General features: G+C 49.9%; 63 protein-coding genes, 2 tRNA genes, 3 rRNA genes and 2 pseudogenes (1 of these 70 cut by a window edge). 18 read left to right on the forward strand and 52 right to left on the reverse strand.

Features of this window, described 5'->3' with window-relative positions; genetic code table 11:
* Window positions 1–159 precede the first annotated feature (159 nt).
* From MON40_RS12835 to MON40_RS13015, 37 genes are all read right to left on the reverse strand, one after another.
* A complete protein-coding gene (locus tag MON40_RS12835; protein WP_039862681.1) occupies window positions 160–699 on the reverse strand; it encodes a DUF924 family protein in 540 nt (179 codons plus the stop codon).
* Window positions 700–788: 89 nt separating this feature from the next.
* Window positions 789–1,685, reverse strand: a complete 897-nt coding sequence (locus tag MON40_RS12840) for an IS3 family transposase (RefSeq protein ID WP_242925940.1) — start codon at window positions 1,683–1,685, stop codon at window positions 789–791.
* Window positions 1,589–1,939: a helix-turn-helix domain-containing protein gene (locus MON40_RS12845; protein ID WP_036491819.1), complete on the reverse strand. Its 351-nt coding sequence runs from the start codon at window positions 1,937–1,939 to the stop codon at window positions 1,589–1,591. Before MON40_RS12845 ends, MON40_RS12840 begins: the two co-directional genes overlap by 97 nt.
* Window positions 1,940–2,056: 117 nt before the next feature.
* Window positions 2,057–2,719: an SH3 domain-containing protein gene (locus MON40_RS12850; protein WP_003775866.1), complete on the reverse strand. Its 663-nt coding sequence runs from the start codon at window positions 2,717–2,719 to the stop codon at window positions 2,057–2,059.
* A 132-nt stretch (window positions 2,720–2,851) separates the two neighbouring features.
* Window positions 2,852–3,340, reverse strand: a complete 489-nt coding sequence (locus MON40_RS12855; RefSeq protein ID WP_003775865.1) for a TlpA family protein disulfide reductase — start codon at window positions 3,338–3,340, stop codon at window positions 2,852–2,854.
* Window positions 3,337–3,723, reverse strand: a complete 387-nt coding sequence (locus tag MON40_RS12860) for an acyl-CoA thioesterase (protein WP_003762224.1) — start codon at window positions 3,721–3,723, stop codon at window positions 3,337–3,339. The genes MON40_RS12855 and MON40_RS12860 overlap by 4 nt, the downstream gene beginning before the upstream one ends.
* Entirely contained in the window at window positions 3,723–4,085 is a 363-nt protein-coding gene (locus MON40_RS12865; protein ID WP_003765647.1) for a hypothetical protein, read from the reverse strand. Before MON40_RS12865 ends, MON40_RS12860 begins: the two co-directional genes overlap by 1 nt.
* A 183-nt stretch (window positions 4,086–4,268) precedes the next feature.
* A complete protein-coding gene (gene lpxB / locus MON40_RS12870) occupies window positions 4,269–5,426 on the reverse strand; it encodes a lipid-A-disaccharide synthase (RefSeq protein WP_003775859.1) in 1,158 nt (385 codons plus the stop codon).
* 447 nt (window positions 5,427–5,873) lie between these two features.
* Window positions 5,874–6,248 (reverse strand): 50S ribosomal protein L17, encoded by a 375-nt coding sequence (gene rplQ, locus MON40_RS12875; protein WP_009313013.1) that lies wholly within the window; start codon window positions 6,246–6,248, stop codon window positions 5,874–5,876.
* A gap of 24 nt (window positions 6,249–6,272) precedes the next feature.
* Window positions 6,273–7,259, reverse strand: coding sequence for a DNA-directed RNA polymerase subunit alpha (locus tag MON40_RS12880; protein ID WP_003775857.1), 987 nt, complete (start codon window positions 7,257–7,259; stop codon window positions 6,273–6,275).
* Window positions 7,260–7,284: 25 nt separating this feature from the next.
* Window positions 7,285–7,905 (reverse strand): 30S ribosomal protein S4, encoded by a 621-nt coding sequence (gene rpsD / locus MON40_RS12885; protein WP_003742907.1) that lies wholly within the window; start codon window positions 7,903–7,905, stop codon window positions 7,285–7,287.
* Window positions 7,906–7,920: 15 nt separating this feature from the next.
* A complete protein-coding gene (gene rpsK / locus MON40_RS12890; protein WP_002216249.1) occupies window positions 7,921–8,316 on the reverse strand; it encodes a 30S ribosomal protein S11 in 396 nt (131 codons plus the stop codon).
* 19 nt (window positions 8,317–8,335) lie between these two features.
* Window positions 8,336–8,698, reverse strand: coding sequence for a 30S ribosomal protein S13 (rpsM, locus tag MON40_RS12895; RefSeq protein ID WP_003749295.1), 363 nt, complete (start codon window positions 8,696–8,698; stop codon window positions 8,336–8,338).
* Between the two features lie 65 nt (window positions 8,699–8,763).
* Window positions 8,764–8,877, reverse strand: coding sequence for a 50S ribosomal protein L36 (gene rpmJ, locus MON40_RS12900; protein ID WP_003697674.1), 114 nt, complete (start codon window positions 8,875–8,877; stop codon window positions 8,764–8,766).
* 19 nt (window positions 8,878–8,896) lie between these two features.
* The gene (infA, locus tag MON40_RS12905) at window positions 8,897–9,115 is read right to left on the reverse strand and encodes a translation initiation factor IF-1 (protein ID WP_002215452.1); all 219 of its coding nucleotides are present in this window, start codon (window positions 9,113–9,115) and stop codon (window positions 8,897–8,899) included.
* Window positions 9,116–9,119: 4 nt separating this feature from the next.
* Window positions 9,120–10,433 (reverse strand): preprotein translocase subunit SecY, encoded by a 1,314-nt coding sequence (gene secY, locus MON40_RS12910; RefSeq protein WP_049230002.1) that lies wholly within the window; start codon window positions 10,431–10,433, stop codon window positions 9,120–9,122.
* Window positions 10,434–10,446: 13 nt separating this feature from the next.
* A complete protein-coding gene (rplO, locus tag MON40_RS12915; RefSeq protein WP_003775851.1) occupies window positions 10,447–10,881 on the reverse strand; it encodes a 50S ribosomal protein L15 in 435 nt (144 codons plus the stop codon).
* Window position 10,882: 1 nt separating this feature from the next.
* Complete coding sequence (gene rpmD / locus MON40_RS12920; RefSeq protein WP_003759717.1) at window positions 10,883–11,068, reverse strand: 50S ribosomal protein L30; 186 nt, start codon at window positions 11,066–11,068, stop codon at window positions 10,883–10,885.
* Window positions 11,061–11,579 carry a 30S ribosomal protein S5 gene (gene rpsE / locus MON40_RS12925; RefSeq protein ID WP_003684704.1) on the reverse strand — a complete coding sequence of 173 codons (519 nt, stop codon included), beginning with the start codon at window positions 11,577–11,579 and terminating at the stop codon, window positions 11,061–11,063. Before rpsE ends, rpmD begins: the two co-directional genes overlap by 8 nt.
* 17 nt (window positions 11,580–11,596) lie before the next feature.
* The gene (rplR, locus tag MON40_RS12930) at window positions 11,597–11,950 is read right to left on the reverse strand and encodes a 50S ribosomal protein L18 (protein WP_003775849.1); all 354 of its coding nucleotides are present in this window, start codon (window positions 11,948–11,950) and stop codon (window positions 11,597–11,599) included.
* A gap of 13 nt (window positions 11,951–11,963) precedes the next feature.
* The gene (rplF, locus tag MON40_RS12935) at window positions 11,964–12,497 is read right to left on the reverse strand and encodes a 50S ribosomal protein L6 (protein WP_003775847.1); all 534 of its coding nucleotides are present in this window, start codon (window positions 12,495–12,497) and stop codon (window positions 11,964–11,966) included.
* A gap of 13 nt (window positions 12,498–12,510) precedes the next feature.
* Window positions 12,511–12,903: a 30S ribosomal protein S8 gene (gene rpsH, locus MON40_RS12940; RefSeq protein WP_003759723.1), complete on the reverse strand. Its 393-nt coding sequence runs from the start codon at window positions 12,901–12,903 to the stop codon at window positions 12,511–12,513.
* A 14-nt stretch (window positions 12,904–12,917) separates the two neighbouring features.
* Entirely contained in the window at window positions 12,918–13,223 is a 306-nt protein-coding gene (rpsN, locus tag MON40_RS12945) for a 30S ribosomal protein S14 (RefSeq protein WP_003684736.1), read from the reverse strand.
* A gap of 2 nt (window positions 13,224–13,225) precedes the next feature.
* The gene (gene rplE, locus MON40_RS12950; protein WP_003759725.1) at window positions 13,226–13,765 is read right to left on the reverse strand and encodes a 50S ribosomal protein L5; all 540 of its coding nucleotides are present in this window, start codon (window positions 13,763–13,765) and stop codon (window positions 13,226–13,228) included.
* A 9-nt stretch (window positions 13,766–13,774) separates the two neighbouring features.
* Entirely contained in the window at window positions 13,775–14,098 is a 324-nt protein-coding gene (rplX, locus tag MON40_RS12955; RefSeq protein WP_003759726.1) for a 50S ribosomal protein L24, read from the reverse strand.
* An 11-nt stretch (window positions 14,099–14,109) separates the two neighbouring features.
* Entirely contained in the window at window positions 14,110–14,478 is a 369-nt protein-coding gene (gene rplN / locus MON40_RS12960) for a 50S ribosomal protein L14 (protein WP_002215434.1), read from the reverse strand.
* Between the two features lie 225 nt (window positions 14,479–14,703).
* Complete coding sequence (gene rpsQ / locus MON40_RS12965) at window positions 14,704–14,967, reverse strand: 30S ribosomal protein S17 (protein ID WP_003707145.1); 264 nt, start codon at window positions 14,965–14,967, stop codon at window positions 14,704–14,706.
* Window positions 14,967–15,158 (reverse strand): 50S ribosomal protein L29, encoded by a 192-nt coding sequence (gene rpmC / locus MON40_RS12970; RefSeq protein ID WP_003675882.1) that lies wholly within the window; start codon window positions 15,156–15,158, stop codon window positions 14,967–14,969. The genes rpsQ and rpmC overlap by 1 nt, the downstream gene beginning before the upstream one ends.
* On the reverse strand, window positions 15,158–15,574 hold the full coding sequence (gene rplP / locus MON40_RS12975) for a 50S ribosomal protein L16 (protein ID WP_003675880.1): 417 nt from the start codon (window positions 15,572–15,574) through the stop codon (window positions 15,158–15,160). Before rplP ends, rpmC begins: the two co-directional genes overlap by 1 nt.
* Window positions 15,558–16,253 (reverse strand): 30S ribosomal protein S3, encoded by a 696-nt coding sequence (gene rpsC, locus MON40_RS12980; RefSeq protein ID WP_003675878.1) that lies wholly within the window; start codon window positions 16,251–16,253, stop codon window positions 15,558–15,560. Before rpsC ends, rplP begins: the two co-directional genes overlap by 17 nt.
* A 9-nt stretch (window positions 16,254–16,262) precedes the next feature.
* A complete protein-coding gene (gene rplV, locus MON40_RS12985) occupies window positions 16,263–16,592 on the reverse strand; it encodes a 50S ribosomal protein L22 (protein ID WP_003775844.1) in 330 nt (109 codons plus the stop codon).
* An 8-nt stretch (window positions 16,593–16,600) separates the two neighbouring features.
* Window positions 16,601–16,879 carry a 30S ribosomal protein S19 gene (gene rpsS, locus MON40_RS12990; protein WP_002215422.1) on the reverse strand — a complete coding sequence of 93 codons (279 nt, stop codon included), beginning with the start codon at window positions 16,877–16,879 and terminating at the stop codon, window positions 16,601–16,603.
* Between the two features lie 5 nt (window positions 16,880–16,884).
* On the reverse strand, window positions 16,885–17,718 hold the full coding sequence (gene rplB, locus MON40_RS12995) for a 50S ribosomal protein L2 (protein WP_003742892.1): 834 nt from the start codon (window positions 17,716–17,718) through the stop codon (window positions 16,885–16,887).
* Between the two features lie 5 nt (window positions 17,719–17,723).
* Window positions 17,724–18,038 (reverse strand): 50S ribosomal protein L23, encoded by a 315-nt coding sequence (rplW, locus tag MON40_RS13000; RefSeq protein WP_002231529.1) that lies wholly within the window; start codon window positions 18,036–18,038, stop codon window positions 17,724–17,726.
* Window positions 18,035–18,655 (reverse strand): 50S ribosomal protein L4, encoded by a 621-nt coding sequence (gene rplD / locus MON40_RS13005; protein WP_002218573.1) that lies wholly within the window; start codon window positions 18,653–18,655, stop codon window positions 18,035–18,037. Before rplD ends, rplW begins: the two co-directional genes overlap by 4 nt.
* The gene (gene rplC, locus MON40_RS13010) at window positions 18,655–19,299 is read right to left on the reverse strand and encodes a 50S ribosomal protein L3 (protein ID WP_002215400.1); all 645 of its coding nucleotides are present in this window, start codon (window positions 19,297–19,299) and stop codon (window positions 18,655–18,657) included. The genes rplD and rplC overlap by 1 nt, the downstream gene beginning before the upstream one ends.
* Before the next feature lie 336 nt (window positions 19,300–19,635).
* Window positions 19,636–20,139, reverse strand: coding sequence for a hypothetical protein (locus tag MON40_RS13015; protein WP_003765304.1), 504 nt, complete (start codon window positions 20,137–20,139; stop codon window positions 19,636–19,638).
* 378 nt (window positions 20,140–20,517) lie between these two features.
* Between MON40_RS13015 and pyk the strand changes: the two genes are divergently transcribed.
* From pyk to efeB, 7 genes are all read left to right on the forward strand, one after another.
* A complete protein-coding gene (gene pyk, locus MON40_RS13020) occupies window positions 20,518–21,990 on the forward strand; it encodes a pyruvate kinase (protein WP_003765311.1) in 1,473 nt (490 codons plus the stop codon).
* A gap of 430 nt (window positions 21,991–22,420) precedes the next feature.
* Window positions 22,421–23,833, forward strand: coding sequence for an OmpP1/FadL family transporter (locus tag MON40_RS13025; protein WP_039862677.1), 1,413 nt, complete (start codon window positions 22,421–22,423; stop codon window positions 23,831–23,833).
* A gap of 463 nt (window positions 23,834–24,296) precedes the next feature.
* Window positions 24,297–24,449 (forward strand): ABC transporter permease, encoded by a 153-nt coding sequence (locus MON40_RS13030; protein ID WP_242925941.1) that lies wholly within the window; start codon window positions 24,297–24,299, stop codon window positions 24,447–24,449.
* 426 nt (window positions 24,450–24,875) lie between these two features.
* Window positions 24,876–25,322, forward strand: coding sequence for a hypothetical protein (locus tag MON40_RS13035; RefSeq protein ID WP_155814837.1), 447 nt, complete (start codon window positions 24,876–24,878; stop codon window positions 25,320–25,322).
* A 14-nt stretch (window positions 25,323–25,336) separates the two neighbouring features.
* Window positions 25,337–26,173 carry an iron uptake transporter permease EfeU gene (efeU, locus tag MON40_RS13040; RefSeq protein WP_003775827.1) on the forward strand — a complete coding sequence of 279 codons (837 nt, stop codon included), beginning with the start codon at window positions 25,337–25,339 and terminating at the stop codon, window positions 26,171–26,173.
* A 74-nt stretch (window positions 26,174–26,247) separates the two neighbouring features.
* Entirely contained in the window at window positions 26,248–27,411 is a 1,164-nt protein-coding gene (gene efeO / locus MON40_RS13045; RefSeq protein WP_039862671.1) for an iron uptake system protein EfeO, read from the forward strand.
* A gap of 263 nt (window positions 27,412–27,674) precedes the next feature.
* Window positions 27,675–28,943 carry an iron uptake transporter deferrochelatase/peroxidase subunit gene (efeB, locus tag MON40_RS13050; RefSeq protein WP_003775822.1) on the forward strand — a complete coding sequence of 423 codons (1,269 nt, stop codon included), beginning with the start codon at window positions 27,675–27,677 and terminating at the stop codon, window positions 28,941–28,943.
* A 344-nt stretch (window positions 28,944–29,287) separates the two neighbouring features.
* Here efeB and MON40_RS13055 read toward each other — a convergent pair.
* The 12 genes and pseudogenes from MON40_RS13055 to MON40_RS13110 form a co-directional block, all read right to left on the reverse strand.
* Window positions 29,288–29,692: pseudogene (locus MON40_RS13055) on the reverse strand (transposase); the annotation flags it as partial.
* Between the two features lie 268 nt (window positions 29,693–29,960).
* Entirely contained in the window at window positions 29,961–30,251 is a 291-nt protein-coding gene (locus MON40_RS13060; protein ID WP_009313167.1) for a ComEA family DNA-binding protein, read from the reverse strand.
* A 350-nt stretch (window positions 30,252–30,601) separates the two neighbouring features.
* Window positions 30,602–30,715, reverse strand: a 5S ribosomal RNA gene (rrf, locus tag MON40_RS13065).
* Between the two features lie 93 nt (window positions 30,716–30,808).
* Window positions 30,809–33,700, reverse strand: a 23S ribosomal RNA gene (locus tag MON40_RS13070).
* 430 nt (window positions 33,701–34,130) lie between these two features.
* Window positions 34,131–34,206 (reverse strand) — tRNA-Ala (locus tag MON40_RS13075).
* Window positions 34,207–34,211: 5 nt separating this feature from the next.
* A tRNA-Ile gene (locus MON40_RS13080) sits at window positions 34,212–34,288 on the reverse strand.
* A 101-nt stretch (window positions 34,289–34,389) separates the two neighbouring features.
* A 16S ribosomal RNA gene (locus MON40_RS13085) occupies window positions 34,390–35,930 on the reverse strand.
* The 16S, 23S and 5S rRNA genes sit together here with 2 tRNA genes alongside, the layout of an rRNA operon.
* A gap of 446 nt (window positions 35,931–36,376) precedes the next feature.
* Window positions 36,377–36,793, reverse strand: a complete 417-nt coding sequence (gene dksA / locus MON40_RS13090; protein WP_003767066.1) for an RNA polymerase-binding protein DksA — start codon at window positions 36,791–36,793, stop codon at window positions 36,377–36,379.
* Window positions 36,794–36,986: 193 nt separating this feature from the next.
* Entirely contained in the window at window positions 36,987–37,541 is a 555-nt protein-coding gene (locus MON40_RS13095) for a YggT family protein (protein ID WP_003779401.1), read from the reverse strand.
* A gap of 2 nt (window positions 37,542–37,543) precedes the next feature.
* On the reverse strand, window positions 37,544–38,341 hold the full coding sequence (gene proC / locus MON40_RS13100; protein WP_039863169.1) for a pyrroline-5-carboxylate reductase: 798 nt from the start codon (window positions 38,339–38,341) through the stop codon (window positions 37,544–37,546).
* 90 nt (window positions 38,342–38,431) lie between these two features.
* On the reverse strand, window positions 38,432–38,827 hold the full coding sequence (locus MON40_RS13105) for a hypothetical protein (RefSeq protein WP_003779405.1): 396 nt from the start codon (window positions 38,825–38,827) through the stop codon (window positions 38,432–38,434).
* A complete protein-coding gene (locus tag MON40_RS13110) occupies window positions 38,824–39,531 on the reverse strand; it encodes a YggS family pyridoxal phosphate-dependent enzyme (protein ID WP_003779407.1) in 708 nt (235 codons plus the stop codon). Before MON40_RS13110 ends, MON40_RS13105 begins: the two co-directional genes overlap by 4 nt.
* Before the next feature lie 179 nt (window positions 39,532–39,710).
* Between MON40_RS13110 and MON40_RS13115 the strand changes: the two genes are divergently transcribed.
* The 5 genes from MON40_RS13115 (at window position 39,711) to MON40_RS13135 (ending at window position 44,340) form a co-directional block, all read left to right on the forward strand.
* Window positions 39,711–40,757, forward strand: a complete 1,047-nt coding sequence (locus tag MON40_RS13115; protein WP_003779408.1) for a type IV pilus twitching motility protein PilT — start codon at window positions 39,711–39,713, stop codon at window positions 40,755–40,757.
* A 168-nt stretch (window positions 40,758–40,925) separates the two neighbouring features.
* On the forward strand, window positions 40,926–42,158 hold the full coding sequence (locus MON40_RS13120) for a PilT/PilU family type 4a pilus ATPase (RefSeq protein WP_003779409.1): 1,233 nt from the start codon (window positions 40,926–40,928) through the stop codon (window positions 42,156–42,158).
* A gap of 94 nt (window positions 42,159–42,252) precedes the next feature.
* Entirely contained in the window at window positions 42,253–42,603 is a 351-nt protein-coding gene (locus MON40_RS13125; RefSeq protein WP_242925942.1) for a helix-turn-helix domain-containing protein, read from the forward strand.
* Window positions 42,507–43,403: an IS3 family transposase gene (locus tag MON40_RS13130; protein ID WP_242925943.1), complete on the forward strand. Its 897-nt coding sequence runs from the start codon at window positions 42,507–42,509 to the stop codon at window positions 43,401–43,403. The genes MON40_RS13125 and MON40_RS13130 overlap by 97 nt, the downstream gene beginning before the upstream one ends.
* A gap of 400 nt (window positions 43,404–43,803) precedes the next feature.
* Window positions 43,804–44,340, forward strand: a complete 537-nt coding sequence (locus MON40_RS13135) for a porin family protein (RefSeq protein WP_003767081.1) — start codon at window positions 43,804–43,806, stop codon at window positions 44,338–44,340.
* A gap of 102 nt (window positions 44,341–44,442) precedes the next feature.
* On the opposite strand, the gene MON40_RS13140 is transcribed toward MON40_RS13135, so the two are convergent.
* Window positions 44,443–47,475, reverse strand: coding sequence for an Rne/Rng family ribonuclease (locus MON40_RS13140; protein WP_174263550.1), 3,033 nt, complete (start codon window positions 47,473–47,475; stop codon window positions 44,443–44,445).
* A gap of 567 nt (window positions 47,476–48,042) precedes the next feature.
* Here MON40_RS13140 and MON40_RS13145 point away from each other — a divergent pair.
* From MON40_RS13145 to MON40_RS13155, 3 genes are all read left to right on the forward strand, one after another.
* Window positions 48,043–49,041: an RluA family pseudouridine synthase gene (locus tag MON40_RS13145; RefSeq protein WP_003779413.1), complete on the forward strand. Its 999-nt coding sequence runs from the start codon at window positions 48,043–48,045 to the stop codon at window positions 49,039–49,041.
* Between the two features lie 351 nt (window positions 49,042–49,392).
* Window positions 49,393–50,016 carry a 16S rRNA (guanine(527)-N(7))-methyltransferase RsmG gene (gene rsmG / locus MON40_RS13150; RefSeq protein WP_242925944.1) on the forward strand — a complete coding sequence of 208 codons (624 nt, stop codon included), beginning with the start codon at window positions 49,393–49,395 and terminating at the stop codon, window positions 50,014–50,016.
* A gap of 203 nt (window positions 50,017–50,219) precedes the next feature.
* Window positions 50,220–52,328, forward strand: a complete 2,109-nt coding sequence (locus MON40_RS13155; RefSeq protein ID WP_003779417.1) for a TonB-dependent receptor — start codon at window positions 50,220–50,222, stop codon at window positions 52,326–52,328.
* Window positions 52,329–52,416: 88 nt separating this feature from the next.
* Here the strand turns inward: MON40_RS13155 and murI are convergent, their stop codons facing one another.
* Entirely contained in the window at window positions 52,417–53,226 is an 810-nt protein-coding gene (gene murI / locus MON40_RS13160) for a glutamate racemase (protein WP_003779418.1), read from the reverse strand.
* A gap of 254 nt (window positions 53,227–53,480) precedes the next feature.
* On the opposite strand from murI, the gene tsaE reads away from it, so the two are divergent.
* Window positions 53,481–53,957 carry a tRNA (adenosine(37)-N6)-threonylcarbamoyltransferase complex ATPase subunit type 1 TsaE gene (gene tsaE / locus MON40_RS13165; protein WP_003779419.1) on the forward strand — a complete coding sequence of 159 codons (477 nt, stop codon included), beginning with the start codon at window positions 53,481–53,483 and terminating at the stop codon, window positions 53,955–53,957.
* Window positions 53,939–55,198: an N-acetylmuramoyl-L-alanine amidase gene (locus tag MON40_RS13170; RefSeq protein WP_003779420.1), complete on the forward strand. Its 1,260-nt coding sequence runs from the start codon at window positions 53,939–53,941 to the stop codon at window positions 55,196–55,198. The genes tsaE and MON40_RS13170 overlap by 19 nt, the downstream gene beginning before the upstream one ends.
* Before the next feature lie 165 nt (window positions 55,199–55,363).
* Here MON40_RS13170 and MON40_RS13620 read toward each other — a convergent pair.
* Window positions 55,364–55,426 (reverse strand): annotated as a pseudogene (locus MON40_RS13620) (transposase); the annotation flags it as partial.
* Window positions 55,427–55,528: 102 nt separating this feature from the next.
* On the opposite strand from MON40_RS13620, the gene MON40_RS13400 reads away from it, so the two are divergent.
* Window positions 55,529–55,531, forward strand: the 5' portion of a protein-coding gene (locus MON40_RS13400; protein WP_003779421.1) for a hypothetical protein. 123 nt of this gene lie beyond the right edge of the window; 3 of the gene's 126 nt are visible here — the first part of the coding sequence; it begins with the start codon at window positions 55,529–55,531; its stop codon lies off the right edge, out of view.

A 55,531-nucleotide genomic window follows, 5' to 3' on the forward strand; every position in this document is an offset into this window, starting at 1 on the left:
CGATTCTCTAAGGTGCTGAAGCACCAAGTGAATCGGTTCCGTACTATCTGTACTGTCTGCGGCTTCGTCGCCTTGTCCTGATTTAAATTTAATCCACTAAATGAAAGAAGGTCGTCTGAAAAATGGTTTTCAGACGACCTTCAAATTTTAAAACCCAAATTAAAATGACGAACCTTCCTGTTTCAAAAATTCCGCCTCTTCCTCCGTGCCTTCACGCCCCAATACGGCATTGCGGTGCGGATAGCGTCCGAAGCGGTCGATGATGACTTTGTGTTTGATTTCAAAATCCAATGCGTGTCCGTCGGTATAGCGTTCAAACAGAGGAACGGCTTGTTCGTGGACAACTTGGCTTTCGCTGTGCATCAACGGCATGAGCATGAAATGGCGTTCGTGCGATAGGAGGTCGGCGAAACTGGGCTGACGGACGGCTTCTTGGGCAAGGATGAGAGCGGCCAAATCTTGGGCAAATGCTTGGGAGCTGTTGCGAAACAGGTTGCGCGAGAATTGGTCGAGCAGGATGATTTCGGCGAGCCTGCCTTGCAGGGTGTCGCGCCAGTGTGCAAGCTCGCCACGGGCCGCCTGTTGCCAGACATCAAAAAATCGCGCGCGAATCTTGGCATCGAATTCATCGTTTTTGGCAAACAGAAAAGGACGGTTTTCTTCGGCAAACCAGAAGTCTAAGACGGTTTGGGGTGTCATGAACATTCCTTGCAATAGAAGATTATTAAGTACAAGGTCGTCTGAAAAATGAACTGGCCCCCAAATCTTGGACACTCATAAAAGCCTATTCAGGCGCTCTGTGCAAGCTGGGTTCTGTATGCGACAGGACTCAGCTTTTTCAATTTCAAACTGCAACGCTCCCGGTTGTAGTAATCCATATAGTCATCTATCTGCTTCATCAATTCATCTACCGTCAATTCACCTGCGTTATAGAAACACTCCGTCTTTAACACCGCAAAGAAGCTTTCCATCGGCGCATTGTCCCAACAGTTCGCCTTTCGCGACATGCTTTGAACCATGGAATACTCCGCAAGCAATTCCCTATACCCCGCCGTACGGTACAGCACACCTTGGTCCGAATGAAGCATCGTTCCTTTAGCAGTCAGACGGGGGGCGGCTTTTTCGAGCATTTCCTTCACCATTTCGCTGTCGGCTCTGCGGCTCATGGCGTAGGCGACGATCTCGCGGTTGAACAAGTCCAAGATTGGCGAGAGGTACAGTTTGCCGTCCTTCCCTTTGAGTTCGGTAACGTCGGTCAGCCATTTTTCGTTGGGCTTTCGGGCTTTGAACCGGCGTTTGAGGAGGTGTTCCGATATCTCGCCCATGGCGGGATGGCGGTAGGCTTTTTTCGCCCGTATGAGGGCTTTCAGTTCCATCTGCTTCATCAACCGCGCCACTTTTTTGCGGTTCCAACCCAATGCTGCGGCAATGCGCCTTTGTCCGTAGCGTCCTTTATGCCGCCGGTAGGTTTCGACAAGGAGGGCTTTGTCGGCTTCGTCGGGGTCGGGTCGGTCTTGGTGATGGTAGTAAAAGCTGCTTTTGGGCAGGTTTGCGATGTGCAGCAGGTATTTGAGCGGGTGTTGCGCCCTCAGTGTTTGGACGGTTTGGCTTTGTCCTTTTCGGTCTGTTTTTGGCTGAGGGCTTTTAACTCCTTTAGGTAGGCGACCTCTGCGCGCATATAGCACAACTCTTCGATAAGCTCTGCCTGTGTTTTTTCTTGGTCGGGTTTATCTGCGATGAAGGGGTTTTTGCGGTGTTGGGTCATGGTTTTGGATTGGGGATGTTCGAGTGCGCCGATACCGCCTTCTTGATAGGCGCGTATCCATCGTCTCAGGTGGGTTCGGGAAATGCCGTAGTGGTCTGCGGTACGTTGTTGGCTGCGTATATGCAGGTAGTGGAGTACGGCTTGGTATTTGAAGTGTAATGTATATTTGCTCATAAAAAAACTGCACTTTGTGAGTTGGAGGGGATGTCCAACTTTTGGGGTGCAGTTCAAAACTGAATCAAGGTTTTCAGACGACCTTTTTGATTACGCCGACATATCGACAACTTTTGATTAATCCACCCGCTCCAACTGACTTTTATGAACATACCCTTGGGTAGTCGTATCTTTTAATTGAACGAGGTACCAATCCTTACGAACGGTTTTCAATTTTTCTACTATGGCGTTGTCGTCCAAGCGTTTGATTATGTCGGCATGGGCATCCGGTTGGCTCCTGAGGTTAACCTTATGGCTATCTGTGGATTTAACGATGAAATCATTATTCATAATCAACGAGTAAATACAGCCCGAATCAGGGATTTGTTTCGCCGTTGTTTTTGGGATTTTTTCAAATTTTATAAGTTTGGCAGAATAATATTTACCGTCACAAATGACTTCCGTACCCACTTTACCCATAGTAATTTGGGCAGGCTGTTTGACAGAATCTTCCTGATAGACGTAAAAATTCGGCGGAAGCACCAATTCTTTCAAAACAGCAGTTTGCTGCGATTTGCTTAAATTAAGGGAGATTCGGTTTTGATTCGATATTTTGGTGTCTTCAGGGATAAAGTCAAAATATAAAATCCTTTGATTCCGAGCATTACCATCTAAACTTTTACCCCAATAAACCCACAGCATGCCTTTTTGAGGAACACCTTGTGCAAATGTCAGCTGAAATACGCTCAAAATAACGCCGACAAAAATAAAATAAAGAAATTGTTTATTTTTCAAAGCCATTTTCAATGATGCTCAGAATCTACTTACCGAAATTGCCCTTCACTCAGTCCCACAACAGACAATATCGCTGATTGTTTAATATATTTATAACAGAGGTCGTCTGAAAACAGTCACAAACCTCTCAAGCCAGTATTACTTCGCCAATTCTTTGTCGATTTCCTGATAAAGCGCGGCGAAGTCTGGTTCTCCGACAAAGGTTTTCAGGATTTCGCCTTTTTTATTGATCAGGAAAGAAGTCGGGTAAACCTGCGTACCGAACGCTTGGGCGGCGGCTTTATCGGCATCAAACATGACGGTAAAAGGCAAGCCGTATTCTTTGACGTATTGGTTTACGCTTTCCAGCGGGTCTATCGGCTGGGCAATGCCGAGGACTTGGAAGTCTTTTCCTTGATAGTCTTTGGACATTTTAATGACTTTGGGCATTTCGCTGACACAGCCCGGGCAGGAGGGAAACCAAAAATTGATGAAGCTGACTTTGCCTTGCAAATCGGCATTGGACACCGGTTTGCCTTGCAGGTCAGACAAAGAGAATGCGGGAGTAGGTTTGTTATCCGGAATAAGGACGATGGCAAGCAGCGCACCGATAATGGCGACTGCGGCAATGGTAATGAGCTTTTTCATGCTTCGGCGTATTGTTTTAAAAGGGTAAAGAGAGGTTCGGGAATGCTGATGCTTCGACCACTTTCTGCGCTGACGACCATCAAAGTGCTTTCGGCTTCGACGGCATTTTTACCGCTGGGCAAAACGATGTTTTGAGTGAGAATAATATGGCGCGAGGTCAGCTCTTTCAGACGACCTTCAAAGCGTAATATGTCGCCATCGACGGCGGCACGGCGATAACGGATGTCGGTGCGGACAACCACCAGCATCAAGCCGTCGATTTCGGACAATAAACCGTGTTCCTCAAAAAACGCCCAGCGCGCTTCTTCGAGAAATTCGAGATAGCGCGCGTTGTTGACATGACCGTAGCCGTCAAGATGGTAATTGCGGACGCGGATATTCATCAGTTCAGATTGAAGGGTTGAAAGGCTTCACGGGCGAGCGGTTCTTGCTCGAGGTCGGTGATAACGGTAGAAAGCTGGATGTCGAACCATTCATTGAAAATATCCGCATTCAAATCAGGCCATTCGCTTTCATCTTCGCACCAATCGGCAAGTTCGGCAGCGAAAATGTCTTCAAACCGCGCTTCGATTTCGTCCCATACTTCGTCGGCGGTTTCACACGGACGGACGAGATAAGAATTGGCATCAGCTTGAATATCTTCAAGCGTCAAACCGTCAAGATGATTGCCGGGCAGGGTTTGCAGCCAGTTCCAAAAAGGATCGAGCGGGATGAGCAGGAAGACGCTGCGGTTGACTTCGTACATGATGTTTTCCTTGATTTCAGATAAGGGAATGATATAGCAAAGGCCGTGCAAACGCTATCTTTGCCTGCCAAAGAGTGGATAGGTTGGGACAAGGCGATGTTTGGATTGCAACCCATTTTCCTGCTTCATTACTTTTTGCAGATTTGATTACCGCTCTTTTCTCTTGTCAAATCGCAGGTCCAACTAAGAGTTGAAAAAACCTGCTTCTTCCAATACAGCATTTGCCACCAGTGTATCGGTATCTTTCCTCAATAATAAATGCAGCTCATGAAAATCTTGTTTCAAGCGGGCAACTGCTGCCGGATGTTCATACCAATAAATCATGGCTTCTGCCAGTTTCTCAGGCGTCGCATCATGTTGCAAAAGCTCTGGAACAGCACATTTGTTCAGCAAAATATTGGGCAAACCGACATGTGGCACTTTAACTTTACGCTTCACATAAGCATAAGTCAGAGGAGATATCTTATAGCTGATCACCATAGGACGTTTGCACAAAGCCACTTCCAGCGTTGCCGTCCCGCTGGTCACCAAAACCACATCTGCCGCAGTACAAACAGTATCTGCTTGTTTATCGACTAATGTAATGGGAAGGTCCGAAAATTGATCAGAGGTAAGAATTTTTGATATACGACGGCGGGTTGCCTGCGTAGCAACCGGCATCAGAAACTGCGCCTGTGGGTAACGCTTCAACAGAAGTAATGCGGTTTGAAAAAATACAGGAGCCATGTAATCAATTTCGCTAACACGACTGCCGGGCATCAAGGCAAATACTGGGATAGACGGCGCAACTCCCAACTGGAGACGCGCAGAAGATTGATCAACATCTACAGGCATGGTTTGAGCCATCGGATGACCGACAAACTCAGCCTTACCACCGGCATCCAAATAGAGCTGTGGTTCCATTGGGAAAAGGCACAACACCCGGTTAACTTGATGAACAATTTTGTTCACCCGTTCACGCCTCCACGCCCAAACAGAAGGGCTGACATAGTGAACCGTTGGAATACCCGTTTTCTTCAGTTTCTCTTCCACCCAAAGATTAAAATCAGGTGCATCAATCCCAACAAAAACATCCGGTTTTATACGAATAAGGTCATTAACCAGACCTTTTCGGATTTTCAAGATTTCGGGCAAACGTTTAACTACCTCAACAAAGCCTCGTACTGCCAATTTTTCTTGGTCATAAAGACTTTCAAATCCTTCCGCCTTCATCCGCTCGCCACCGATACCAATAAATCTTGCATCAGGACAACGTTTTTTAATCGCACTAATAAGATGTGCACCAAGCAGATCACCCGATGCCTCAGCAACACTCATTGCAATCGTGAGAGAAGTAGTCATATAAAATTATGGGATACAAAAAAGAATTTGGTAAGTGTAATACCTGACAGCAAAGAAGTTCTTAGTCAAATTTCAATTATAGAGACCTTTGCAAAAATAGTCTGTTAACGGAATTTGACTCATAAAAATGCGCTAAAAATTTTCAATTGACCAAAACCTTTATGATTTTAAGTAAAAGCTAGGAAAAATCAGAAAGGTTTTTCATTTTGAAAATAGTATTGAACAGAAAATTTTAGTAACTTATGTTATTTAAAATATCTCTTATAATATGATACTGAAAAGAAATACTCTATCCATGGCAAACCCACTTACCTATACAAAACAAAAGAATAACTTCAATATACCAAGAGTATTTTAAATAGAGTATTTAAAATACACAAAAGGTAGCTTGCATATAATAAAACACCATTTGAGAAAACAAATGGTGTTTTATTATGGTGTATTAGATTACTCGGCAGCTTCTGCTGCTTTGTCTACTAATTCAATCAATGCCAAAGGTGCATTGTCGCCTTTGCGGAAACCATATTTCAGTACACGAACATAACCGCCATTACGGGCAGCAAAACGTGGACCTAACTCATCAAACAATTTAACTACAACATCACGATCACGAGTGCGGTCAAATGCCAAACGACGGTTTGCCAAGGAAGGTTTTTTACCCAATGTAATCAAGGGTTCTACTACGCGGCGCAATTCTTTAGCTTTAGGCAAAGTTGTCACAATAGTCTCGTGAGTCAACAATGAGTTCGCCATATTACGCAGCATTGCAGCGCGATGGCTGCTTGTACGGTTTAATTTGCGGTTACCATTACGATGACGCATGTCATTATCCTTTAATCTTCAAACTTACGGCTTTTCTAAGCCTACAGGCGGCCAAGCTTCCAATTTGGAACCTAGTGTCAAGCCTTTAGATGCCAACACTTCTTTGATTTCATTCAAAGATTTACGACCCAAATTCGGAGTTTTAAGAAGCTCTGTTTCAGTACGTTGAATCAAATCGCCGATATAATAAATATCTTCAGCTTTCAGACAATTAGCTGAACGTACAGTTAATTCCAAATCATCTACCGGACGCAGCAGGATAGGGTCAATAGGAGGAGCTTTTTCTTCAACTTCTTCTACTGGAGTACCTTGCAAATCAGCAAAGATAGACATTTGATCAATTAAAATACGAGCGGCACTACGTACAGCTTCTTCAGGATCAATAGAACCATCAGTTTCAATATCCAAAACCAATTTATCTAAATCCGTACGCTGCTCTACGCGTGCAGGTTCAACTTCAAAGCTAACACGACTGATGGGCGAAAAGCTCGCATCCAACTGAATTGCACCAATCTGGCGGTTTTCATCGCGCACAACACGACGACCAGAAACAGATTGATAACCACGCCCCTGCTCAACTTTGATTTCCATCTCAATTTGACCATTCTCGGCCAAATGACAAATAATATGCTCAGGATTTAAAATTTCCACATCATGTGGCAATTCGATATCACCGGCAACTACTACACCGGCCCCTGACTTTCTCAAAGTTAACTGAACTTGGCCACGCCCATGCAGCTTAAATACAATACCTTTGACATTCAATAAAATATCGACAACATCTTCTTGAACGCCATCAACAGTAGAGTATTCGTGCAACACACCGGAAATGGCCACTTCAGTAGGAGCAAAACCATTCATGGATGACAGTAAGATACGACGCAAAGCATTACCTAAAGTATGACCAAAACCGCGCTCAAACGGCTGCATGGATACTTTTGCACGAGTTGTAGATAAAGTATCGACATCAATTTGACGAGGTTTCAAAAATTCGGTTGTGCTATTTTGCATTTAACTGTCCCTCACTGAGCTAGCGTTATTTAGAGTAGAATTCTACCACCAGCTGTTCATTAATATCGCCAGTTAATTCTGAACGATCCGGCATATTTTTAAATACGCCTTCCAATTTGTCTGCATCAACAGAAACCCAGCTTGGTAAACCGATTTGAGTTGCCAGACTTAAAGCTTCCTGGATACGAACCTGTTTTTTAGCTTTCTCACGAACAGCTACAACATCACCGGCTTTAACTTGGAAAGAAGGAATATTTACAACCTGACCGTTAACGGTAATTGCTTTATGAGAAACCAGCTGACGTGCCTCAGCACGAGTCGAGCCAAATCCCATGCGATATACTACATTATCCAAACGAGACTCTAACAATTGCAGCAGTAATTCACCAGTAGAGCCTTTACGTCGATCTGCTTCTGCAAAATAGCGACGGAATTGACGTTCCAATACGCCATAAATACGACGAATCTTTTGCTTCTCACGTAATTGCAAACCATAGTCGGACAAACGCGGTTTTTTTGCGCCGTGCTGACCAGGAGCGGAGTCCAGTTTACATTTAGAATCCAAAGAACGACGAGCGCTCTTCAAAAATAAATCAGTACCTTCACGGCGTGCTAATTTACATTTAGGGCCAATATAACGTGCCATGTTTCAATCACTCCTTTAAATACGACGTTTTTTAGGCGGACGGCAACCGTTATGAGGCAACGGAGTAACGTCGGTAATACTGGTAATTTTAAAACCAAGAGCGTTGAGTGCACGTACAGAAGACTCTCGACCGGGACCAGGGCCTTTTATACGAACTTCTAAATTTTTAACGCCATATTCTTGGGCAACTTTACCAGCTGCTTCTGCAGCCACTTGAGCTGCAAACGGTGTACTTTTACGAGAACCTTTAAAACCAGCGCCGCCAGAGGTAGCCCAAGACAATGCATTGCCTTGACGGTCAGTGATTGTAATGATGGTATTGTTGAAAGAAGCATGTACATGCACAATACCTTCGCTTACGGTTTTACGTACTTTTTTACGTACACGCGAAGCTGTGTTTGCTTTAGCCATTAATAAAATTCCTTAAAAATTATTTTTTACCAGCAATCGCTTTACGCGGACCTTTGCGGGTACGAGCGTTTGTGCGAGTGCGTTGACCACGACAAGGCAAACCTCGACGATGACGGAAACCACGGTAACAACCCATGTCCATCAATCGTTTGATGCTCATCGTTACCTCACGGCGCAAATCGCCTTCCACTTCATACTTGGCAACTTGTTCACGCAAAGCGTCTAATTGAGCCTCGTCCAAATCTTTTGCTTTTGTAGTGGGAGCAATATTTGCTGCCTCGCAAATTAATTTAGCACGAGTAGCACCGATACCATAAATAGCCTGCAAGCCAATTACGATATGTGCATTATTAGGGATATTTACCCCTGCAATACGAGCCATATTTTTTCCTTTAAACGGCAAAGTTCGTCACTATACCACAAAGTCTTGCTAAAAGAAAAGTTCCCTTAACCTTGACGCTGTTTGTGACGAGGATCAGTACAAATTACACGAACCACTCGATTACGACGGATAATCTTACAGTTGCGGCAAATTTTCTTTACAGACGGTTGTACACGCATTATCTTTCCTTATATCGTTTTATCTAGCTCGGAAGACAATCCGAGCTCGAGTTAAATCATAAGGTGTCAGTTCTACCGTCACCTTATCCCCAGGAGAGATCCGGATATAGTGCATACGCATTTTCCCGGAAATATGACCTAATACAATATGGTCATTCTCAAGCTTTACTTTAAAAGTTGCGTTAGGTAGAGTTTCAAGAATCTCCCCCTGCATTTGTATGGTATCTTCTTTAGCCATAATTCTACTTACGTGATAAAGATTTCATATCAAGACCGCTCATTAAACTCTCATATTGCTGAGTCATGCGGTAAGAGTTAATTTGGGTACTAAAGTCCATTGTCACCACGACTAAAATCAGTAAAGATGTACCACCCAAATAAAAAGGAACATTCAAAGCTGTTGTCAAAAATTCTGGAATTAAACAAATAGTTGTAATATATAATGCACCAAACAAAGTGAGGCGTAATACAACCTGCTCCAGATACTGAGAAGTTTGCTTACCAGGTCGAATTCCCGGCACAAAAGCACCGCTTTTCTTCAAATTCTCTGCCATTTCTTTTGGACTAAAAACCAAGGCTGTATAAAAATAGCAGAAGAAAATAATTGTCACTGTAAATAACAAAATATATAAAGCTTGCCCATGCTGAAGCAAACCAGCAATTTTATGCAACAAACTACCGGTATCATTAGAACCAAACCAGCTTAACAAAGTGGATGGAAACAAAATAATACTTGACGCAAAAATAGGAGGAATGACGCCTGCCATATTCAACTTAAAGGGCATATGTGTATTAGAACCTTGCATTACACCACTACCAACTTGGCGTTTCGCATAATGCACGGGAACTTTACGCTGTGCACTTTCAAAATATACAACAATATAAATTAATAGCAATGCACCAATAACGATTGACACAGCCGTAGGCATACCAATTGATCCTTGACTCGTTAAAGCTAATAATCTTGCTATACCGGAAGGAATACCGGCAGCGATACCAGCAGTAATAATCAAGGAAATGCCATTCCCAATCCCGCGCTCCGTAATCTGCTCACCTAACCACATCAGGAACATTGTACCTGTGACTAAGCTCACTACCGTAGAAATATGGAACTCCAAAGAATTAGTGACAACCACACCTTGCTGGAATACAAAGGTAGCTACACCAAAACTCTGTAAGATGGCTAATAGCACTGTACCGTATCTTGTATATTTTGTAATAACTTTTCGACCTGCCTCCCCTTCCTTTTTTAATGCCTTTAAAGAAGGAATAATTTCAGAGGCCAACTGAACAATTATTGATGCTGAAATATATGGCATTATGCCAATTGCGAATATACTAAAGCGCTCTAACGAACCACCAGAAAACATGTTCAACATGCCTAGTATGCCGTTCCCAGCGCTTTCGTATAATTTAGCTAAAGCAACAGCATCTACGCCAGGTACAGGGATATGGGCACCAATACGAAAAACAATTAACGCCCCTAAAAGAAACGTTAGACGTTTTTTCAGATCTCCAAATTTGGACAAGCCTGATAAAGATTGTTGATTAGCCACTATAATGCAAGCCTTATTCTTCCACTTTACCACCAGCAGCTTCAATTGCTGCTTTAGCCCCTTTAGTGGCTTTAATGCCCTTCAGGACAACAGCTTTTGAAAGCTCACCAGAGGCAATAACTTTCACATTGGAAACAGTTGTAGGAACCAACCCAGCTTGCTTGAGAACTAATACATCAATCTCATTCACAGCGAGTAAGTTCAATTCACTCAAACGAATCTCAGCGTTAGCAGCAGCAGTCAAAGATTTGAAACCACGTTTTGGCAGGCGACGTTGCAAAGGCATTTGACCACCTTCGAAACCTACTTTATGAAAACCACCAGAACGGCTTTTTTGACCTTTATGACCACGGCCACCAGTTTTACCTAAACCACTACCAATACCACGACCTACACGACGACGAGCGTGAGTAGCCCCCTCAGCAGGTTGAATAGAATTTAGAAACATATCAAGACTCCACTTTCAACAAGTAGCTGATTTTGTTAATCATACCACGGTTTTCAGGGGTATCTAAAACCTCTACTGTATGCTCACGATGGCGTAAACCTAAACCACGAGCACATGCACGATGAGATTCAATTGTACCAATCAGGCTCTTCACCAATGTAACTTTAATCTTTTTTTGCTCAGTCATGGTTTGCTCCCAAAATGTCTTCTACTGTTAGGCCACGTTTAGCAGCGATATCAGCAGGTGTATATAACTTAGACAAGCCATCTAATGTAGCTCGTACAATGTTATAAGGGTTTGTAGAACCATGCACTTTAGCAGAAATGTTATGAATACCCATAGCATCAAAAACTAAGCGCATAGGACCACCTGCCTTTACACCACTACCTTCTTTAGCGGGTTGCATAAAGACTTTAGTAGCGCCATGACGTCCAATAACCTCATGATGAATCGTACCATTTTTTAGAGGTACTTTAATCATAGAGCGACGAGCCTGATCCATTGCTTTTTGAACAGCTACCGGCACTTCTTTTGACTTACCTTTACCCATACCAATACGACCATCCCCATCACCAACAACAGTTAGCGCAGAGAAAGCCATGATACGACCACCTTTAACTACTTTAGTTACGCGATTAACTGCGACCATTTTTTCAATCAGGCCGTCACCACGTTCTTCAATTTCATGTTTTGCCATCTGAAAGTCTCCAATTATTAGAAGCTTAAACCATTTTCACGTGCAGCTTCAGCCAAAGCTTTCACTCGACCGTGATATTGGAAACCTGAACGATCAAAAGCAACTTTTTCTACGCCTACTGCTTTAGCTTTCTCAGCAATGCGCTTTCCTACTACTGCAGCCGCCTCGACGTTGCCACCAGATTTCAGACTACCACGCACTTCAGCTTCCAATGTAGAGGCTTGAGCCAATACTTTATCACCTTCAGCACTAATTACTTGAGCATAAATATGATTATTGCTACGGAACACACATAATCTTACCATTTTCAAGTCCGCAATACGTGCACGGGTTTTGCGTGCACGACGGAGTCGGGTTGTATGTTTATCCATTAGTGAACCTCAATTATTTTTTCTTGGCTTCTTTCATCACTACCACTTCACCTACATAACGAACACCCTTACCTTTATAAGGTTCAGGAGAACGGAATGCACGAATTTCAGCAGCGACTTGACCAACTACTTGTTTATCTGCACCAGTCAAAACGATCTCTGTTTGGCTAGGAGTTTGAACAGAAACACCTTCAGGCATTTCATATACGATTGGATGAGAAAAACCCAAAGACAAATTCAAAACTTTGCCTTGAGCTTGAGCACGGTAACCCACACCAATCAATTGTAGTTTTTTCTCAAAACCTTCTGAAACACCTTTGACCATATTATTAACTAATGCACGAGCAGTACCTGACATAGCATTTGCCTGCTTACTGTCATTTTTTGCAGCAAAAGTTAATTTACCATCGTTTAATTCAATGACGACATTAGAAGGCAAAGGAAAGGCCAACTCGCCATTCTTACCCTTGATAACCAATGCTTCTGTTCCAAATTTTACTTCTACACCAGCAGGAACAGTCACTGGGTTTTTTGCGACACGTGACATTTACTTTTCTCCACTAGGCTACGATGCACAACAACTCACCACCGACGCCCTCAGAACGAGCCTTGCGGTCAGTCATCACACCTTTAGAAGTACTAACGATAGCGATACCCAATCCATTCATAACATTGGGAATTTCGCTAGAAGCTTTGTAAATACGCAAACCCGGACGTGAAACACGTTTAATTTGCTCAATCACAGGACGGCCTGCATAATATTTCAATTGAATTTCCAATACCGGCTTCGCATCAGCAGAAACCGAAAAATCCTCGATATAACCTTCCTCTTTCAAGACTTTTGCAATTGCACATTTTAATTTAGAGGAAGGCATGGCAACTGCTACCTTATTGGCACGTTGCGCATTACGAATACGAGTCAACATATCGGAAATAGGATCATGCATACTCATTATTAATACTCCTATTACCAGCTAGCTTTAACAACACCAGGAATCTCGCCACGCATAGCGATTTCGCGGATTTTAATACGACCCAAACCGAATTTACGGAAAGTACCACGAGGACGACCTGTCAAAGCACAACGACGGCGTTGACGTACAGGAGCTGCATTACGCGGAATGGATTGGAATTTCAGACGAGCTTCAAAACGCTCCTCTTCAGTTGCATTCGCATCATTAATAACAGCAAAAATTGCCTCACGTTTGGCTGCAAACTTTTTCGCCAGGGCTTGACGTTTCAGTTCACGATTAATAAGTGCTTTCTTAGCCATGATTATCCTTTAAACGGAAACTTGAACAGTGACAATAAAGCTTTAGCTTCCTCATCAGTTTTTGCAGTAGTTGTAATAGTAATATTCAAACCACGCAAAGCATCAATTTTATCGTATTCAATTTCCGGGAAAATGATTTGCTCGCGAACACCCATGTTGTAATTACCACGACCATCAAATGATTTGCCACTTACACCACGGAAGTCACGTACACGAGGTAATGCAATAGTAATCAAACGATCCAAGAATTCAAACATTTGATCACGGCGCAATGTTACTTTGCAACCGACAGGATAATTATCGCGAATCTTAAAACCTGCGATAGATTTACGAGCAACAGTAACGACTGGTTTTTGACCAGCAATTTTCTCTAAGTCAGATACCGCGTGTTCCATAACTTTTTTATCTGCAACAGCTTCTCCGACACCCATATTTAAAGTAATTTTTTCAATACGGGGAACTTCCATTACTGACTTGTAACCAAATTGTTTAATCAGTTCAGGAACAACTGTATCTTTATAAAACTCTCTCAAACGAGCCATGTTATCTCCTTATGCTCCAATAACAGAGCCATTTGATTTGAAGAAACGAACGCGCTTAACTTTGCCTTCATTCTCAATCAGTTTAATACCAACACGGTCTGCTTTATTAGTTTCCGGATTCAGGATTGCAACATTAGAAATATCCAACGGCATTTCTTTAGCAACAATACCACCCTCAATACCACGCATCGGATTAGGTTTTTGGTGACGTTTTACGACGTTAATACCTTCAATAACAACCTTGCCACCTAATACGCGAACTACTTGACCTTGCTTACCTTTATCCTTACCAGTGATCACAACAACTTGGTCACCTTTAATGATTTTATTCATCGCGCTATTCCTTATAATACTTCAGGCGCTAATGAAACGATTTTCATAAATCGCTCAGTACGCAACTCACGGGTTACCGGACCAAAAATACGGGTACCCAGAGGTTCAAGTTTATTGTTTAACAACACGGCGGCGTTGTTATCAAATTTAATCAACGCGCCATCAGGACGACGCACACCTTTAGCAGTACGAACAACAACTGCATTGTACACATCACCTTTTTTAACACGACCACGCGGGGCCGCATCTTTAACTGCGACTTTAATAATATCGCCAACAGAAGCGTAGCGACGCTTAGATCCGCCCAACACTTTGATGCACATCACACGACGCGCACCAGAGTTATCAGCCACATCTAAGATGGTCTGCATTTGAATCATATTAGTACCTTTAAATTAACCAACTTAATTTACCATTTTCATATAACTCGCCCACTTATTTCAATTGAGCTAACTAAATGAAACCATCACGGTTCTAGTAAACCAGTCTTGGATCCCGAAGGGAAGAAACTTCCAGAAGAAACTGAAAGATAAGAAACGAAGTTTACACGCAAATTCACTTTGGCGCAACACTTCGTTTCTTATTAAAGCTAACTGTCTTAAATTTTAAACAGTACGTGCTTTCTCAACCAGTTCTTTAACAACCCAAGATTTGGTTTTTGACAGTGGACGAGATTCCGCAATTACTACAACATCGCCAATTCCATATTGATTATTTTCATCATGGGCATGGATTTTAGTTGATAAACGGATAATTTTACCGTACAGAGGATGTTTTACTTTACGTTCAACCAATACTGTCACAGTTTTGTCCATTTTGTCGCTTACCACTTTGCCTTGCAAAGTACGAACATTTTTATTTTCGCTCATTACTTAGCACCTTTTTCAGTTAAAATGGTTTTAATACGAGCAATATCGCGACGTACACGTTTTAATTCGCTTGGTTTACCCAATTGACCAGTTGCGTTTTGCATACGTAAGCCAAACTGAGCTTTCAACAAGTCCAACAAATCTGCATTTAATTGCTCAATAGATTTGTCTTTCAATTCATTTGCTTTCATTATTGACCTACCTGTCTTACTACAAAGGTCGTAGGAATAGGCAATTTGGCAGCAGCTAATTCAAATGCTTCACGAGCCAAAGCCTCTGGAACACCGTCCATCTCATACAACACTTTGCCTGGTTTGATTTCGGCAATGTAATATTCCACGTTACCTTTACCGCCACCCATACGAACTTGAATAGGTTTTTCAGTAATTGGTTTATCAGGGAATACACGAATCCAAATACGACCACCACGTTTAATGTGGCGAGTCATTGTACGACGAGCAGCTTCGATTTGGCGGGCAGTCAAACGACCGCGACCAACGGCTTTCAAACCGAACTCACCGAAACTTACTTTGTTACCGCGGGTAGCAATACCAGTATTGCGACCTTTTTGTTGCTTGCGGTATTTCAGTCTAGTTGGCTGCAGCATTACGTCCACCTGCCTTTCTTTGTTTCTTTTCATGCTCAGGTTTAGCTGAAGTCTTTACATTACCTTCAGTATATACCCAAACTTTCAGACCCAGCACGCCATAAGTAGTATGAGCTTCGCTAGTTGCATAATCTACGTTTGCGCGCAAAGTATGCAGAGGTACTCGACCTTCACGATACCATTCGCTACGAGCAATATCTGCACCATTCAGACGACCTGAGGTCATAATCTTGATACCTTTTGCTCCTGAACGCATAGCATTTTGCATAGCGCGTTTCATAGCACGGCGGAATTGAACGCGTTTTTCCAATTGCTGAGCAATACCATCAGCAATAATTTGTGCATCCAATTCAGGTTTACGGATTTCTTCGATATTCACATGAACAGGCACGCCCATCAAGGCTTGCAAATCACGTTTCAGAACTTCGATATCCTCACCTTTTTTACCAATTACTACGCCCGGACGGGCAGAGTGGATGGTAATGCGTGCAGATTTTGCAGGACGTTCAATAACTACGCGACCAACAGAAGCATTCGCCAATTTTTTACGCAGGTAGTTACGAACATCAATGTCTTGTTTCAAAACAGCAGAAAAGTCGGTGCTTTTAGCAAACCATTTTGAAGCCCAGTCTTTAGTTACCGCCAGGCGAAAGCCTGTAGGGTTAATCTTTTGTCCCATAGCTTTTCCTTAGTTGCCCACTGTCACATTGATATGACAAGTTTGTTTTTCAATGCGGTTACCGCGACCTTTGGCGCGAGCTTGGAAACGTTTCAAGCTTGGACCTTTGTCAACAAAGATAGTTACCACTTTCAACTCATCAATGTCGGCACCGTTATTGTGCTCGGCATTAGCAATAGCTGATTCCAATACTTTTTTAATCAACTCAGCACCTCTTTTAGGACTGAAAGTCAAAATATTCAAAGCTTGGGCAACGTCTTTACCGCGAATCAAATCAGCTACCAAACGAGCTTTTTGAGCTGAAATACGGGCATTTTTATGTTGTGCATTTACTCTCATGATTCACCTTATTTCTTTTTAGCCTTTTTATCAGCCAAGTGGCCTTTAAAGGTACGGGTCAATGAGAATTCACCTAATTTATGACCAACCATGTTATCGCTGATAAACACAGGCACATGGGTGCGGCCGTTGTGCACAGCAATGGTCAGACCGATAAAATCAGGCAGAATGGTAGAACGACGAGACCAAGTTTTAATCGGGCGCTTGTCGTTGCTTGCACGAGCAGCATCTACTTTTTTCAGCAAATGCAGGTCTACATATGGGCCTTTTTTCAATGAACGAGCCATACTAATTAACCTTTATTTGAGTAACGACGACGAACAATCATGTTATCCGTGCGTTTGTTATTACGAGTGCGGTAGCCTTTAGCAGGAGTACCCCATGGGCTAACCGGTTCGCGAGCTTCACCGGTACGACCTTCACCACCACCATGCGGGTGATCGACAGGGTTCATGACAACACCACGAACGGTCGGACGAATACCGCGCCAACGATTGGCACCGGCTTTACCGATTTTTTTCAGGCTTTGCTCTTCGTTACCGACTTCACCAATGGTTGCACGGCAATCTACGTTGATTTTACGAACTTCACCAGAGCGCAGACGGACTTGAGCGTATGCACCTTCTTTAGCCAACAATACCGCAGAAGCGCCGGCAGAACGTGCGATTTGCGCACCTTTACCAGGTTTCATTTCGATACAGTGGATAGTCGTACCAACGGGGATGTTGCGGATCGGCAGGGTGTTACCTACTTTGATGGCAGCTTCAGCACCGGAAACCAATACAGCACCAGCTTGAATACCGCGAGGAGCGATGATGTAGCGACGCTCACCGTCTGCATAGCACAACAGTGCAATGAAAGCAGTACGGTTAGGATCGTATTCGATACGCTCTACTTTTGCAGGGATACCGTCTTTGTTACGTTTAAAGTCTACAACACGGTAATGGTGTTTATGACCGCCGCCTTTGTGACGGGTGGTGATATGACCATTATTGTTACGACCGGCAGTAGAATTTTTCTTTTCGAGCAAAGGTGCATAAGGCGCACCTTTGTGCAAACCTTCTGTTACCACGCGAACCATGCCGCGACGGCCTGCAGAAGTTGGCTTCATTTTAACGATTGCCATTTTGTTTATTCCTTATCTGCAGCTGCAGCAGCGGCTTCCAAATCCAACTCTTGACCGGCAGCCAAGCTTACATAAGCTTTTTTAACATCGCTGCGGCGGCCCAAAGTACGACCAAAACGCTTAGTTTTACCTTTAGTGGTAACGGTAGTTACAGAAGCAACTTGAACACCGAACAGCAGCTCAACAGCCGCTTTGATTTCAGGTTTGGTTGCATTTGCCAAAACTTTAAACGTCATTTGGTTGCGTTTTTCAGCCAATACGTTGCTTTTTTCAGAAACGATAGGTGCCAAAATCACTTGAGTCAAACGTTGTTGATTCATACCCATTGCTCCTCTAATTGTGCAACTGCATCTTTAGTGATGATTACTTTTTTGTAACGCAGCAAGCTGTAAGGATCAACTTGTTGAGCTTCCAAAACCAACACGTTTGGCAAGTTGCGTGAAGCCAAGTAAACATTCTCATCGAGCTGTTTGGTTACAAACAGCACTTGCTCCAGACCCAGATTTTTCACTTGTTCAGCAAAAACTTTGGTTTTAGGAGTTTCAGCAGTCAATGCCTCGATCGCAAACAAACGCTCGTCACGGGCCAATTGGGACAGGATAGTCGCCATACCGGCGCGGTACATTTTACGGTTTACTTTTTGAGTGAAGTTTTCGTCGGGTTTGTTCGGGAACGCACGACCACCTTTACGCCACAGCGGAGAAGAAGTCATACCGGAACGGGCACGGCCGGTACCTTTTTGACGCCATGGTTTTTTGGTTGAGTGTTTTACTTCGGCACGGGTTTTTTGAGCACGGTTGCCAGAGCGGGCGTTTGCCAAGTAGGCATTTACCAGCTGATGAACCAACGCTTCATTGTATTCGCGAGCGAACAAAGCATCAGAAACAGACAGACTGCCTGAAACTTGTCCTTTAGCGTCAATTACTTTCAATTCCATTACGCACCTACTTTCACGCTAGGACGAACTACAACATCGCTGTTGACCGCACCCGGAACAGCACCCTTAACCAACAGCAGTTGGCGTTCTGCATCAACACGGACAACTTCCAGTTTTTGGACAGTTGCTTTGGTGTTGCCGTATTGACCGGCCATGCGTTTACCGGGGAACACGCGACCTGGGTCTTGCGCCATACCGATAGAACCTGGAACACGGTGAGAACGGGAGTTACCGTGGGAAGTACGTTGGGCACCGAAGTTATGACGTTTGATCGTACCGGAGAAACCTTTACCTTTAGAGGTACCGGTTACATCGACCAGTTGACCGACTTCAAACATAGAAACGGTGATTTCGTCACCGGCTTTCAATTCAGCCAGTTTTTCTTCAGTCAAAGCAAACTCGATCAAACCGCGACCGGCTTCAACACCTGCTTTTGCAAAGTGCCCAGCTTCGGCTTTGTTGACACGGTTAGCTTTTTTCTGACCAAAGGTAACTTGAACGGCAGTATAGCCGTCAGTATCTTTGGATTTTACTTGTGTAACGCGGTTGGCAGACATATCCAAAACGGTTACCGGAACAGAAACACCCTGTTCGTCGAACACGCGGGTCATACCAACTTTGCGTCCAACCAGACCTAAAGTCATGATTATTTTCCTTTTTAAGTAAAGGGGCGGGCTACGATTGGCCTGCCTTCGGACAATGATAAAACTTGGCACATTTGTACCAAGCCCTGCACTATACCACGACAATAAAGAAGTTTTCAAGAAAAATCTTAGGCTTGCCGCAGATTATTTACCGCTATCCGACAGATTTGAGGTTTACCCAATCCATCGCTATCCTGTTCTGAATTTTGACAGTCTTAATTGTTGTTCAACGATATAAAAGGTCGTCTGAAATTTCATCTACAACAAAATTTCAGACGACCTCTTCTCAATACATGGTTATTTTACGCTACTCGGATACGTTTTATACCGAGAATGCTATTTCTGCAACTCCGTCGGTGGGTTTTGCTCGGGCTGGCGCGTGTGCAATTTATACCAACCAAACAACCGCACCAAACATAAAAAGGCAATCAAGGGCATACATAAAGCGGAAACCAAATAACGCGGGTTGCCGGTATTGAGGATGTTTCCTCCTGCCGACAGAGTTAATGCAGCATTAAACCATTCCCACAATGAAGGCACGCTGAAAGCCAACACGGCAATCAGTCCGAGCGTCCGGAAAATACCGATAGGCAAAATCTGACGTTTTAGCACTGTACGGTTTAGCTGTAACAAGACAATCAATCCGAACCCGATGATGATAACCATGCCGCCGTTTGCAACGATTTGCAGGCTGTTGAACGCGATGTCGGGCGTTACCGCCAGTCCGCCGTCTGAAGCAGGAGCCGCTTGCTGCTGAAGGTTAAGTCCTTGAACGATATTTAAAACGAAACCATAAACCATATCGGCAAGCATAATACCTATAGGCAAAGAAGTGAGCATTCGTCTTAGCATGGTTGTGTCTGATAATGATGAAAAAGATATGGATAGAAACTAATGTAGTTTCAGACGACCTATCCACTATACACATCCATTAAGAAGGGTCGTCTGAAAAGTGGCAGACGGTATTGTAGCGGATTGCCGCCTCAAACGTATGTAAAATTAAATTTAGCCTAAGTCATAAAATCCTGTAATTTTCCACCAATCATTTAACTTTGGGAGTAAAATCCCAAAATATTAATTTGCATCATGATTTACGGCTTGGATGTCTCGACGTAAGTTTTAGATTTACAATTTCAGACGACGTTGGGATGCTATTTTGTAATTTTCCAACAAAGCCGTATGCCATTTATCAACGGATTGACCGAAAGGACGCTTCACATGAGTAATGCAAAACGCGATGTAACCCGCATCAGCCACAACACCAAAATCGTCGCTACGTTGGGGCCGGGCAGCAACAATGTTCAGTTGTTGGAAGACATGATCCGTGTAGGCGGTCTAAATGTCGTCCGTTTCAACTTCAGCCACGGCACGCCTGAATTCCATCAGGAAAACGCCCGCATCGTGCGTGAAGCAGCAAAACGCGCGGGACAGGAAATCGCCATCCTCGCCGACTTGCAAGGTCCGAAAATCCGCGTCGGCAAAATCGCCGGCGGCAGCATCGAATTGAACAAAGGAGAAACGCTGGTTCTTGATGCCGCACTCGAAGGCGAAGGCACGCGCGACGCGGTCGGTTTGGACTACCGCGACCTGCCTAATGATGTCGTTGCGGGCGATGTTTTGTGGTTGGATGACGGTTTGCTGACTTTGACTGTGGAATCCGTTGAAGGCAGTAAGATTGTTACTAAAGTTGAAAACAGCCATGTTTTGAAAAGCAACAAAGGCATCAATAAACGCGGCGGCGGTTTGTCCGCAGGTGCGTTGACCGAGAAAGACTTCCGCGACCTGAAAACTGCGATTGCCATCGGTTGCGACTACCTCGCCATCAGCTTTGTGAAATCCGCCGAAGATTTGCACACTGCCCGCGCCAAAGTCGAAGAAGAAATGAAAGGCAGCACTGCGGTTCGCCCCGGCTTGGTTTCCAAAATCGAACGTGTGGAAGCGATTGAAAACTTGGACGAAATCATCCTCGCCAGCGACGGTATCATGGTGGCGCGCGGCGACTTGGCGGTCGAAGTCGGACACGCAGCCGTCCCCGCCCTGCAAAAACGCATGATCCGCCGCGCACGCGAGTTGCGCCGCTTCAGCATTACGGCAACCCAAATGATGGAATCCATGATTACCAACCCCGTCCCGACCCGCGCGGAAGTCAGCGACGTGGCAAATGCGGTATTGGACGGCACCGATGCGGTGATGTGTTCCGCCGAAACCGCCGTCGGTGCGTATCCGTTTGAAACCGTCAGCCAAATGGCGATTATTTGCGCGGCTGCGGAAAAAGAACAAGATTCGCTCAACGGCGTTGCCGAACAGGTCGATTATCCCGAAGCCGTCAGCACCAACTTGGCGATTGCCGGCGGCGCGGTCAGCGTGGCGCGCGCGGTTCACGCCAAAGCCATCGTCGCCCTGACTGAAAGCGGTTCGACCGCCTTCGAAGTCAGCCGCCACAACATCACCTTGCCGATTTTCGCGCTGACCCCGAGCATTTCCGCCCAACGCCGTATGGCGATGTACCGCGGCGTGCGCCCGCTGATTTTGGCGACCAGCACCGACCACGATACCGCGCTGAACGAAGTGGAAGCCATGTTGGTCGAACATAAAATCTTAAGCTCCGGCGACCAATACATCATCACCAGCGGTTCGCAAATGCGCGAATCCGGTTCGACCAATACGCTGGAAGTATTGCGCGTTAAATAATCGACACGCAAACGGCAGATAAACAAGAGGTCGTCTGAAAACTTGGAAACGGGTTTTCAGACGACCTTTTGTTTTCTTTCCGTCAAAATAATCCCGCAATGACATCTTTACCACAGTCCCACCCTCTCCTATCTACGCAACACACGAGTTTTTCCGAAAGCGTCCAAAAATATTAGGCAAACGCGATAACGTGGTATAGAATCGAGTACCTACACTAATCAAACGGAATGACCGTTAGGAAACAACTGTATTTTGATTGAAAACTGCCGTCCTTCAGCCTCAAAATCCGCGCAAAAACAGCTTGCAGGATTTTCGCTTCAAAGACCATCGTTTCAATTCAACATGCCGATTCCAAACCGTCAGCCCGCTCCAGACACGGAGGCGTTTGTTTCAGACGACCTCTTTATTATTTACACGCAGGTACAAGAAAATGACACACTCACCCATCAAACAAACCGTAATCTTACTCAGCGCCGTCTTCTTCTCCGGCGCCGTCCATGCTTCGGGCTACCATTTCGGTACGCAGTCGGTCAACGCGCAAGGCACTGCCAACTCTTCCGGCGCGGAAGCCGCCGACGCATCGACCATCTTCTACAACCCTGCCGGCCTGTCCAAACTCGACAGCAGCCAAGTTTCCGTCAACGCCAACATCGTCATCCCCAGCATCCACTACGAAGCCGATTCCGCAAAATACTATCAAGGCGGCGATGTTTCCGGCTCGAAAAGCGGCAAAATCACCAAAACCACCGTCGCCCCGCACTTCTACGGTGCATACAAAGTCAATGACGATGTGACTTTGGGCTTGGGCGTGTACGTCCCCTTCGGCTCTGCCACCGAATACGAAAAAGATTCCGTACTGCGCCACAACATCAACAAACTGAGCCTCACCAGCATCGACATCGAACCGGTCGTCGCTTGGAAAGCCAATGAAAACCATGCTTTCGGTGCAGGTTTGATCGCCCAATATTCCAAAGCCGAATTGCGCAAATATTCCGACTGGGATGCTTCCGGCTCCATCAGCCAACTCGCCAGCGGCCTTGCCTCACGCGCCGCCGGCCGCCCTGTCTCCGTCAGTGCGCAAGGCAAATCTGATGGACACGCCGAAGTAAAAGGCCACGACTGGGGCTTCGGCTATCAACTCGCTTGGATGTGGGACATCAACGACCGCGCACGGGTCGGCGTGAACTACCGCTCCAAAGTAACCCACACCCTCAAAGGCTCGGCAGAATGGGAAGCCGACGGCGCATACGCCCGCCGCGCTTGGGATTTGGGCGCGCTTGCCGCCCGCGGTTACGTTCCGCATGAAAAAGCAAGTGTCAAAATCGTAACCCCCGAATCGCTGTCCGTTCACGGCATGTACAAAGCCACCGACAAATTCAACCTGTTCAGTGATGTGACTTGGACGCGCCACAGCCGCTTCAACAAAGCGGAACTGGTTTTTGAAAACACCAAAAACGTCGTCAACGGCAAATCCGACCGCACCGTTATCACCCCCAACTGGCGCAACACTTACAAAGTCGCGCTCGGCGGTTCTTACCAAGTGACCGACCCGCTGCAACTGCGCGCAGGCATCGCCTTTGACCGCTCGCCCGTCAAAAACGCCGGCTACCGCATGAACAGCCTGCCCGACGGCAACCGCATCTGGTTCTCGCTCGGCGCGAAATACCATATCGGTAAAAACCACGTCCTCGATGCCGCTTACAGCCACATCCACATCAACGACACCCGCTACCACACTGCCCGCGCGACCGGCAGCGATGTGGACAGCAAAGGCGCATCCAGCGCACACTTCAAAAACCACGCCGACATCATCGGCCTGCAATACACTTACAAATTCAAGTAAGCCGTTTGTGCCGACATCAAAAGGTCGTCTGAAAACCGATATCCAGGTTTTCAGACGACCTTTTGCCATAAATTGACATCAGGAATGCTTCCTTCCGCCTCCCATCGGACGGGTACGCAGAATAAGGCCGCCGTCTCAGCCGAATGCAGACAGGATCAATATAGTGGATTAACTTTAAACCAGTACGGCGTTGCCTCGCCTTAGCTCAAAGAGAACGATTCTCTAAGGTGCTGAAGCACCAAGTGAATCGGTTCCGTACTATCTGTACTGTCTGCGGCTTCGTCGCCTTGTCCTAATTTAAATTTAATCCACTATATCAAATTGATAATTATGACGAACTTTTTACCCCGGCCCCTGCCTTAAGAAGTAAAGCAGTCCAATTATGCGAACTGTTCGCCATAAACGATAAAGGGCTTCAAAGTGAATGAATAATTTCCAAATATTTTTGTTTCTAGGCATCTTGATGATGCTTCTCACCATCCTTCTCTACAAAAAAGGTTGGGTAAAACCCGTCCAACCCGCCGAATCCGACAGCCGTCCTCCGATTTTCTGGATTTCGATAACGGTCGTCGTCATGCTCGGCATCATTTCTTTAATCAGGTGGATGGGATGGTAATCGGCATGAAGGGAAAGGTCGTCTGAAACCTCGATATTCGGATTTTCAGACGACCTTTTTGTTTAACTTATTGGTGTTCCAATATTCCCATACATACGGACAAACAGCGTTTCCGGGAAAACGTATGACGCTGATTCGCTTTGTTTTGCGGTAAATTCTGATGCTGCCTTTTGACTTGTTTAAATAATGGTTTACTGATGAAATAATAAAAATTATTTGCATTTGTATGATTCAATTTATAAACTCTTGCTTTTCAAGGCAGACAGATCACGACACTTTGTCAGACTTGGGATAAAGAGACGGCGAAATCAAATATCTGATAGATATTTTCAACGTATCAGACGGCATTTCAAACACGATATTTTCAAACAAAATTTCTACTGCCCTGTCTAACTAGGGTCGTCTGAATTTTTAGAGTGGTTTGTCATGTCTTCAATGCTGATACCAACAATTCTTTTCTTCTCTTTCTTCTTTTTTGCCTTATACCGCTCTATCGCGCCCGCGCCCGATAGGGTGTTGAACGGTGACACACTCATTTGTTTTAGCCGTAACAAGTTTTTCAGCCGTGAGCTTTTGTATTGCGGAACGCAGGGCGTGTTTGTTTATCGCGGACGGACTTTGATCGCGCATTACCGATTTGAAGAGGTCGTCAGACTGGCGAAGACCGGTTGGCACATCAACAAAATCAGCGTTTGGGAAATCGAATGCGTATCGGGCGGTAAACATGTGCGGTATACATTTTGTCCGAGGGGAAGCCTGTGGTTCGGTCACGAAGGTTTCGACAGGCTTCATAAACATATGCTGCGCGTGAATCCGGATGCAGTAAAGGCTAAATGGACCGGTTTTGGTCTTCATATTGATATTAAGTTTTAAGGTTTGTTTTATATATGTTGATTGCTTTTCTGATTATGTTGCGCGAGGGTATCGAGGCGGCTTTGATTGTCGGTATCGTCGCGGGTTTTTTGAAACAGTCGGGACATTCGCGGCTGATGCCTAAGGTGTGGCTGGGCGTGGCTTTGGCTGCGCTGATGTGTTTGGGCATCGGATACGGCATCCATTCGGCAACGGGCGAGATTCCGCAGAAGGAGCAGGAATTTGTGGTCGGCGTTATCGGTTTGGTGGCGGTGGCGATGCTGACTTATATGATTTTATGGATGAAAAAAGCCGCCCGTTCGATGAAGCAGCAGCTTCAGGATTCGGTTCAGACCGCCTTAAACCGCGGCAACGGTCAAGGCTGGGCTTTGGTCGGCATGGCTTTTCTGGCTGTGGCGCGCGAGGGGTTGGAGAGTGTGTTTTTCCTCTTGGCGGTGTTTCAGCAGAGTCCGACTTGGTCTATGCCCGTCGGCGCGGTATTGGGGCTGCTTGCCGCAGTGGTTATCGGCGCGCTGATTTATCAGGGCGGTATGCGTCTGAATCTGGCGAAGTTTTTCCGCTGGACGGGCGCGTTTTTGATTGTGGTGGCCGCCGGTTTGGTGGCAGGTTCGCTGCGCGCGCTGCATGAGGCGGGCGTGTGGAACCACCTGCAAGAGGTGGTGTTTGATTCTTCCAAATACCTGCATGAAGACAGCCCGCTGGGCGTGCTGCTCGGCGGCTTCTTCGGCTACACCGACCACCCGACGCAGGGCGAGGTGCTGGCGTGGCTGCTGTATTTGGTTCCGGTCATGATTTGGTTTCTGCACGGCAGCAGGCCCGCCGCAGTGCAGAGGTCGTCTGAAAGCCATTAGGGACTGTCGACAGCCCCTAGTGGCGCTTAAAAATTCCGTATCTCATTCTTATCAACATGCCAAAGAGGTTTGAAATGAAAAAACTCAATATAACTGCTTTATCCGTGATGCTGGCTTTGGGTCTGACCGCGTGTCAGCCGCCCGAAGCGGAAAAATCCGCGCCTGCCGCGTCAGGTGCATCAAGCGCAAATGCCGGCGGCACCGTCAACGTCGGCGTGAACGACACCGCCTGCGAACCGATGGAACTGACCGTACCGAGCGGACAAGTCGTGTTCAACATCAAAAACAACAGCGGCCGCAAGCTCGAATGGGAAATCCTCAAAGGCGTGATGGTGGTCGACGAGCGCGAAAACATTGCCCCCGGACTTTCCGACAAAATGACCGTTACCCTGCTGCCGGGCGAATACGAAATGACTTGCGGCCTCTTGACCAACCCGCGCGGCAAATTGGTAGTAACCGACAGCGGCTTTAAAGACACCGGCAACGAAGCCGATTTGGAAAAACTTGCCAAACCGCTTGCCGACTATAAAGTTTACGTCCAAGGCGAAGCCAAAGAGCTGGTTGCCAAAACCAAAGCCTTCACCGATGCCGTCAAAGCGGGCGACATCGAAAAAGCCAAATCCCAGTTTGCCGCCGCCCGCACCCACTACGAACGCATCGAGCCGATTGCCGAACTCTTCAACGAACTCGACCCCGCCATCGACGCGCGTGAAGACGACTTCAAAGACAAAACCGAAGACGCGGCCTTCACCGGCTTCCACCGCATCGAACACGCCCTGTGGGTCAAAAAAGACGTATCCGGCGTGAAAGACATTGCCGACAAACTCATGAAAGACGTTGAATCCCTGCAAAAAGAAATCGACGCCCTCTCTTTCCCGCCGAACAAAGTCGTCGGCGGCGCGGCAGTGTTGATTGAAGAAGTTGCCGGCAGCAAAATCAGCGGCGAAGAAGACCGTTACAGCCACACCGACTTGAGCGACTTCCAAGCCAACATCGAAGGCGCGCAAAAAATTGTCGAACTCTTCCGTCCGATGATTGCCGAGAAAAACAAAGCCCTGCTCGAGAAAGTCGATGCCAACTTCAAACAAGTAACCGACATCCTCGCCAAATACAAAACCAAAGACGGCTTTGAAACCTACGACAAACTCAGCGACGAAGACCGCAAAACCCTTCAGGCACCAATTAACGCCCTTGCCGAAGACCTGAGCCAACTGCGCGGCACACTGGGCCTCAAATAAACTTGACCCGCCCGTTTCAGACGACCTTTTGAAGAAATACAAGGGGTCGTCTGAAAACTTATCGCTGATGTCCTCTCCCACGCAAGGAAACTGTTGTAGCGTGGGCTTTGCCCGCGAAAACCCGAATACAGAAATCGTAGACTGGGTCGGGTTTACCAACCCAACCTGCCCCTGCTGACAGCCCTGTAGGTCGGATACTTGTATCCGACAACGCACAAACCGCGACACCTTGCCGCCATGCCAAAATACATTCAGGACAAACCATGAGCCAAGACAACTCACAACCCATCCAACCGACCAAACGCACCCTGTTCAAAACCGTCCTTGCCGCAGGCGCAGCCGGCGCGGCAGGCTGGTTCGCCGGCAAACAACAAGGCGAAACCGCCGCCGAGACCCGCAACAACGAACACTCCCCGCAAGCCTACCCCTGCTACGGCACGCACCAAGCCGGCATTACCACCCCGCACCAACTCTTCGGCATCATGTGCGCCTTCGACGTAACCGCCAAAGACCCCAAACAACTCGAAAACCTCTTCCGCACCCTCACCGCCCGCATCGAATTCCTCACCCAAGGCGGCGAATACCAAGATGGCGACGAAAAACTCCCCCCCGCAGGCAGCGGCCTGCTCGGCAAAACATTCCGCCCCGACGGGCTCACCATCACCGTCGGTGTCGGCAGCAGCCTCTTTGACGACCGCTTCGGACTCAAAGACAAAAAACCCCGCCACCTCCAAGAAATGCGCGACTTCCCCAACGACCGCCTCCAAAAATCATGGTGTGACGGCGACCTCAGCCTCCAAATCTGCGCCTTCACCCCCGAAACCTGCCAAGCCGCCCTGCGCGACATCATCAAAAACACCGCCCAAACCGCCGTCATCCGCTGGAGCATAGACGGCTGGCTGCCCAAAGCCGAACCCGGCGCCATCGCCGCCCGCAACCTCTTAGGCTTCCGCGACGGCTCCGGCAATCCCGACGTATCCGATCCCAAAATTGCCGACCAAGTCCTCTGGACGGGCATCGCCGCCAACAGCCAAGACGAACCCGCCTGGGCGAAAAACGGCAGCTACCAAGCCGTCCGCCTCATCCGCCACTTCGTCGAATTCTGGGACAGAACCCCCTTGCAGGAACAAACCGAAATCTTCGGCCGCCGCAAATACAGCGGCGCCCCCATGGACGGCAAAAAAGAGAGCGACACCGCCGACTTCGCCAAAGACCCCGACGGCAAAACCACCCCCAAAGACAGCCACATGAGGCTCGCCAACCCGCGCGACCCCGAGTTCATGAAAAAACACCTGCTCTACCGCCGCGCCTTCAACTACTCCCGCGGCCTCGCCGCCAACGGCCAGCTCGACGTCGGCCTGATTTTCATCTGCTACCAAGCCAACCTCGCCGACGGCTTCATCTTCGTCCAAAACCTACTCAACGGTGAACCGCTGGAAGAATACATCAGCCCCTTCGGCGGCGGCTATTTCTTCATCCTCCCCGGTGTAGAAAAAGGCGGCTTCCTCGCCCAAAGCCTGCTCAGCGCGTGAACACAGATTTAGGATAAACCAACCCGTAGCGTGGGCTTTGCCCACGACCTTTCACCGAACATCCGAATCCAATTATCCCTGTTCATTCTAACGGCGCAGAGGTCTTATCCGTAAAACTCTCCCTGCAAAAAGGTCGTCTGAAAACTAAGTATTCCGGTTTTCAGACGACCTTTCCGTCAAATGGGCACAGACTTGGTGCAAACCGAACCCGTAGCGTGGGCTTCGCCCACGACCTTCTCCCCAAACATCCGAATCCAATCATCTCTGTTTATTCGTGGATAGAACCCACGCTACGGGCGGCTTGGTTTTTAATCAGCATTATGAACCGTCATTCCCGCGCAGGTGGGTTTGCTGCATATTCTGAGGTTTTGCCACAAAGTGCCGCCGTTGCTTTTGTCTTGGCGGAGGTAGCGGTAAACGGTGCTGTGATGGAGTGTGATCCCGTGGTGTTTGCGCAGGTAGGCGCATACCTGTTCGGGACTGAGTTTGCGGCGGATAAGGGTGTCAATGTGTTGAATCAGCTGCGAATCGAGCTTATAGGGTTTTCGCTTACGCTGTTTGGTCAGCCGGCTTTGCCGTTGGGCTTTATCGGCGCTGTATTGCTGCCCTTGGATGCAGTACCGCTTGATTTCTCGGCTGATGGTGCTTTTGTGGCGGTTAAGCTGTTTGGCAATTTCGGCGACGGTGCAGTAGCGGGACAGGTATTGGATATGGTATCGTTCGTCTTGGGTCAGTTGTGTGTAGCTCATGGCAATCTTTCTTGCAGGAAAGGCCGTATGCTACCGCATACTGGCCTTTTTCTGTTATGGAAAGTTGCATTTCAAATGCGAATCCGCCGACCTTTCCACATAGGTTTCCCCATGCATCCTGATCTGACGGCCGAATGAAGCGGGACAGGCATGGCAGCCTTACCCGCCCGACACGAAGGCCGTCCGACTCCGGACTGGATTCGGACGGCCTTTTCATTACCGGGTCTGCAGCTGCGCACATTCCCTATTCGGGAGGGCGCACTCGGGTTTATTTTTTAGCGGCGGGGGTGGCGGCTTTGTTTTGAGCGGCCGGGGCGACGGTTGCTTCCGCCTTCAGTTTGGAGAAGATGCCCTCACCGATACCTTTGACGTTTTTCAACTCCTCGACCGATTTGAAGGCACCATGTTGTTGACGGTAGTCCACGATGGCTTTGGCTTTGGCAGGGCCGATACCGGGCAGGGCTTCCAACTCGGACGGGGAAGCGGTATTGATGTTGACGGCGGCCAGCGACAGCGAAGCGGTCAGCAGGGAGAGGGCGGCAAAGAGGAATTTTTTCATAAGAAGATACTCCATAGTTTGTGAATGCGGATGATGCCTGTGTGTGCGGCACCGTAAAATAGTTGGCTATCATATCCGTCTTACCGTTTCCTTTCAAACGATACCTGAAGATTTCTTAGTTTACTATCTCTTTATGTATTGATTCTACAACATCCCTATTTTACCCGCACCCTCCCTATCCGTCACATTTACCCGCTGCGCTATCGTCGCACCCGCCTATCTCCACTCGTGAGCAAGTAAGCCATAGCAAGAAGGCAAGGAACGGCACTGACGAGTTTCAAGTAAAGGTATGAATAAAATATGAGGTAAAAGTAAAAGCCCCCGACATCTGTCAGGGGCTTAGAATAGGTGTTTGGCAGTGACCTACTTTCGCATGGAAGAACCACACTATCATCGGCGCTGAGTCGTTTCACGGTCCTGTTCGGGATGGGAAGGCGTGGGACCAACTCGCTATGGCCGCCAAACTTAAACTGTACAAATCGGCAAAGCCTTAATCAATATATTCGGTGATGACTGAATCAGTCAGTAAGCTTTTTATTTGAAGTTCTTCAAATGATAGAGTCAAGCCTCACGAGCAATTAGTATGGGTTAGCTTCACGCGTTACCGCGCTTCCACACCCCACCTATCAACGTCCTGGTCTCGAACGACTCTTTAGTGCGGTTAAACCGCAAGGGAAGTCTCATCTTCAGGCGAGTTTCGCGCTTAGATGCTTTCAGCGCTTATCTCTTCCGAACTTAGCTACCCGGCTATGCAACTGGCGTTACAACCGGTACACCAGAGGTTCGTCCACTCCGGTCCTCTCGTACTAGGAGCAGCCCCCGTCAAACTTCCAACGCCCACTGCAGATAGGGACCAAACTGTCTCACGACGTTTTAAACCCAGCTCACGTACCACTTTAAATGGCGAACAGCCATACCCTTGGGACCGACTACAGCCCCAGGATGTGATGAGCCGACATCGAGGTGCCAAACTCCGCCGTCGATATGAACTCTTGGGCGGAATCAGCCTGTTATCCCCGGAGTACCTTTTATCCGTTGAGCGATGGCCCTTCCATACAGAACCACCGGATCACTATGTCCTGCTTTCGCACCTGCTCGACTTGTCGGTCTCGCAGTTAAGCTACCTTTTGCCATTGCACTATCAGTCCGATTTCCGACCGGACCTAGGTAACCTTCGAACTCCTCCGTTACTCTTTGGGAGGAGACCGCCCCAGTCAAACTGCCTACCATGCACGGTCCCCGACCCGGATTACGGGTCTGGGTTAGAACCTCAAAGACACCAGGGTGGTATTTCAAGGACGGCTCCACAGAGACTGGCGTCTCTGCTTCTAAGCCTCCCACCTATCCTACACAAGTGACTTCAAAGTCCAATGCAAAGCTACAGTAAAGGTTCACGGGGTCTTTCCGTCTAGCAGCGGGTAGATTGCATCTTCACAACCACTTCAACTTCGCTGAGTCTCGGGAGGAGACAGTGTGGCCATCGTTACGCCATTCGTGCGGGTCGGAACTTACCCGACAAGGAATTTCGCTACCTTAGGACCGTTATAGTTACGGCCGCCGTTTACTGGGGCTTCGATCCGATGCTCTCACATCTTCAATTAACCTTCCAGCACCGGGCAGGCGTCACACCCTATACGTCCACTTTCGTGTTAGCAGAGTGCTGTGTTTTTAATAAACAGTCGCAGCCACCTATTCTCTGCGACCCTCCGAGGCTTACGGAGCAAGTCCTTAACCTTAGAGGGCATACCTTCTCCCGAAGTTACGGTATCAATTTGCCGAGTTCCTTCTCCCGAGTTCTCTCAAGCGCCTTAGAATTCTCATCCTGCCCACCTGTGTCGGTTTGCGGTACGGTTCGATTCAAACTGAAGCTTAGTGGCTTTTCCTGGAAGCGTGGTATCGGTTACTTCATGTCCGTAGACACTCGTCGTCACTTCTCGGTGTTAAGAAGACCCGGATTTGCCTAAGTCTTCCACCTACCGGCTTAAACAAGCTATTCCAACAGCTTGCTAACCTAACCTTCTCCGTCCCCACATCGCATTTGAATCAAGTACAGGAATATTAACCTGTTTCCCATCGACTACGCATTTCTGCCTCACCTTAGGGGCCGACTCACCCTACGCCGATGAACGTTGCGTAGGAAACCTTGGGCTTTCGGCGAGCGGGCTTTTCACCCGCTTTATCGCTACTCATGTCAACATTCGCACTTCTGATACCTCCAGCACACTTTACAATGCACCTTCATCGGCCTACAGAACGCTCCCCTACCATGCCAGTAAACTGGCATCCGCAGCTTCGGTTATAGATTTGAGCCCCGTTACATCTTCCGCGCAGGACGACTCGACCAGTGAGCTATTACGCTTTCTTTAAATGATGGCTGCTTCTAAGCCAACATCCTGGCTGTCTGGGCCTTCCCACTTCGTTTACCACTTAATCTATCATTTGGGACCTTAGCTGGCGGTCTGGGTTGTTTCCCTCTTGACAACGGACGTTAGCACCCGCTGTCTGTCTCCCGAGGAACCACTTGATGGTATTCTTAGTTTGCCATGGGTTGGTAAGTTGCAATAACCCCCTAGCCATAACAGTGCTTTACCCCCATCAGTGTCTTGCTCGAGGCACTACCTAAATAGTTTTCGGGGAGAACCAGCTATCTCCGAGTTTGTTTAGCCTTTCACCCCTATCCACAGCTCATCCCCGCATTTTGCAACATGCGTGGGTTCGGTCCTCCAGTACCTGTTACGGCACCTTCAACCTGGCCATGGATAGATCACTCGGTTTCGGGTCTACACCCAGCAACTCTTCGCCCTATTAAGACTCGGTTTCCCTACGCCTCCCCTATTCGGTTAAGCTCGCTACTGAATGTAAGTCGTTGACCCATTATACAAAAGGTACGCAGTCACACCACATGGGTGCTCCCACTGTTTGTATGCATCAGGTTTCAGGTTCTATTTCACTCCCCTCCCGGGGTTCTTTTCGCCTTTCCCTCACGGTACTGGTTCACTATCGGTCGATGATGAGTATTTAGCCTTGGAGGATGGTCCCCCCATATTCAGACAGGATTTCACGTGTCCCGCCCTACTTTTCGTACGCTTAGTACCACCGTTGAGATTTCGAATACGGGACTATCACCCACTATGGTCAAGCTTCCCAGCTTGTTCTTCTATCTCGACAGTTATTACGTACAGGCTCCTCCGCGTTCGCTCGCCACTACTTGCGGAATCTCGGTTGATTTCTTTTCCTCCGGGTACTTAGATGGTTCAGTTCTCCGGGTTCGCTTCTCTAAGTCTATGTATTCAACTTAGGATACTGCACAGAATGCAGTGGGTTTCCCCATTCGGACATCGCGGGATCATAGCTTTATTGCCAGCTCCCCCACGCTTTTCGCAGGCTTACACGTCCTTCGTCGCCTATCATCGCCAAGGCATCCACCTGATGCACTTATTCACTTGACTCTATCATTTCAAGAACTTCTCTGACTTTGCCTGACACTCCGTTGACTAGAACATCAAACTTGAATTTCCTACTCTGATAAAGCTTACTGCTTGTTGTGTCTTAATCCCGCCTTTTGTCTTTCGGAATTAAGTCGATACAATCATCACCCAAATACTGTACCTGTTTTTCTTTTCCTATCCAGGAGACAACTGACCGTTTGCAATTGGTCAATCATCAAAAACAGACACATTGTCTTTGTTTGTTGATTTCGGCTTTCCAATTTGTTAAAGATCGATGCGTTCAATATTGCTATTTACTTCGCAAATCAAAATGAGCTGATTATTATAGCAGCCTTTCTTTTTCCGTCAAACTGATTCGTCAGCAGACTTCTCTTTAGAAAAAAAGAAAGCAGTTACACTGCCTTTTAACTCGCTTTGATTTGGAAAGTATTGGTGGAGGCAAACGGGATCGAACCGATGACCCCCTGCTTGCAAAGCAGGTGCTCTACCAACTGAGCTATGCCCCCGTTCTTGGTGGGTCTGGGAGGACTTGAACCTCCGACCCCACGCTTATCAAGCGTGTGCTCTAACCAGCTGAGCTACAAACCCGGATTCTCTTCTTAAGCGAACCTTGTCTTCACTCAAGCATTTTTCCGCATCTTCTACAGTTTACCGATAAGTGTGAATGCGACAACCTCTTCTTTCTCTAGAAAGGAGGTGATCCAGCCGCAGGTTCCCCTACGGCTACCTTGTTACGACTTCACCCCAGTCATGAAGCATACCGTGGTAAGCGGGCTCCTTGCGGTTACCCTACCTACTTCTGGTATCCCCCACTCCCATGGTGTGACGGGCGGTGTGTACAAGACCCGGGAACGTATTCACCGCAGTATGCTGACCTGCGATTACTAGCGATTCCGACTTCATGCACTCGAGTTGCAGAGTGCAATCCGGACTACGATCGGTTTTGTGAGATTGGCTCCACCTCGCGGCTTGGCTACCCTCTGTACCGACCATTGTATGACGTGTGAAGCCCTGGTCATAAGGGCCATGAGGACTTGACGTCATCCCCACCTTCCTCCGGCTTGTCACCGGCAGTCTCATTAGAGTGCCCAACTTAATGATGGCAACTAATGACAAGGGTTGCGCTCGTTGCGGGACTTAACCCAACATCTCACGACACGAGCTGACGACAGCCATGCAGCACCTGTGTTACGGCTCCCGAAGGCACCCCTCCGTCTCTGGAGGGTTCCGTACATGTCAAGACCAGGTAAGGTTCTTCGCGTTGCATCGAATTAATCCACATCATCCACCGCTTGTGCGGGTCCCCGTCAATTCCTTTGAGTTTTAATCTTGCGACCGTACTCCCCAGGCGGTCGATTTCACGCGTTAGCTTCGCTACTAAGCAGTCATGCTGCCCAACAGCTAATCGACATCGTTTAGGGCGTGGACTACCAGGGTATCTAATCCTGTTTGCTACCCACGCTTTCGGGCATGAACGTCAGTGTTATCCCAGGAGGCTGCCTTCGCCATCGGTATTCCTCCACATCTCTACGCATTTCACTGCTACACGTGGAATTCTACCTCCCTCTGACACACTCTAGTCACCCAGTTCAGAACGCAGTTCCCAGGTTGAGCCCGGGGATTTCACATCCTGCTTAAGTAACCGTCTGCGCCCGCTTTACGCCCAGTAATTCCGATTAACGCTCGCACCCTACGTATTACCGCGGCTGCTGGCACGTAGTTAGCCGGTGCTTATTCTTCAGGTACCGTCATCAGACAGGGGTATTAACCCCGCCCTTTTCTTCCCTGACAAAAGTCCTTTACAACCCGAAGGCCTTCTTCAGACACGCGGCATGGCTGGATCAGGCTTGCGCCCATTGTCCAAAATTCCCCACTGCTGCCTCCCGTAGGAGTCTGGGCCGTGTCTCAGTCCCAGTGTGGCGGATCATCCTCTCAGACCCGCTACTGATCGTCGCCTTGGTAGGCCTTTACCCCACCAACTAGCTAATCAGATATCGGCCGCTCAAACAGCGCAAGGCCAAATGGTCCCCTGCTTTCTTCCTCAGAATATATGCGGTATTAGCTAATCTTTCGATTAGTTATCCCCCACTGCTCGGTACGTTCCGATATGTTACTCACCCGTTCGCCACTCGCCACCCAAGAAGCAAGCTTCTCTGTGCTGCCGTCCGACTTGCATGTGTAAAGCATGCCGCCAGCGTTCAATCTGAGCCAGGATCAAACTCTTATGTTCAATCTCTAACTTTTTAACTTCTGGTCTGCTTCAAAGAAACCAACAGGACAATGTCTAAAACATCATCTTGTCTGTCTTTCAAACAGTGTGAGGCTGTCGCACTCACACTTATCGGTAATCTGTTTTGTTAAAGAGCGAAAACGAATTATAAAGCATTTCATCTCATTGTCAATCAAAACTTTTCTTAAAACCTCGAAAAATCAGATCAACTGTGATATACTTACCTGTTCGTTCAGTCACCGCCGAAGCAGCGAAGAACCGAACTATACCCCTCCCCTCAAAAACCGTCAACTCCTAAACAACAAAAAATTCCACAAAACCTAACAACAACCTGAAATACAAAGACTTTTATTTCAAATCAAAAACAGCAAAGGTCGTCTGAAATCCCTTTCAGACGACCTTTTCATTTTCTTACTGTCTAATTCAATTAGCCGATTTCGTTATACTTAGTCGGCAAACTGTTTTTTCATGCGTTCGCGGCGTTCTTGTGCTTCCACGGAAAGTGTCGCAGTCGGGCGGGCAAGGAGGCGTTTGAGGCCGATGGGCTCGCCGGTATCCGCGCAGAAGCCATAATCGCCTTCGTCGATACTGCGGATGGTTGCTTGTACTTTACCTAGAAGTTTGCGCTCACGGTCGCGGGTGCGTAGTTCCAGCGCGTACTCTTCTTCTTGAGTAGCGCGGTCGGCAGGATCGGGAGCCGATTCGTGTTCTTGCAGGTGGCCGGTGGTGGCAGATGCGTTTTCAATCAGTTCGTCTTGCATTTTTACCAGCAGTTCGCGGAAGAATGCCAACTGGTCACTATTCATGTAGTCTTCTTCCGGGCCGTCCCAATTCAAAATGTCTTGTTCTGTCAGCTTTGCCATAATTTTTCTTTCAATCTATTGCGGGAAACAAAATGCTACTCAAGTGGTTTATTTTATTGATTTCTTAGGACTTCTTTTCTCAAGCCCGTTTGGAAATGGCGGCATGATACCATGTTTTCACAGTCGTGTTTTCGATTTTCACTTTTTTGCATTTTGCTTACGTCATACTGCAAATTCTTAATGAACTCGCTGTCTATTGCAGTAGCCACAAGTTGATTTGGCGGGTAATTTGGGGCGATAGACTGCTTAACCAGATCCACAGTAATAATGCCAATATACTACCCGAAAAATCGTAGCGTCCGTACTTTAAAAACTGTACAGGGAAAAGGATGGGGCGATATATCCGTTCCAACGCGACGGAAAGTTGGGAATAGGGATCTTTAATACTGAGCACCATGCGGATAAACAACCCTATCAATAACACATAAGCTGCTGATTTAATTGTATTCAATACTGCCAGTATAAAATTGGCGATGATGATTTTTGCGCTGAATGCGGTAGGCTGCGCCACTAAAGTAATGAAGGTGAATGCGATGTAATATAACAACAGTCCTGACAACAGGCAGGCTGGGTCGTATTTTTTAACCGGCAGAATTTTATGCAGCGGGTTGACCAGCCAATCGGTTGATCGCTTGCTGAACGCCAAGAGCGCATGATTTTCACTCAATCCCGCCGCTTGCAGGAAAAGACGTGCCAAACACAGGATAACGATGCCGTCGGCAAGCAATATCAATAAATCTCCGCGCATTTTCAGACGACCTTATATTGTTGTGCCATTTCCTGCGAACGCTTGACGCAGGCTTCCACGCCTTGGGCAATGGCTTCGGCGACGCAGCATGATTTGAACGTTTCGATGGCTTCGTGGGTGGTTCCGCCTTTGGAAGTAACATTTTGCTGCAGTTTCGCGAAGTCTTCGCCGCTTTGCTCTGCCAAGGCAACTGCGCCTTTAAACGTGGCGAGACTGAGGGCGCGGGCATCTTCTTCGCTAAACCCTTGCGCCTGAGCGGCGGCTTGCAGCGCGCTAAGCAGGTAAAAGACGTAGGCGGGGCCGCTGCCGCTAATGCCTGTGATATTGTGCAACTTGTCTTCTTCGTCCAACCAAACGGTTAAACCGACGGAACGCATAATCCGGTCGGCGGCGGCACGGTCGGCTTCGGATACTTCGGCTTCGGCAAACATGCCGGATACGCCCAAACCGATTTTTCCCGGCGTATTGGGCATGGTACGGACGATTCGGCGCGTTCCGCCAAGGTAGCGGCTGAGGGTATTAATAGACAAACCGGCAGCGACGGAAAGCACCAATGCGCCGTTGATACGAACGTTGCGGCACGCGGCTTCCATGTCCTGCGGTTTGACGGCAAGAATCAAAACGTCGTCTGAAAGCAGTTCGGGCAGCGACTCGGAAACTTCGACATTCAATTCTTTTGCCAAACGCTCGCGTTTTTCCGCGCCGCGATTGGCGATGTGGATGCGGTATCCGCCCTGCTTGACCAATCCGCCCGCAATGGCAGCTGCCATATTGCCGCCGCCTAAAAAGTAGATGTTCATAAATTTCCTTAATTTTTTAAATGAGATACATTTGCTGAGGTCGTCTGAAATGCCGTTTCCACCCAACCGGAAAAATTTCAGACGACCTTTTTACCAACGGACGCTTTCGGGCAACGATGTTCGGTATAAACCCTGTTTTTCCAAACAATCCAATCCTTCTTGTTTGAAAGTTTCCGCCAAAGGGCGTTTATCGCGGGTGTGCCAATCCAGTCCGCAAGCTTCAAACTTTTTGATTTTCCTCATGAAATAATCATTAGCTGCGGTACGGTAAGCATTATCGTCAACAGAATAACTCCCGTCTGCCAAACGTGTTCCGCGGAAATCCTCGATAGAAGGCGGCGGCTCGCCTTTAATTTCCCAAAAATCTATTGCTGCCGGCTTTTTGGGCTTACACCAGCCCGATAAGGACTCACATTGATACCAGCCCATCAACCGACAACCCGTTAAGGTCAAACCAAGCAAAAAGACCGAGATAATCTGTTTCATTGACCATCTTTCCCTTTTTGCTCCCGCCTGCCGAAAATCGCGCTGCCTATGCGCACATGTGTTGCGCCGCACGCGACCGCCACAGGCATATCGCCGGACATCCCCATAGACAATACATCCGCGCGAACACCCGCCGCGTTCAGGTCGGCAAGCAGTTTCTGCATGGTTTGGAACTGAACGCGCAATGCTTCATCATCGCTGTCGGCTTTGGCGACACACATCAATCCGCGTACAACCACATTCGGCAACTTCGCCACTTCCACCGCCAGCGCGACCGCCTCATCGGGCGCAACGCCGTGTTTCGCCTCCTCGCCCGCGATATTGACTTCGATGCACACCTGCAAAGGCGGCATTTCGGGCGGACGCTGTTCGCTCAGGCGGCGGGCGGTTTTCAGACGACCTATCGTATGCACCCAATGCGCGCGTTCGGCGACAAATTTGGTCTTGTTTGACTGCACATCGCCGATGACGTGCCAAACAATGTCGGGCAAATCCGCGAGCGTTTCCGTTTTTTCGTACCACTCCTGAATATAGTTTTCACCAAAATCACGCTGTCCTGCGGCATATACCTCGCGGATGTCGTCTGAAGGGAAGGTTTTGCTGACCGCAATCAAACCCACTTCGCCCGCCTGCCTGCCCGCCTTTTGCTCGGCTTCGGCAATGCGTCGTTTCACCTCCGCATAATTTTGTTGCAATACCGACATGATTTCTTCCTTTATTACATCAATTACAGCGATTTTGAAAATTTTACTTGGTCTGAACGGTTTATGTATTTAAAATAATACAATTTATCGGGACCTGAACAGGGAAACGCCCGGCATTCCGCGTCCGCACTTTAAATCGGGTTCCGCCTCATTATTCTAAACTAAAACAAGGCCACATTATGCAGATTACCGACTTACTCGCTTTCGGCGTCAAAAACAAAGCTTCCGACCTTCACTTAAGCGCCGGAATGTCCCCCATGATCCGTGTTCACGGCGACATCCGCCGCATCAACCTGCCCGAAATGTCCGCCGAAGAAGTCGGCAACATGGTTACTTCGGTCATGAACGACCATCAGCGCAAACTGTTCCAACAAGATTTGGAAGTGGACTTCTCCTTCGAGCTGCCCAACGTCGCCCGTTTCCGTGTCAACGCATTTACCTCCAACCGCGGTCCTGCCGCCGTCTTCCGTACCATTCCGAGCGACGTATTGACGCTGGAAGACCTGCGCGCCCCACGTATTTTCCAAAAAATCGCCGATAACCCGCGCGGCTTGGTACTGGTAACCGGTCCGACCGGTTCCGGTAAATCCACCACGCTGGCGGCGATGATCAACTACATCAACGAAACCCAACCCGCACACATCCTCACCATCGAAGACCCGATCGAGTTCGTCCACCAAAGTAAAAAAGCCCTCGTCAACCAGCGCGAGTTGCACCAACACACCCACAGCTTTGCCAACGCCCTGCGTTCCGCATTGCGTGAAGACCCGGACGTGATTCTCGTGGGCGAGATGCGCGACCCCGAAACCATCGGTCTTGCGCTGACCGCCGCCGAAACCGGCCACTTGGTATTCGGTACGCTGCACACCACCGGCGCAGCCAAAACCGTAGACCGTATCGTCGACGTATTCCCTGCCGGCGAAAAAGAAATGGTGCGTTCGATGCTGTCCGAGTCCCTGCGCGCGGTCATTTCGCAAACCCTGCTGAAAACCCGCGACGGCAACGGCCGTGTTGCCGCACACGAAATTCTCATCTCCACGCCCGCAGTGCGCAACCTGATCCGCGAAAACAAAATCGCCCAAATCAACTCCGCCCTGCAAACCGGTCAAGCACACGGCATGCAAACCCTCGACCAAGCGCTGCAAACCCTCGTCCGCCAAGGCACCATCAGCCCCGACGTAGCCCGCAGTAAAGCGCAAAACAGCGACAGCATGACCATCGTCTGATCAGCACATTCCATTATCGGGAACAGACAAGGTCGTCTGAAACGCACTTTATACAACGAGGAAGCCCGTTTCCCGTTTTCAGACGACCTCCGTAAGGCAGGCAATACCCAATAACAAACAAACCGCCCGCCGGTCTCAATATTCACTTACTTATAAAGAGTACACAAAATGAGCGAAACAACTCCTTTACACAACTTACTCAGCGAAATGGTGCAAGCCTACTCGCAAAAAAACCAACCGCCACATATTCCCACTCCCGCCGAAATCGGCACACACCTCCATCCCCTGCTCGACCGTATGTGCGTCGAAGCAGAAAAACGCGGCGCATCCGACATCTTCATCAGCGCAGGTTTCCCGCCTGCCGTCAAAGTCAGCGGCACCCTGACCCCCGTCCCGCACAAAGCCCTGACTGGCGAAGACACTGCCGCCATCGTCGAATCCACCATGAACCCCGAGCAGCTTGAGACCTTCAACCGCGAATGGGAACTCAACTACTCCGTCCAATCCCGCAGCAACACCCGTTACCGCGTCAACGCCTACCACGAACAAGGCCGCGTCGGCATGGTCTTGCGCCGTATCAACCAAGAAATCCCCGAAATGGAGAGCCTCGGCCTGCCCGCCAAACTCAAAGACCTCTCCCTTTCCCCGCGCGGCCTGCTGATCCTTGCCGGCCCGACCGGTTCCGGTAAATCGACCACCATGGCATCCATGCTCGACTACCGCAACCACAAAATGCCCGGCCACATCGTCACCATCGAAGACCCGATCGAATTCATCTACAAACCCCGCCGCAGCATCTTCACCCAGCGCGAAGTCGGCATCGACACCAACGACTGGAAAATCGCCGTTCAAAGCGCGATGCGTCAAGCGCCCGACGTCGTCTGTATCGGCGAGGTGCGCAGCGAAGCCAGTATGGAATACGCCCTCCAGCTTGCCCAAACCGGCCACTTGTGCGTCTTCACCATCCACGCCAACACCGCCGCCCAAACCATCGAACGTATCATCAACTTCTACCAAGAAGACCGACGCAAACAGGTCCTCATGGATTTGGCACTCAACCTGACCGGCATCATCGGCCAGCGCCTCGCCATCAAGAAAAACCGCAGCCAGCGTACCGCCGTCGTCGACCTTCTGCTCAACACACCCGCCATGCAGGATTTGATTTTCAAAGGTGAACTCATGGAAATCCGCGAACTCATGATGCGCTCCGGCACTGACGGCATGCAGACCTTCGACCAACACCTGTTCGAACTCTACATCCAAGGTCAAATCGAATACGACGAAGCCCTGCGCCAAGCCGTTTCCACCAACGACCTGCGCCTGCGCATCCAAATGCACGAAGAAGGCAACGACCCCGACCGCCTCTACGACCGCATCAGCGATTTGAACCTGATTTCGTAAATACCCGATTTCAGGCAAAACAAAGGTCGTCTGAAAACTGAACTGCACCCCAAAAGTTGGACATCCCCTCCAACTCACAAGGTGCAGTTTTTTTATGAGCAAATATACATTACACTTCAAATACCAAGCCGTACTCCACTACCTGCATATACGCAGCCAACAGCGTACCGCAGACCACTACGGCATTTCCCGAACCCACCTGAGACGATGGATACGCGCCTATCAAGAAGGCGGTATCGGCGCACTCGAACATCCCCAATCCAAAACCATGACCCAACACCGCAAAAACCCCTTCATCGCAGATAAACCCGACCAAGAAAAAACGCAGGCAGAGCTTATTGAAGAGTTGTGCTATATGCGCGCAAAGGTTGCCTACCTAAAGGAGTTAAAAGCCCTCAGCCAAAAGCAGACCGCAAAGGACAAAGCCAAACCGTCCAAACACTGAGGGCGCAACACCCGCTCAAATACCTACTGCACATCGCAAACCTGCCCCAAAGCAGCTTTTACTACCACAACCAAGACCGACCCGACCCCGACGCAGCCGACAAAGCCCTCCTCGTCGAAACCTACCGGCGGCATAAAGGACGCTACGGACAAAGGCGCATTGCCGCCGCATTGGGTTGGAACCGCAAAAAAGCGGCGCGGTTGATGAAGCAGTTGGAACTGAAAGCCCTCATACGGGCGAAAAAAGCCTACCGCCATCCCGCCATGGGCGAGATATCGGAACACCTCCTCAAACGCCGGTTCAAAGCCCGAAAGCCTAACGAAAAATGGCTGACCGACGTTACCGAACTCAAAGGGAAGGACGGCAAACTGTACCTCTCGCCGATATTGGACCTGTTCAACCGGGAAATCGTCGCCTACGCCATGAGCCGCAATGCCAACAGCGAAATGGTGAAGGAAATGCTCGAAAAAGCCGCCCCCCGTCTGACTGCTAAAGGAACGATGCTTCATTCGGACCAAGGTGTGCTGTACCGTACGGCGGGGTATAGGGAATTGCTTGCGGAGCATTCCATGGTTCAAAGCATGTCGCGAAAGGCGAACTGTTGGGACAATGCGCCGATGGAAAGCTTCTTTGCGGTGTTGAAGACGGAGTGTTTCTATAACGCAGGTGAATTGACAGTAGATGAATTGATGAAGCAGATAGATGACTATATGGATTACTACAACCGGGAGCGTTGCAGTTTGAAATTGAAAAAGCTGAGTCCTGTCGCATACAGAACCCAGCTTGCACAGAGCGCCTGAATAGGCTTTTATGAGTGTCCAAGATTTGGGGGCCAGTTCAGTTTTCAGACGACCTTTGTCGCGCTTATGGCAATAAAGCCACACCGATCAATGTAAACTGCCATTTAAGCCTTTATCATTTTTCCCGCACTCCGCCTCTGCTGCCAAACGCGCCCCTCTCCACACAGCAAGGTTCATAAATCTTCATACTTTTCATCGCACTTTACGCAAATTATAAATCGCGCACCTCGATATTTCGGGCGATACAAATTCAGCCGTTTCAATGAATTACAAACGTTAAGCACTTGAGAAGATGGGTAACGCCTCGGCAAAGGCGGTTGCGGCTCATCCGCAAGCATCCGATACTGGATTCGTCGGAAGCAGAAACACGCTTCCTGTTTATCCGTGAAGGAGCATTATCATGAAAAAAACCTTACTGACTGTTTTATTGGCTACCGCTTCCGCCATCACTTTCGCTGATGGTTCTTTTACCGGCGCAGGCTTGGAAGTCGGCGCGGGCGCAACCAAAAGTGATGTGCGCAATGTCAATCTGAACGAAAAAACCAAAGGCGACGTTGCCGTACGCGGCAGCTACAACACACAATTCGGACAAAGCAACTGGATTGGCGGCGTTGAAGCCGGCGTTAAACCGCTGCACCGCAAAATCGCGGGCAATGCGAAACAAAAAGTCGATGCCAACGTTTCCTACGTCCAAGGCTACCGCCTGACCGACAACGCGCTGGCTTACGGTAAGGTCGGCTACCACTACGGCCGCTTCGACAATCTGGGCGCGAAACGCAACAATATGAACGGCCTCGGCTACGGCGTGGGCGCGAAATACGCCGTTGCGCCGAATGTCGAAGTCGGCGCCGAATGGGAGCAAACCCGTTATAAAAAAGACAATTTGAAAGTCCACAACAACAGCTACATGGCTACTGTCGGCTACCGCTTCAAATAATCTTTTTTAAACAGACAAAGGTCGTCTGAAACCGGATTTACGGTTTCAGACGACCTTTTTGTCGATTCGGGCATCTTAAACGATGCCCTCTTCTTTCAGCCTTTAGTCTTTGCGCGTTTCCACCAAGACCATTTCGGCAGCGGCGACAGGTTCGGCTTCGACTTTCGGCACGTCGGCGCGGCGCAGGCCGGATTCGGGTTCGGGCTGAACCTGTTCGGCAAAGGCGGCGACGGCTTCGGGATTGGTTTCGACAAACACCAAACCGCCTAAGTCGGGCATCGCGGCAACGGCAGGGACAGTTTCTTCCGGCTCGGTCGCTTCCGCTTGGCCTGCTTCCGGCACAGTTTGCGGCTCGGATTCCGTTGCTTGGGCGGCTGCGGCGGCCGCTGCGGCGGCGGCAAGGGCTTCGATGGCAGCGGCGGCTTCGCGTTCGGCTTTCCAAACGACCAGCTCTTCCTCCATTTCGGCAACGGCTTCGACCTCGCCTTCGGCAGGGACGGCGGTCATTGGTTGGTAGCCGTCTTCGGTTTCGATGGCGAACACGGAAGTCGAAGTTTCTTCGACGCTGCCGATGGCGGAGTCGATGATGCTGCATTCGTCGTCGGTGCTGTCTTCGATCAGGATGCCGCTGTCCGCTTCTTCGCCTTCGATGGAGAACACGAAGGCTTCTTCAGTGGCCGCAACGGGTTCGGAAACGACGACCACCAAAGGCTCGGCACTATCCTCGGGAGCGGGGATGGTTACGGCAAACGGTTCTTCTTCGACAGGCTCGCCCATGACGTGCGCGGCGGCGAAGCGGACTTTGTCGGCGGTATCGTGAATATTCAGGTACTGCTCGATTTTGGCGGCAGACGGAATATTGCGTTTTTTACCGTTTTGACGGCGGTCGCGCTGATTGTTGCGTTCGCGGCGGTCGCGTTGGTTGTTGCGCTCGCGTTGGCGGCGTTCGTTGCCTTTCGGTGCATCGTTATCGGCGGTTTGTACGCCCTCTTCCGCTGCGTTGTCCACTGTTTCGGACAAGGTTTCTTCCGCACGGATTTCCGCTTGTTCGCGGTTGCGTTCGTTGCGGTTGTTGTTGCGGCGGCGTTTGCCGCCTTGCGCCTGTTCGCCCGAACGGGATTCGTTTTCAGACGACGTTGCGGCGGCAAGTGCTTGGACTTCGAGGTTTTCGGCTTCCGATGCGGCGTTGCGCTCGTTTTGGCGGTTGCGGCTGCGGCGGTTGTCTTTGGCGTTGCGGGTTTCGTTTTCCGCCGCCTGATTGTCTGCTGCTTTGTCTTTGAAGTCCGCCACTTCGCGCACTTCTACCTTGCTGCCGTCGTGCCTATTGTTGCGGCGCGGGTTTTGACGGCGGTTGTTTGCGCGGCGGTTGCCGGAATTGCCGTTGCGGTTGTTGCCGTTTGAAGTGCGTTTTTCCGCCACTTCGGCAACAGGCGCGGTTTCGGCTGCGGTATTGCCGCCGAAAATGCGTTTGAGCCATGCTTTGAAGGTATCCCACCATGAACCGCTTTTTTGCTCGGATACGGTCGGGGCAGGCTGGGTATGGCGCACGCCTTTGACGGCGGGTTCGGGACGGGCGGCTTTGGCTCTTTCGCTGCCGAAAGGTTTGGCGGATTCGTCTTCTTCCGGCTCGGCAACGCGTTTGTAGCTCGGTTCGCCGTCTTCTTCTACGTCATCGATGCGGATGCGGTTGATTTCGTAGTGCGGGTTTTCCAGATGGATATTCGGAATCAGGACGACGTTGACATCCAAACGCTCTTCCATCGCAAACAGCTCGGCGCGTTTTTCGTTCAGCAGGAAGGTGGCGACATCGACGGGCACTTGGGCGTGCACTTCGCCGGTGTTGTCTTTCATTGCCTCTTCTTGAATGATGCGCAAAACGTGCAGGGCGGTCGATTCGATGCCGCGGATCACACCGGTACCGGCACAGCGCGGGCAGGCGACATGGCTGCTTTCGCCCAAGGCGGGTTTCAGGCGTTGGCGGCTCAATTCCAAGAGGCCGAAGCGGGAAAGTTTGCCCATTTGCACACGGGCGCGGTCTTTTTTGAGCGCGTCGCGCAGGACGTTTTCAACATCGCGCTGGTGCTTGGGGTTTTCCATGTCGATGAAGTCGATGACGACCAAACCGCCCAAGTCGCGCAGGCGCATTTGGCGTGCGACTTCTTCGGCGGCTTCCATATTGGTTTTGAAGGCGGTGTCTTCAATGTCCGCGCCGCGTGTCGCGCGGGCGGAGTTGACGTCAATGGAAACGAGGGCTTCGGTGTGATCGATCACAATCGCGCCGCCGGAAGGCAGGCTGACGCTGCGGGCAAACGCGCTTTCGATTTGGTGTTCGATTTGGAAGCGGGAGAACAGCGGCGTGTGGTCTTCATAGAGTTTCAGACGACCTACGTTGCTCGGCATGACGTAGCTCATAAACTCGGCAACTTGGTCATAAACCTCTTGATTGTCCACCAGAATTTCGCCGATGTCGGGACGGAAATAGTCGCGGATGGCGCGGATGAGCAGCGAGCTTTCCATGAAGAGGAGGTAGGGTTCGTGGTGCGCCTTACCGGCTTCTTCGATGGCCTGCCAAAGCTGTTTGAGGTAGTTCAAATCCCATTCCAACTCTTCCGCGCTGCGGCCGATGCCGGCGGTGCGGGCGATGATGCTCATGCCGTTCGGAATGTCGAGTTCTGCCATAGCGGCTTTGAGTTCTTGGCGCTCTTCGCCTTCGATACGGCGGGATACGCCGCCGCCGCGCGGGTTGTTGGGCATCAATACCAGATAGCGTCCGGCCAGGCTGATGAAGGTGGTCAGCGCCGCGCCTTTGTTGCCGCGTTCGTCTTTTTCGACTTGGACGATGACTTCCATGCCTTCTTTGAGCACGTCTTGAATGCGCGCCCTGCCGCCTTCGTAATCTTGGAAATACGAACGCGATACTTCCTTAAACGGCAAAAAGCCGTGGCGGTCGGTTCCGTAATCTACGAAACACGCTTCCAGCGACGGCTCGATGCGGGTGATGATACCCTTATAAATATTACCTTTGCGCTGCTCTTTACCCAGCGTTTCGATGTCCAAATCCAAAAGGTTTTGCCCATCGACAATGGCAACGCGCAACTCTTCGGCCTGCGTTGCATTGAACAACATTCTTTTCATAATCATTACCTCGCACAGGAGGGCAGCCTTTTCAGACGACCTGCCTGCTCTTTGTCAGACACTCTGCGAGGCGGGCGGGATTGGGCATAGCCCGCGCCCCTTTTCGGCGCAGGATGCAGAAACCCGGATGAGCAATCAGTTTTTGAATTGAAGTCCGCAAGGTTGCACGCCGCCCAAAACAATGCGGCCGTGTGCGGAAGGATACGGATAAAGAAGGCAATAAAGAACAATGCGGCGGAACACTCCGTCCGCCGCCGAAGTCCGGACGGTACAGGCCCGGCTTGGAAAACAGGTAGCCGACATCTTCTTATTATCGTTATGCCGGAAGTTTCGAACGGTGCGGCGCGGCAGGTTTGTCAAACACCCGCCCCTCGTCTTATGCCCGGTCAAATCGGCAAAATCAAATCAAACTTAATCACGTTCCTGCGTTTACGGGCTTTGGCATAAACGCAGGGAAAATGCTTTGCAGAGTGCGTTTTTAATATAAAATCTCGTTTTAATAATACCATCCGTCCCATACGGCCTGTTTGTACAGGTTTCTGCCGAAACGGATGTTCGGGATTATAGATGAAAACGCACGCAATAAGCAAAGATTCAGTCAGCCTGATTACCGTCGCCGAACACGAAGCCGGACAACGCCTTGACAACTATCTGATAAAAATCCTCAAAGGCGTACCCAAAAGCCATATCCACCGCATTATCCGCGCCGGCGAAGTGCGCCTTAACAAAAAACGCTGCAAGCCCGACAGCCGCATCCAAACAGGCGACCTGCTCCGCATCCCGCCCGTGCGCACCGCCGAAAAACAAAGGTCGTCTGAAAACCGCGCCCAAGCCGTACCCGCACGCGAATTTACCATCATCTACGAAGACGACGCATTGCTCGTCATCGACAAACCCGCAGGCACCGCCGTCCACGGCGGCAGCGGCGTGAGCTTCGGCGTCATCGAACAAATCCGCCGCGCCCGCCCCGAAGCCCGCTATCTCGAACTCGTCCACCGCCTCGACAAAGACACCAGCGGCCTCCTGATGATCGCCAAAAAACGCAGCGCGCTCGTCAAACTGCACGAAGCCATCCGCAACGACCACCCCAAAAAAATCTACCTCGCGCTGGGCGTAGGCAAACTGCCGAACGACAGCTTCCACGTCAAACTGCCCCTGTTCAAATACACCGGCGCACAAGGCGAAAAAATGGTGCGCGTCAGCGAAGACGGACAATCCGCGCACACCATCTTCCGCGTGCTCAACCGCTTTTCAGACGACCTCCTGCACCAAGTCGGCCTCTCGCACCTCACCCTCGTGCAAGCCACCCTGAAAACCGGACGCACCCACCAAATCCGCGTCCACCTCCAATCCCAGCAATGCCCCATCGCCGGCGACGAACGCTACGGCGACTACCAAGCCAACAAACGCCTCCAGAAACTCGGTTTGAAACGGATGTTCCTCCACGCCGCCGAGCTGCACCTCGACCATCCGCTGACAGGCGAAAAACTCATCTTAAAAGCCCCGCTGCCGCAAGATTTGGCACAATTTGTCTTAATGCTGGAAAACGCAGGGAAGGTCGTCTGAAATCCGTAGCGTGGGCTTTGCCCACGACATGAGTGCAAAGACACGGATGGATTCAGATTGCCAGACCACAAGTTTCGCGGGCGTAGCCCACGCTACAACTCGCTCAGAAAATTAAATACCAACCACTCCTCGAAAACACCCAAAGGTCGTCTGAAACCCGTAGCGTGGGCTTTGCCCACGACATGAGTGCAAAAATAACAGACGAATTCGGATTGTCAGGCGGTAAGTTTCGCGGGCGTAGCCCACGCTACAACTCCCCATTCCGACAACCTTATCCCCGCCCGCCCCACGCCTTTCAGACGACCTTTTTTTCCGCTACCATAATGCCCGACACAAACACGGACAAACACCATGACCCCGACACAGCAACTCCAATCAGGCATACAGGCATTAGGTTTGGACCTATCCGCAGAACAGCAAACCCTGCTGCTCGCCTATACCGGCCTGCTCAAAAAGTGGAACAAGACCTACAACCTCACCGCCCTGCGTGACGAAGCGCAAATGGTCAGCCACCACCTGCTCGACAGCCTGACCCTGCTCCCCTACCTCCAAGGCGCGCACACCATGCTGGATGTCGGCTCCGGCGGCGGACAGCCCGGCATTCCCGCCGCCATCTGCCGTCCCGACCTCAACATCACCCTTCTGGACGCCAACACCAAAAAAACCGCCTTCCTGCAACAAGCCGTCATCGAACTCGGACTCGCCAACGTCCGCGTCGTCAGCGGCCGCGTCGAAGCCGTTCAAGACTTCCAAGCCGACATCATCACCAGCCGCGCCTTCGCCGAACTCGCCGACTTCGTCAACTGGACGGTGCACCTGCTGAAAGACGGCGGCCTCTGGGTCGCCATGAAAGGGGTGTATCCTGAAGAAGAAATCGCCAAACTCCCCGACACCGTCGCCGTCGAACGCGTCGAAGCCCTCCACGTCCCAGGCTTGGATGCAGAACGGCATATGGTGGTTTTGAAGAAGGTTTGAGCCTTCCGAACGTTGATTCTGAATATTGCCAAGGTCGTCTGAAAACCCGAAACAGGGCTTTTCAGACGACCTTTCGTTTTATGGCTGCTTCGTTGCAAAATATAAACACGATTTGTCATAAATAAAGATAATTATTATCAATTATTTCGATTAAACAAAAATATTTCCTATAATGCCGCATCCCTTCATCTTCCGAGTTGAACATGCAATATTCTGCCCGCCTTTCCCTGCTTCCCGCCCTGATTGCCTCCGCCTTCCCGCTGTATGCCGCTGATACCGCCGATAGCGAACATTACACTGCCACCCTGCCCACCGTTACCGTGGTCGGACAGTCCGACACCAGCGTACTCAAAGGCTACATCAATTACGACGAAGCCGCCGTTACCCGCAACGGCCAGCTCATCAAAGAAACGCCGCAAACCGTCGATACGCTCAACATCCAGAAAAACAAAAACTACGGCACGAACGATTTGAGTTCCATCCTCGAAGGCAACGCCGGTATTGACGCGGCTTACGATATGCGCGGCGAAAGCATTTTCCTGCGCGGTTTTCAAGCCGACGCATCCGATATTTACCGCGACGGCGTGCGCGAAAGCGGACAGGTCCGCCGCAGCACCGCCAACATTGAGCGCGTGGAAATCCTGAAAGGCCCGTCTTCCGTGCTTTACGGCCGCACCAACGGCGGCGGCGTCATCAATATGGTCAGCAAATACGCCAACTTCAAACAAAGCCGCAACATCGGTGCGGTTTACGGCTCGTGGGCAAACCGCAGCCTGAATATGGACATCAACGAAGTGCTGAACAAAAACGTCGCCATCCGCCTCACCGGCGAAGTCGGGCGCGCCAATTCGTTCCGCAGCGGCATAGACAGCAAAAACGTCATGGTTTCGCCCAGCATTACCGTCAAACTCGACAACGGCTTGAAATGGACGGGGCAATACACCTACGACAATGTGGAGCGCACGCCCGACCGCAGTCCGACCAAGTCCGTGTACGACCGCTTCGGACTGCCTTACCGCATGGGTTTCGCCCACCCGAACGATTTTGTCAAAGACAAGCTGCAAGTTTGGCGTTCCGACCTCGAATACGCCTTCAACGACAAATGGCGCGCCCAATGGCAGCTCGCCCACCGCACGGCGGCGCAGGATTTCGACCATTTCTATGCAGGCAGCGAAAACGGCAGCCTAATCAAGCGCAATTACGCCTGGCAGCAGACCGATAACAAAACCCTGTCGTCCAACTTCACGCTCAACGGCGACTACAACATCGGCCGTTTTGAAAACCACCTGACCGTAGGCTTGGATTACAGCCGCGAACACCGCAACCCGACATTGGGTTACAACCGCGCCTTCTCCGCCTCCATCGACCCCTACGACCGCGCAAGCTGGCCGGCTTCGGGCAGATTGCAGCCCGTCCTCACCCAAAACCGCCACAAAGCCGACTCCTACGGCATTTTCGTGCAAAACATCTTCTCCGCCACGCCCGATTTGAAATTCGTCCTCGGCGGCCGTTACGACAAATACACCTTTAATTCCGAAAACAAACTCACCGGCAGCAGCCGCCAATACAGCGGCCATTCGTTCAGCCCCAATATCGGCGCAGTGTGGAACGTAACACCCGCCCACACGCTTTACGCCTCGTATAACAAAGGCTTCGCGCCTTATGGCGAACGCGGCGGCTATTTGAGCATCGATACTTCGTCTTCTGCCGTGTTCAACGCCGATCCCGAGTACACCCGCCAATACGAAACCGGTGTCAAAAGCAGTTGGCTGGACGACCGCCTCAGCACCACATTGTCCGCCTACCAAATCGAACGCTTCAATATCCGCTACCGTCCCGACGCGCAAAATGATCCCTACACTTGGGCAGTTGGCGGCAAACACCGTTCGCGCGGCGTGGAGTTGTCCGCCATCGGACAAATCATCCCCAAAAAACTCTATCTGCGCGGCTCGTTGGGCGTGATGCAGGCGAAAGTCGTTGAAGACAAAGAAAATCCCGACCGCGTGGGCATCCATTTGGACAACACCAGCAACGTGACCGGCAACCTGTTCTTCCGTTACACGCCGACCGAAAATCTCTACGGCGAAATCGGCGTAATCGGTACGGGCAAACGCTACGGCTACGATTCAAGAAATAAAGAAGTCACCACGCTTCCCGGCTTCGTCCGCACCGACGCCATGCTCGGCTGGAACCGCAAAAACCTGAACCTCACTTTCGCCGTCGGCAATCTGTTCAATCAAAAATACTGGCGTTCCGACGCCATGCCCGGTGCGCCGCGCACTTATACGGCACGGGTGAATTACAGTTTCTAATCTCGGGCAGGAAATGGAACAAAGGTCGTCTGAAAACTCAAAACACGGGTTTTCAGACGACCTCTCGTTTTGGTATGCGGGATATGCCTTATCCCAGCGAGACCATTTCGATTTGTTCCATGCTGCGTCCGAGGAAGCGTTCGCCTATGGTGCGGAAGCGCAGGGGGATGTCGCTGACGTAGAAGCGGTAGTCGGGGCTGTCGTTTTCAGTGTTGAGCAGCCCTGCTTGGGCGAGTGCTTGGGCGGTCGCTTCGGCGGTGGTGATGGCGGAATCGACCAGGGCGACGTTTTGCGCTTCTTTGCCGATTAGGGGCTTGAGCAGCGGGAAGTGGGTGCAGCCGAGGACGAGTGTGTCGATGTCGTCCACCAAGAGCGGTTTGAGGTATTCGCGCACGGTCAGGCGGGTTACTTCATGGTCAAGCCAGCCTTCTTCCACCAGCGGCACGAGCAGCGGCGTCGCCTGCGTGCGCACAAGCGTGTCGGGGTTTTGGGCGTGGATGGCGCGGGCGTAGGCGTTGCTGTTGACGGTGGTGTTGGTGGCGATGATGCCGATTTTGTTGTTGCGCGTGGTGTTCAGTGCGGCCTGCGCTCCGGCGGAAATCACGTCCAATACAGGCATATTGCCTGCTTTTTGGCGGATTTTCTGTCCGGCAACGGCGGCGATGGTGTTGCACGCGATGACGAGCGCCTTGACATCGTTTTCCAGCAGGAAATCGACAATCTGCATGGCGAAGGTTTCGATGGTGGCGCGGGATTTGGTGCCGTAGGGAACGCGGGCGGTGTCGCCGAAGTAGATGATGTTTTCCATCGGCAGGCGTTCCATCAGGGCGCGGACGTTGGTCAGTCCGCCGACGCCGGAATCGAAAACGCCGATGGGGCGTTGTTTGCTGATAGTCATGATGCGGTTTGTACGGATTAGGTATGATGGGGCGGATTGTACACGTTCGGCGCAAGGCTTAACAGGGACGGGGTCGTCTGAAAGGGTTTGAGTTGTGTGGAAACGGTGTTTTCAGACGACCTCTACGGCGTTTGGACGGCAGACGGCAAAGATGCCGATTAAACATCTTTATCTAACTTTATCCTCCCTTATGTTTGCAAATGCCCGTAAATCCAGCATAATTAAGGTTTTTAGAACACGATAAGGCTGATTTCATGAGCGAGGGCGCAACCTTTTCCCGCTGGCTTCCCGACGAAGAGTCCACACTCGAGCTGGGCGGAAGTTGGGCAAAATCGCTGCACGCGCCATTGGTCATCCATCTGCAAGGCGATTTGGGCGCGGGGAAAACCACGTTCACGCGCGGCATCCTGCGCGGACTCGGACACACCGGCGCGGTCAAAAGCCCGACCTACGCCATCGTCGAATCCTACCCGCTGGAAGCGTTCACGCTCCATCATTTCGACCTTTACCGCTTTGCCTCGCCCGAAGAATGGGAAGATGCGGGTTTGGACGACCTGTTCTCCCCTGACAGCGTCTGCATCATCGAATGGCCGCAACAAGGCGGCGCGTTCACACCGCCCGCAGACATCACCGTATCCCTGAATCACGCCGCGCAGGGCAGGGCCTGCACTGCTACCGCACATACTGCCAACGGACAAAAAAGTTTAGAAGCATGGTTAAATTCAAACTGACACGAAGACAAGTCGTCCGCCAAGCCGCCGGACTGTTGTTTACCCTCACACCGATCGCCTCCGCCCTCGCCAAAGCCGCGCCGCCCGCCCAATTCGTCGCCGCCCGTATTTGGCCTTCGCACGCCTATACCCGTATCACCATCGAAAGCTCGCGCGCCCTGCAATATCAGCATTTCGCCTTGGAAAACCCCGGCAGGCTCGTCATCGACATCCAAAACGCCAACATCAACAGCGTCCTGCAAGGCATTTCCGGCAAAGTCCTGCCCGACGACCCCTATATCCGCAGCATCCGTGCTGGACAAAACACCCCGACGACCGTACGCGTCGTGATCGACCTCAAGCAAAACGCCTATCCGCAAGTCTTCTCGCTTGCCCCTGTCGGCGGCTTCAAAAACCGTCTCGTGATAGATCTTTATCCGCACGGCGTCGATGCCAACGACCCGATGATGGCGCTGCTCAACGGCAACCCGCCGAAACGCCTGCAGACACAACGTCCTACCGATCGCACGAACATTGCCCAAGACGCACCTCCCCGCTCCAACCGCGGCGGACGCCGCCCCGTCGTCATGCTAGACCCCGGTCACGGCGGTGAAGACCCCGGCGCCATCGGACCCAGCGGCTTGAAAGAGAAAAACGTCGTCCTCTCCATCGCCCGCGAAGCCAAAAACCGCCTTGAAAGCATAGGCTACACCGTTTACATGACCCGCAACGAAGACATCTTCATCCCATTGGGCGTGCGCGTCGCCAAAGCCCGCGCCCGTAATGCCGACGTGTTTGTCTCCATCCATGCCGACGCCTTCACCAGCCCGTCTGCGCGCGGTACCGGCGTGTATATGCTCAACACCAAAGGCGCGACCAGCTCCGCCGCCAAATTCCTCGCCCAAACCCAAAACAACGCCGACGCCATCGGCGGCGTTCCCAAAAGCGGCAACCGTAGCGTCGATAACGCCATTCTCGACATGACCCAAACCGCCACCATGCGCGACAGCCGCAAACTCGGACATTCCGTCCTGACCGAATTGGGCAAACTCAACCAACTCCACAAAGGCCGCGTTGACGAAGCCAACTTCGCCGTCCTGCGCGCACCCGACATCCCGTCCATCCTCGTCGAAACCGCCTTCCTGTCCAACCCCACCGAAGAGCGACTGCTCGGCAGCGACTCCTTCCGCCGCCAATGCGCCGACGCCATCGCCACCGGCATCCAAAAATACGTCAATACCGCCGCATTGCGCAGAGGGTAAGTCTGGTTTGCCGGAAAAGATAAAAGGTCGTCTGAAACTTTGAAATCGGTTTTCAGACGACCTTTGTGTTTTATAGTGGATTAACTTTAAACCAGTACGGCGTTGCCTCGCCTTAGCTCAAAGAGAACGATTCTCTAAGGTGCTGAAGCACCAAGTGAATCGGTTCCGTACTATCTGTACTGTCTGCGGCTTCGTCGCCTTGTCCTGATTCAAAGTTAATCCACTATATACTTTAAAACGGCTTGTTCGGTATGGACAAACTATTGCTTCAATGCCGCTTTGCGGCGGACGCAGTTTGCTTGTTCTGCCGGATTAGGAAGAGGAAGTCGAGTG

The sequence above is a fragment of the Neisseria macacae ATCC 33926 genome, from assembly GCF_022749495.1.
Lineage (GTDB): Bacteria > Pseudomonadota > Gammaproteobacteria > Burkholderiales > Neisseriaceae > Neisseria > Neisseria macacae.

Excerpts from the sequence above, each read along its gene's own strand:
- rpmJ (WP_003697674.1), bottom strand. The coding sequence starts at position 8,877 with ATGCGTGTACAACCGTCTGTAAAGAAAATTTGCCGCAACTGTAAGATT.
- rpmD (WP_003759717.1), bottom strand. The coding sequence starts at position 11,068 with ATGACTGAGCAAAAAAAGATTAAAGTTACATTGGTGAAGAGCCTGATT.
- MON40_RS12865 (WP_003765647.1), bottom strand. The coding sequence starts at position 4,085 with ATGTACGAAGTCAACCGCAGCGTCTTCCTGCTCATCCCGCTCGATCCT.
- dksA (WP_003767066.1), bottom strand. The coding sequence starts at position 36,793 with ATGGCAAAGCTGACAGAACAAGACATTTTGAATTGGGACGGCCCGGAA.
- rplD (WP_002218573.1), bottom strand. The coding sequence starts at position 18,655 with ATGGAATTGAAAGTAATTGACGCTAAAGGACAAGTTTCAGGCAGTCTG.
- MON40_RS13035 (WP_155814837.1), top strand. The coding sequence starts at position 24,876 with ATGTCTTCAATGCTGATACCAACAATTCTTTTCTTCTCTTTCTTCTTT.
- MON40_RS13135 (WP_003767081.1), top strand. The coding sequence starts at position 43,804 with ATGAAAAAAACCTTACTGACTGTTTTATTGGCTACCGCTTCCGCCATC.
- efeB (WP_003775822.1), top strand. The coding sequence starts at position 27,675 with ATGAGCCAAGACAACTCACAACCCATCCAACCGACCAAACGCACCCTG.
- rpsS (WP_002215422.1), bottom strand. The coding sequence starts at position 16,879 with ATGGCTCGTTCATTGAAAAAAGGCCCATATGTAGACCTGCATTTGCTG.
- rpsD (WP_003742907.1), bottom strand. The coding sequence starts at position 7,905 with ATGGCACGTTATATTGGCCCTAAATGTAAATTAGCACGCCGTGAAGGT.
- rplV (WP_003775844.1), bottom strand. The coding sequence starts at position 16,592 with ATGAGAGTAAATGCACAACATAAAAATGCCCGTATTTCAGCTCAAAAA.
- rplE (WP_003759725.1), bottom strand. The coding sequence starts at position 13,765 with ATGGCTCGTTTGAGAGAGTTTTATAAAGATACAGTTGTTCCTGAACTG.
- MON40_RS12855 (WP_003775865.1), bottom strand. The coding sequence starts at position 3,340 with ATGAAAAAGCTCATTACCATTGCCGCAGTCGCCATTATCGGTGCGCTG.
- MON40_RS13115 (WP_003779408.1), top strand. The coding sequence starts at position 39,711 with ATGCAGATTACCGACTTACTCGCTTTCGGCGTCAAAAACAAAGCTTCC.
- MON40_RS13015 (WP_003765304.1), bottom strand. The coding sequence starts at position 20,139 with ATGCTCACTTCTTTGCCTATAGGTATTATGCTTGCCGATATGGTTTAT.
- rplO (WP_003775851.1), bottom strand. The coding sequence starts at position 10,881 with ATGTTTCTAAATTCTATTCAACCTGCTGAGGGGGCTACTCACGCTCGT.
- infA (WP_002215452.1), bottom strand. The coding sequence starts at position 9,115 with ATGGCTAAAGAAGATACCATACAAATGCAGGGGGAGATTCTTGAAACT.
- MON40_RS13155 (WP_003779417.1), top strand. The coding sequence starts at position 50,220 with ATGCAATATTCTGCCCGCCTTTCCCTGCTTCCCGCCCTGATTGCCTCC.
- MON40_RS13120 (WP_003779409.1), top strand. The coding sequence starts at position 40,926 with ATGAGCGAAACAACTCCTTTACACAACTTACTCAGCGAAATGGTGCAA.
- MON40_RS13095 (WP_003779401.1), bottom strand. The coding sequence starts at position 37,541 with ATGCGCGGAGATTTATTGATATTGCTTGCCGACGGCATCGTTATCCTG.
- MON40_RS13140 (WP_174263550.1), bottom strand. The coding sequence starts at position 47,475 with ATGAAAAGAATGTTGTTCAATGCAACGCAGGCCGAAGAGTTGCGCGTT.
- MON40_RS13105 (WP_003779405.1), bottom strand. The coding sequence starts at position 38,827 with ATGAAACAGATTATCTCGGTCTTTTTGCTTGGTTTGACCTTAACGGGT.
- rpmC (WP_003675882.1), bottom strand. The coding sequence starts at position 15,158 with ATGAAAGCAAATGAATTGAAAGACAAATCTATTGAGCAATTAAATGCA.
- murI (WP_003779418.1), bottom strand. The coding sequence starts at position 53,226 with ATGACTATCAGCAAACAACGCCCCATCGGCGTTTTCGATTCCGGCGTC.
- rsmG (WP_242925944.1), top strand. The coding sequence starts at position 49,393 with ATGACCCCGACACAGCAACTCCAATCAGGCATACAGGCATTAGGTTTG.
- rpsQ (WP_003707145.1), bottom strand. The coding sequence starts at position 14,967 with ATGAGCGAAAATAAAAATGTTCGTACTTTGCAAGGCAAAGTGGTAAGC.
- rpsH (WP_003759723.1), bottom strand. The coding sequence starts at position 12,903 with ATGAGTATGCATGATCCTATTTCCGATATGTTGACTCGTATTCGTAAT.
- rpsK (WP_002216249.1), bottom strand. The coding sequence starts at position 8,316 with ATGGCTAAAGCAAACACAGCTTCGCGTGTACGTAAAAAAGTACGTAAA.
- efeO (WP_039862671.1), top strand. The coding sequence starts at position 26,248 with ATGAAAAAACTCAATATAACTGCTTTATCCGTGATGCTGGCTTTGGGT.
- MON40_RS12850 (WP_003775866.1), bottom strand. The coding sequence starts at position 2,719 with ATGGCTTTGAAAAATAAACAATTTCTTTATTTTATTTTTGTCGGCGTT.
- rplP (WP_003675880.1), bottom strand. The coding sequence starts at position 15,574 with ATGCTGCAGCCAACTAGACTGAAATACCGCAAGCAACAAAAAGGTCGC.
- lpxB (WP_003775859.1), bottom strand. The coding sequence starts at position 5,426 with ATGACTACTTCTCTCACGATTGCAATGAGTGTTGCTGAGGCATCGGGT.
- rpsE (WP_003684704.1), bottom strand. The coding sequence starts at position 11,579 with ATGGCAAAACATGAAATTGAAGAACGTGGTGACGGCCTGATTGAAAAA.
- MON40_RS13125 (WP_242925942.1), top strand. The coding sequence starts at position 42,253 with ATGAGCAAATATACATTACACTTCAAATACCAAGCCGTACTCCACTAC.
- MON40_RS13030 (WP_242925941.1), top strand. The coding sequence starts at position 24,297 with ATGATGCTTCTCACCATCCTTCTCTACAAAAAAGGTTGGGTAAAACCC.
- MON40_RS12845 (WP_036491819.1), bottom strand. The coding sequence starts at position 1,939 with ATGAGCAAATATACATTACACTTCAAATACCAAGCCGTACTCCACTAC.
- pyk (WP_003765311.1), top strand. The coding sequence starts at position 20,518 with ATGAGTAATGCAAAACGCGATGTAACCCGCATCAGCCACAACACCAAA.
- MON40_RS13145 (WP_003779413.1), top strand. The coding sequence starts at position 48,043 with ATGAAAACGCACGCAATAAGCAAAGATTCAGTCAGCCTGATTACCGTC.
- rpsC (WP_003675878.1), bottom strand. The coding sequence starts at position 16,253 with ATGGGACAAAAGATTAACCCTACAGGCTTTCGCCTGGCGGTAACTAAA.
- efeU (WP_003775827.1), top strand. The coding sequence starts at position 25,337 with ATGTTGATTGCTTTTCTGATTATGTTGCGCGAGGGTATCGAGGCGGCT.
- rplN (WP_002215434.1), bottom strand. The coding sequence starts at position 14,478 with ATGATTCAAATGCAGACCATCTTAGATGTGGCTGATAACTCTGGTGCG.
- rplF (WP_003775847.1), bottom strand. The coding sequence starts at position 12,497 with ATGTCACGTGTCGCAAAAAACCCAGTGACTGTTCCTGCTGGTGTAGAA.
- rpsN (WP_003684736.1), bottom strand. The coding sequence starts at position 13,223 with ATGGCTAAGAAAGCACTTATTAATCGTGAACTGAAACGTCAAGCCCTG.
- MON40_RS13025 (WP_039862677.1), top strand. The coding sequence starts at position 22,421 with ATGACACACTCACCCATCAAACAAACCGTAATCTTACTCAGCGCCGTC.
- MON40_RS13060 (WP_009313167.1), bottom strand. The coding sequence starts at position 30,251 with ATGAAAAAATTCCTCTTTGCCGCCCTCTCCCTGCTGACCGCTTCGCTG.
- rplR (WP_003775849.1), bottom strand. The coding sequence starts at position 11,950 with ATGGATAAACATACAACCCGACTCCGTCGTGCACGCAAAACCCGTGCA.
- rplC (WP_002215400.1), bottom strand. The coding sequence starts at position 19,299 with ATGACTTTAGGTCTGGTTGGACGCAAAGTTGGTATGACCCGCGTGTTC.
- tsaE (WP_003779419.1), top strand. The coding sequence starts at position 53,481 with ATGAGCGAGGGCGCAACCTTTTCCCGCTGGCTTCCCGACGAAGAGTCC.
- MON40_RS12880 (WP_003775857.1), bottom strand. The coding sequence starts at position 7,259 with ATGCAAAATAGCACAACCGAATTTTTGAAACCTCGTCAAATTGATGTC.
- rplX (WP_003759726.1), bottom strand. The coding sequence starts at position 14,098 with ATGAATAAAATCATTAAAGGTGACCAAGTTGTTGTGATCACTGGTAAG.
- MON40_RS13110 (WP_003779407.1), bottom strand. The coding sequence starts at position 39,531 with ATGTCGGTATTGCAACAAAATTATGCGGAGGTGAAACGACGCATTGCC.
- rplQ (WP_009313013.1), bottom strand. The coding sequence starts at position 6,248 with ATGCGTCATCGTAATGGTAACCGCAAATTAAACCGTACAAGCAGCCAT.
- rpsM (WP_003749295.1), bottom strand. The coding sequence starts at position 8,698 with ATGGCTCGTATTGCAGGGGTAAATATCCCTAATAATGCACATATCGTA.
- MON40_RS12860 (WP_003762224.1), bottom strand. The coding sequence starts at position 3,723 with ATGAATATCCGCGTCCGCAATTACCATCTTGACGGCTACGGTCATGTC.
- rplW (WP_002231529.1), bottom strand. The coding sequence starts at position 18,038 with ATGAATCAACAACGTTTGACTCAAGTGATTTTGGCACCTATCGTTTCT.
- proC (WP_039863169.1), bottom strand. The coding sequence starts at position 38,341 with ATGAACATCTACTTTTTAGGCGGCGGCAATATGGCAGCTGCCATTGCG.
- MON40_RS13170 (WP_003779420.1), top strand. The coding sequence starts at position 53,939 with ATGGTTAAATTCAAACTGACACGAAGACAAGTCGTCCGCCAAGCCGCC.
- MON40_RS12835 (WP_039862681.1), bottom strand. The coding sequence starts at position 699 with ATGACACCCCAAACCGTCTTAGACTTCTGGTTTGCCGAAGAAAACCGT.
- rplB (WP_003742892.1), bottom strand. The coding sequence starts at position 17,718 with ATGGCAATCGTTAAAATGAAGCCAACTTCTGCAGGCCGTCGCGGCATG.